The 53,647-nt window shown below is 65.0% G+C and carries 58 protein-coding genes and 2 pseudogenes (1 of these 60 cut by a window edge); 33 read left to right on the top strand and 27 right to left on the bottom strand.

What is annotated here, in order from left to right; all coding sequences use genetic code 11:
* The 3 genes in view from ACZYZ5_RS19035 to ACZYZ5_RS19025 are tightly spaced (at most 53 nt apart) and all read left to right on the top strand, a layout consistent with a single transcriptional unit that may run on beyond the window.
* Positions 1–545: the 3' portion of a hypothetical protein gene (locus tag ACZYZ5_RS19035; protein WP_463903838.1), read on the top strand. The gene continues 232 nt to the left of window position 1, outside the view; only the last 545 of its 777 coding nucleotides appear in the window; its start codon lies beyond the left edge, outside the window; its stop codon occupies positions 543–545.
* A gap of 24 nt (positions 546–569) precedes the next feature.
* The gene (locus tag ACZYZ5_RS19030; protein WP_463903837.1) at positions 570–1,256 is read left to right on the top strand and encodes a class F sortase; all 687 of its coding nucleotides are present in this window, start codon (positions 570–572) and stop codon (positions 1,254–1,256) included.
* Between the two features lie 53 nt (positions 1,257–1,309).
* Entirely contained in the window at positions 1,310–1,939 is a 630-nt protein-coding gene (locus ACZYZ5_RS19025; RefSeq protein ID WP_463903835.1) for a hypothetical protein, read from the top strand.
* Between the two features lie 75 nt (positions 1,940–2,014).
* Here the strand turns inward: ACZYZ5_RS19025 and ACZYZ5_RS19020 are convergent.
* Positions 2,015–2,157, bottom strand: a pseudogene (locus ACZYZ5_RS19020) (IS256 family transposase); the annotation flags it as partial.
* 68 nt (positions 2,158–2,225) lie between these two features.
* Positions 2,226–2,606 (bottom strand): glutamate-cysteine ligase family protein, encoded by a 381-nt coding sequence (locus ACZYZ5_RS19015; protein ID WP_463903834.1) that lies wholly within the window; start codon positions 2,604–2,606, stop codon positions 2,226–2,228.
* Positions 2,607–2,860: 254 nt separating this feature from the next.
* On the opposite strand from ACZYZ5_RS19015, the gene ACZYZ5_RS19010 reads away from it, so the two are divergent.
* Positions 2,861–3,343: a sensor histidine kinase gene (locus ACZYZ5_RS19010; protein WP_463903833.1), complete on the top strand. Its 483-nt coding sequence runs from the start codon at positions 2,861–2,863 to the stop codon at positions 3,341–3,343.
* Between the two features lie 252 nt (positions 3,344–3,595).
* Here ACZYZ5_RS19010 and ACZYZ5_RS19005 read toward each other — a convergent pair.
* Positions 3,596–4,075: pseudogene (locus tag ACZYZ5_RS19005) on the bottom strand (substrate-binding domain-containing protein); the annotation flags it as partial.
* Positions 4,076–4,354: 279 nt separating this feature from the next.
* Here ACZYZ5_RS19005 and ACZYZ5_RS19000 point away from each other — a divergent pair.
* Both ACZYZ5_RS19000 and ACZYZ5_RS18995 read left to right on the top strand, forming a co-directional pair.
* Positions 4,355–5,353: an NADP-dependent oxidoreductase gene (locus ACZYZ5_RS19000; protein ID WP_463903832.1), complete on the top strand. Its 999-nt coding sequence runs from the start codon at positions 4,355–4,357 to the stop codon at positions 5,351–5,353.
* A gap of 48 nt (positions 5,354–5,401) precedes the next feature.
* The gene (locus ACZYZ5_RS18995; RefSeq protein WP_463903831.1) at positions 5,402–6,268 is read left to right on the top strand and encodes an alpha/beta fold hydrolase; all 867 of its coding nucleotides are present in this window, start codon (positions 5,402–5,404) and stop codon (positions 6,266–6,268) included.
* Positions 6,269–6,432: 164 nt separating this feature from the next.
* On the opposite strand, the gene ACZYZ5_RS18990 is transcribed toward ACZYZ5_RS18995, so the two are convergent.
* Together ACZYZ5_RS18990 and ACZYZ5_RS18985 are read right to left on the bottom strand one after the other, a co-directional pair.
* The gene (locus tag ACZYZ5_RS18990; protein WP_463903829.1) at positions 6,433–7,146 is read right to left on the bottom strand and encodes an SDR family oxidoreductase; all 714 of its coding nucleotides are present in this window, start codon (positions 7,144–7,146) and stop codon (positions 6,433–6,435) included.
* 67 nt (positions 7,147–7,213) lie between these two features.
* A complete protein-coding gene (locus ACZYZ5_RS18985) occupies positions 7,214–8,224 on the bottom strand; it encodes an alkene reductase (protein WP_463903828.1) in 1,011 nt (336 codons plus the stop codon).
* Between the two features lie 232 nt (positions 8,225–8,456).
* Here ACZYZ5_RS18985 and ACZYZ5_RS18980 point away from each other — a divergent pair, with 232 nt between their 5' ends.
* From ACZYZ5_RS18980 to ACZYZ5_RS18965, 4 genes are all read left to right on the top strand, one after another.
* Positions 8,457–9,059 (top strand): TetR/AcrR family transcriptional regulator, encoded by a 603-nt coding sequence (locus ACZYZ5_RS18980; protein ID WP_463903826.1) that lies wholly within the window; start codon positions 8,457–8,459, stop codon positions 9,057–9,059.
* Positions 9,060–10,076: 1,017 nt separating this feature from the next.
* On the top strand, positions 10,077–10,787 hold the full coding sequence (locus ACZYZ5_RS18975; protein ID WP_463903824.1) for a histidine phosphatase family protein: 711 nt from the start codon (positions 10,077–10,079) through the stop codon (positions 10,785–10,787).
* 9 nt (positions 10,788–10,796) lie between these two features.
* A complete protein-coding gene (locus tag ACZYZ5_RS18970; protein ID WP_463903823.1) occupies positions 10,797–11,351 on the top strand; it encodes a DUF3090 domain-containing protein in 555 nt (184 codons plus the stop codon).
* Positions 11,351–12,118, top strand: coding sequence for an SCO1664 family protein (locus ACZYZ5_RS18965; protein ID WP_463903822.1), 768 nt, complete (start codon positions 11,351–11,353; stop codon positions 12,116–12,118). Before ACZYZ5_RS18970 ends, ACZYZ5_RS18965 begins: the two co-directional genes overlap by 1 nt.
* A 593-nt stretch (positions 12,119–12,711) precedes the next feature.
* Here ACZYZ5_RS18965 and ACZYZ5_RS18960 read toward each other — a convergent pair.
* From ACZYZ5_RS18960 to ACZYZ5_RS18950, 3 genes are read right to left on the bottom strand one after another with little or no spacing between them, the layout of a single operon-like run.
* Positions 12,712–14,052 carry a carboxylesterase family protein gene (locus tag ACZYZ5_RS18960; RefSeq protein WP_463903821.1) on the bottom strand — a complete coding sequence of 447 codons (1,341 nt, stop codon included), beginning with the start codon at positions 14,050–14,052 and terminating at the stop codon, positions 12,712–12,714.
* 23 nt (positions 14,053–14,075) lie between these two features.
* Positions 14,076–15,401 carry a replication-associated recombination protein A gene (locus tag ACZYZ5_RS18955; RefSeq protein WP_463903819.1) on the bottom strand — a complete coding sequence of 442 codons (1,326 nt, stop codon included), beginning with the start codon at positions 15,399–15,401 and terminating at the stop codon, positions 14,076–14,078.
* Positions 15,398–15,757 carry an MmcQ/YjbR family DNA-binding protein gene (locus tag ACZYZ5_RS18950; RefSeq protein WP_463903818.1) on the bottom strand — a complete coding sequence of 120 codons (360 nt, stop codon included), beginning with the start codon at positions 15,755–15,757 and terminating at the stop codon, positions 15,398–15,400. Before ACZYZ5_RS18950 ends, ACZYZ5_RS18955 begins: the two co-directional genes overlap by 4 nt.
* 68 nt (positions 15,758–15,825) lie before the next feature.
* Here ACZYZ5_RS18950 and ACZYZ5_RS18945 point away from each other — a divergent pair, with 68 nt between their 5' ends.
* From ACZYZ5_RS18945 to ACZYZ5_RS18935, 3 genes are all read left to right on the top strand, one after another.
* A complete protein-coding gene (locus ACZYZ5_RS18945; RefSeq protein WP_463903817.1) occupies positions 15,826–16,065 on the top strand; it encodes a hypothetical protein in 240 nt (79 codons plus the stop codon).
* Positions 16,066–16,159: 94 nt separating this feature from the next.
* The gene (locus ACZYZ5_RS18940; RefSeq protein WP_463903815.1) at positions 16,160–16,360 is read left to right on the top strand and encodes an ion channel; all 201 of its coding nucleotides are present in this window, start codon (positions 16,160–16,162) and stop codon (positions 16,358–16,360) included.
* Positions 16,361–16,700: 340 nt separating this feature from the next.
* The gene (locus ACZYZ5_RS18935; RefSeq protein ID WP_463903814.1) at positions 16,701–16,946 is read left to right on the top strand and encodes a hypothetical protein; all 246 of its coding nucleotides are present in this window, start codon (positions 16,701–16,703) and stop codon (positions 16,944–16,946) included.
* A 165-nt stretch (positions 16,947–17,111) separates the two neighbouring features.
* Here the strand turns inward: ACZYZ5_RS18935 and ACZYZ5_RS18930 are convergent, their stop codons facing one another.
* The 5 genes from ACZYZ5_RS18930 to rfaE2 form a co-directional block, all read right to left on the bottom strand.
* Positions 17,112–17,417: a winged helix-turn-helix domain-containing protein gene (locus tag ACZYZ5_RS18930; RefSeq protein ID WP_463903813.1), complete on the bottom strand. Its 306-nt coding sequence runs from the start codon at positions 17,415–17,417 to the stop codon at positions 17,112–17,114.
* Positions 17,414–17,806, bottom strand: coding sequence for a hypothetical protein (locus ACZYZ5_RS18925; RefSeq protein WP_463903811.1), 393 nt, complete (start codon positions 17,804–17,806; stop codon positions 17,414–17,416). The genes ACZYZ5_RS18930 and ACZYZ5_RS18925 overlap by 4 nt, the downstream gene beginning before the upstream one ends.
* 67 nt (positions 17,807–17,873) lie before the next feature.
* A complete protein-coding gene (locus ACZYZ5_RS18920) occupies positions 17,874–18,443 on the bottom strand; it encodes a DapH/DapD/GlmU-related protein (protein ID WP_463903810.1) in 570 nt (189 codons plus the stop codon).
* A gap of 271 nt (positions 18,444–18,714) precedes the next feature.
* A complete protein-coding gene (locus ACZYZ5_RS18915) occupies positions 18,715–18,858 on the bottom strand; it encodes a helix-turn-helix domain-containing protein (RefSeq protein ID WP_463903850.1) in 144 nt (47 codons plus the stop codon).
* Between the two features lie 641 nt (positions 18,859–19,499).
* Complete coding sequence (rfaE2, locus tag ACZYZ5_RS18910) at positions 19,500–21,044, bottom strand: D-glycero-beta-D-manno-heptose 1-phosphate adenylyltransferase (RefSeq protein ID WP_463903808.1); 1,545 nt, start codon at positions 21,042–21,044, stop codon at positions 19,500–19,502.
* 332 nt (positions 21,045–21,376) lie between these two features.
* Here rfaE2 and ACZYZ5_RS18905 point away from each other — a divergent pair, with 332 nt between their 5' ends.
* Complete coding sequence (locus tag ACZYZ5_RS18905) at positions 21,377–22,507, top strand: glycosyltransferase family 9 protein (protein ID WP_463903849.1); 1,131 nt, start codon at positions 21,377–21,379, stop codon at positions 22,505–22,507.
* Here the strand turns inward: ACZYZ5_RS18905 and ACZYZ5_RS18900 are convergent.
* The 7 genes from ACZYZ5_RS18900 to ACZYZ5_RS18870 all read right to left on the bottom strand — a co-directional run bounded on the left by ACZYZ5_RS18900 (position 22,473) and on the right by ACZYZ5_RS18870 (position 29,232).
* Entirely contained in the window at positions 22,473–23,171 is a 699-nt protein-coding gene (locus ACZYZ5_RS18900) for an SDR family oxidoreductase (protein WP_463903806.1), read from the bottom strand. The genes ACZYZ5_RS18905 and ACZYZ5_RS18900 overlap by 35 nt on opposite strands.
* Before the next feature lie 69 nt (positions 23,172–23,240).
* The gene (locus tag ACZYZ5_RS18895; RefSeq protein WP_463903805.1) at positions 23,241–24,644 is read right to left on the bottom strand and encodes a PfkB family carbohydrate kinase; all 1,404 of its coding nucleotides are present in this window, start codon (positions 24,642–24,644) and stop codon (positions 23,241–23,243) included.
* Positions 24,641–25,345: a D-sedoheptulose-7-phosphate isomerase gene (locus ACZYZ5_RS18890; protein ID WP_463903803.1), complete on the bottom strand. Its 705-nt coding sequence runs from the start codon at positions 25,343–25,345 to the stop codon at positions 24,641–24,643. The genes ACZYZ5_RS18895 and ACZYZ5_RS18890 overlap by 4 nt, the downstream gene beginning before the upstream one ends.
* Positions 25,342–26,595 (bottom strand): glycosyltransferase, encoded by a 1,254-nt coding sequence (locus ACZYZ5_RS18885; RefSeq protein WP_463903802.1) that lies wholly within the window; start codon positions 26,593–26,595, stop codon positions 25,342–25,344. Before ACZYZ5_RS18885 ends, ACZYZ5_RS18890 begins: the two co-directional genes overlap by 4 nt.
* On the bottom strand, positions 26,592–27,608 hold the full coding sequence (locus ACZYZ5_RS18880; protein ID WP_463903800.1) for a glycosyltransferase: 1,017 nt from the start codon (positions 27,606–27,608) through the stop codon (positions 26,592–26,594). Before ACZYZ5_RS18880 ends, ACZYZ5_RS18885 begins: the two co-directional genes overlap by 4 nt.
* Entirely contained in the window at positions 27,605–28,681 is a 1,077-nt protein-coding gene (locus tag ACZYZ5_RS18875) for a glycosyltransferase family 9 protein (protein WP_463903799.1), read from the bottom strand. Before ACZYZ5_RS18875 ends, ACZYZ5_RS18880 begins: the two co-directional genes overlap by 4 nt.
* Positions 28,678–29,232 (bottom strand): D-glycero-alpha-D-manno-heptose-1,7-bisphosphate 7-phosphatase, encoded by a 555-nt coding sequence (locus ACZYZ5_RS18870; RefSeq protein WP_463903796.1) that lies wholly within the window; start codon positions 29,230–29,232, stop codon positions 28,678–28,680. Before ACZYZ5_RS18870 ends, ACZYZ5_RS18875 begins: the two co-directional genes overlap by 4 nt.
* Before the next feature lie 77 nt (positions 29,233–29,309).
* On the opposite strand from ACZYZ5_RS18870, the gene ACZYZ5_RS18865 reads away from it, so the two are divergent.
* Positions 29,310–30,275 carry a glycosyltransferase family 9 protein gene (locus ACZYZ5_RS18865; RefSeq protein ID WP_463903795.1) on the top strand — a complete coding sequence of 322 codons (966 nt, stop codon included), beginning with the start codon at positions 29,310–29,312 and terminating at the stop codon, positions 30,273–30,275.
* Here the strand turns inward: ACZYZ5_RS18865 and ACZYZ5_RS18860 are convergent.
* The 3 genes from ACZYZ5_RS18860 to ACZYZ5_RS18850 all read right to left on the bottom strand — a co-directional run bounded on the left by ACZYZ5_RS18860 (position 30,233) and on the right by ACZYZ5_RS18850 (position 32,793).
* Positions 30,233–31,054, bottom strand: a complete 822-nt coding sequence (locus tag ACZYZ5_RS18860; RefSeq protein WP_463903794.1) for a sigma-70 family RNA polymerase sigma factor — start codon at positions 31,052–31,054, stop codon at positions 30,233–30,235. The two genes, ACZYZ5_RS18865 and ACZYZ5_RS18860, sit on opposite strands and share 43 nt — an antisense overlap.
* A gap of 470 nt (positions 31,055–31,524) precedes the next feature.
* Positions 31,525–31,944, bottom strand: a complete 420-nt coding sequence (locus ACZYZ5_RS18855; RefSeq protein ID WP_463903792.1) for a hypothetical protein — start codon at positions 31,942–31,944, stop codon at positions 31,525–31,527.
* Between the two features lie 363 nt (positions 31,945–32,307).
* The gene (locus ACZYZ5_RS18850; RefSeq protein WP_463903791.1) at positions 32,308–32,793 is read right to left on the bottom strand and encodes a hypothetical protein; all 486 of its coding nucleotides are present in this window, start codon (positions 32,791–32,793) and stop codon (positions 32,308–32,310) included.
* 496 nt (positions 32,794–33,289) lie between these two features.
* On the opposite strand from ACZYZ5_RS18850, the gene ACZYZ5_RS18845 reads away from it, so the two are divergent.
* From ACZYZ5_RS18845 to ACZYZ5_RS18810, 8 genes are all read left to right on the top strand, one after another.
* Positions 33,290–33,445, top strand: coding sequence for an ANTAR domain-containing protein (locus tag ACZYZ5_RS18845; RefSeq protein WP_463903789.1), 156 nt, complete (start codon positions 33,290–33,292; stop codon positions 33,443–33,445).
* A 196-nt stretch (positions 33,446–33,641) separates the two neighbouring features.
* Positions 33,642–34,364, top strand: a complete 723-nt coding sequence (locus tag ACZYZ5_RS18840; protein ID WP_463903788.1) for an ASCH domain-containing protein — start codon at positions 33,642–33,644, stop codon at positions 34,362–34,364.
* 224 nt (positions 34,365–34,588) lie between these two features.
* Positions 34,589–34,936, top strand: coding sequence for a GNAT family N-acetyltransferase (locus ACZYZ5_RS18835; protein ID WP_463903786.1), 348 nt, complete (start codon positions 34,589–34,591; stop codon positions 34,934–34,936).
* A 412-nt stretch (positions 34,937–35,348) separates the two neighbouring features.
* Positions 35,349–35,588 carry a hypothetical protein gene (locus ACZYZ5_RS18830; RefSeq protein ID WP_463903785.1) on the top strand — a complete coding sequence of 80 codons (240 nt, stop codon included), beginning with the start codon at positions 35,349–35,351 and terminating at the stop codon, positions 35,586–35,588.
* 667 nt (positions 35,589–36,255) lie between these two features.
* On the top strand, positions 36,256–36,537 hold the full coding sequence (locus ACZYZ5_RS18825; protein ID WP_463903784.1) for a hypothetical protein: 282 nt from the start codon (positions 36,256–36,258) through the stop codon (positions 36,535–36,537).
* Positions 36,538–36,836: 299 nt separating this feature from the next.
* Complete coding sequence (locus ACZYZ5_RS18820) at positions 36,837–37,040, top strand: cold-shock protein (protein ID WP_069951488.1); 204 nt, start codon at positions 36,837–36,839, stop codon at positions 37,038–37,040.
* A gap of 150 nt (positions 37,041–37,190) precedes the next feature.
* Positions 37,191–37,424, top strand: a complete 234-nt coding sequence (locus tag ACZYZ5_RS18815) for a hypothetical protein (protein WP_463903783.1) — start codon at positions 37,191–37,193, stop codon at positions 37,422–37,424.
* Between the two features lie 262 nt (positions 37,425–37,686).
* Complete coding sequence (locus tag ACZYZ5_RS18810) at positions 37,687–38,475, top strand: hypothetical protein (protein WP_463903781.1); 789 nt, start codon at positions 37,687–37,689, stop codon at positions 38,473–38,475.
* A 478-nt stretch (positions 38,476–38,953) separates the two neighbouring features.
* On the opposite strand, the gene ACZYZ5_RS18805 is transcribed toward ACZYZ5_RS18810, so the two are convergent.
* On the bottom strand, positions 38,954–39,253 hold the full coding sequence (locus ACZYZ5_RS18805) for a recombinase family protein (RefSeq protein WP_463903780.1): 300 nt from the start codon (positions 39,251–39,253) through the stop codon (positions 38,954–38,956).
* Positions 39,254–39,665: 412 nt separating this feature from the next.
* On the opposite strand from ACZYZ5_RS18805, the gene ACZYZ5_RS18800 reads away from it, so the two are divergent.
* The 6 genes from ACZYZ5_RS18800 (at position 39,666) to ACZYZ5_RS18775 (ending at position 45,261) form a co-directional block, all read left to right on the top strand.
* Complete coding sequence (locus ACZYZ5_RS18800; protein ID WP_463903778.1) at positions 39,666–40,271, top strand: helix-turn-helix domain-containing protein; 606 nt, start codon at positions 39,666–39,668, stop codon at positions 40,269–40,271.
* Positions 40,264–41,004: a B3/B4 domain-containing protein gene (locus tag ACZYZ5_RS18795; protein ID WP_463903776.1), complete on the top strand. Its 741-nt coding sequence runs from the start codon at positions 40,264–40,266 to the stop codon at positions 41,002–41,004. Before ACZYZ5_RS18800 ends, ACZYZ5_RS18795 begins: the two co-directional genes overlap by 8 nt.
* Position 41,005: 1 nt before the next feature.
* Entirely contained in the window at positions 41,006–41,911 is a 906-nt protein-coding gene (locus ACZYZ5_RS18790) for an EamA family transporter (RefSeq protein ID WP_463903775.1), read from the top strand.
* A gap of 102 nt (positions 41,912–42,013) precedes the next feature.
* Positions 42,014–42,910 (top strand): dihydrodipicolinate synthase family protein, encoded by an 897-nt coding sequence (locus tag ACZYZ5_RS18785; protein WP_463903774.1) that lies wholly within the window; start codon positions 42,014–42,016, stop codon positions 42,908–42,910.
* On the top strand, positions 42,888–44,114 hold the full coding sequence (locus tag ACZYZ5_RS18780) for an MFS transporter (RefSeq protein WP_463903772.1): 1,227 nt from the start codon (positions 42,888–42,890) through the stop codon (positions 44,112–44,114). The genes ACZYZ5_RS18785 and ACZYZ5_RS18780 overlap by 23 nt, the downstream gene beginning before the upstream one ends.
* Positions 44,115–44,517: 403 nt before the next feature.
* Complete coding sequence (locus tag ACZYZ5_RS18775; protein ID WP_463903770.1) at positions 44,518–45,261, top strand: ZIP family metal transporter; 744 nt, start codon at positions 44,518–44,520, stop codon at positions 45,259–45,261.
* 1,104 nt (positions 45,262–46,365) lie between these two features.
* Here the strand turns inward: ACZYZ5_RS18775 and ACZYZ5_RS18770 are convergent.
* Both ACZYZ5_RS18770 and ACZYZ5_RS18765 read right to left on the bottom strand, forming a co-directional pair.
* A complete protein-coding gene (locus ACZYZ5_RS18770; RefSeq protein WP_463903769.1) occupies positions 46,366–47,073 on the bottom strand; it encodes a 4a-hydroxytetrahydrobiopterin dehydratase in 708 nt (235 codons plus the stop codon).
* Between the two features lie 333 nt (positions 47,074–47,406).
* Complete coding sequence (locus ACZYZ5_RS18765) at positions 47,407–47,715, bottom strand: putative immunity protein (RefSeq protein WP_463903848.1); 309 nt, start codon at positions 47,713–47,715, stop codon at positions 47,407–47,409.
* A gap of 496 nt (positions 47,716–48,211) precedes the next feature.
* Here ACZYZ5_RS18765 and ACZYZ5_RS18760 point away from each other — a divergent pair, with 496 nt between their 5' ends.
* The 3 genes from ACZYZ5_RS18760 (at position 48,212) to ACZYZ5_RS18750 (ending at position 50,804) form a co-directional block, all read left to right on the top strand.
* Positions 48,212–48,769, top strand: a complete 558-nt coding sequence (locus ACZYZ5_RS18760; protein ID WP_463903847.1) for an AMIN-like domain-containing (lipo)protein — start codon at positions 48,212–48,214, stop codon at positions 48,767–48,769.
* 373 nt (positions 48,770–49,142) lie between these two features.
* The gene (locus ACZYZ5_RS18755) at positions 49,143–49,769 is read left to right on the top strand and encodes a hypothetical protein (protein ID WP_463903767.1); all 627 of its coding nucleotides are present in this window, start codon (positions 49,143–49,145) and stop codon (positions 49,767–49,769) included.
* Positions 49,770–50,225: 456 nt separating this feature from the next.
* The gene (locus tag ACZYZ5_RS18750) at positions 50,226–50,804 is read left to right on the top strand and encodes a dihydrofolate reductase family protein (RefSeq protein ID WP_463903766.1); all 579 of its coding nucleotides are present in this window, start codon (positions 50,226–50,228) and stop codon (positions 50,802–50,804) included.
* Between the two features lie 1,116 nt (positions 50,805–51,920).
* Here the strand turns inward: ACZYZ5_RS18750 and ACZYZ5_RS18745 are convergent.
* Positions 51,921–52,208, bottom strand: a complete 288-nt coding sequence (locus tag ACZYZ5_RS18745) for a hypothetical protein (protein WP_463903765.1) — start codon at positions 52,206–52,208, stop codon at positions 51,921–51,923.
* 530 nt (positions 52,209–52,738) lie between these two features.
* On the opposite strand from ACZYZ5_RS18745, the gene ACZYZ5_RS18740 reads away from it, so the two are divergent.
* Positions 52,739–53,524 (top strand): ZIP family metal transporter, encoded by a 786-nt coding sequence (locus ACZYZ5_RS18740; protein WP_463903846.1) that lies wholly within the window; start codon positions 52,739–52,741, stop codon positions 53,522–53,524.
* Positions 53,525–53,647: the final 123 nt, after the last annotated feature.

Below are 53,647 nucleotides of genomic sequence, written 5' to 3'. Positions count from 1 at the left end.
CGCATGTCCAGCACATCCACGGCGGAGCCCAGGGCACCTGCCCGGCACCCTCGGCTGATAAGGACGGCGACCAGGTCATCTCCACCACCGAAGGTGCACCGTCCTACGGCGCAATCGTCACCACCTTGTCCACCAGCGGCGACACCAGCCCCGCAGCGGGTCTGGACCTCAAGGTCGGGGGCCAGGGCGCGGCCTACACCGTTGACCGGACGTTCGAAGTGAATGCCGAGACCAAGGCCGCCCTGGAGGCCGGCACCGCTGTGGTCGTAGTCCACGGCCTTGACCCCGCCACCCTCAGCGCGGCAGGGCAGGCCGCCAAGAGCGACCTTGCCCCGACCCTTCCGCTCGCCGCCACCTCCCCCGCCCTCTGCGGGACCCTGCAGGCGGGCCAGATGACCATGCCGGTCGGCGGCGCTGACACCGGCGTCACCCAGGAACCCGGCACCGACACCGGCGCCCTCGCCGTCGGCGGCGGTCTCGCCCTGATCGCCCTCGCTGGCGGAGCCTACGTCGTCCGCCGCCGCACCGCCAGTGCAGCGGCCTAAGCCCCGGCTGACCGGATCACTACTGTGAGAACCAAGAATCCCGGCCGCCACGGGGGTCTCAGTGCCGCCATGGCGGCCGGGGTTCTGCTCCTGCTGACCCTGGCCGGCTGCGGCGCAGGAAATAGCGGAACGCCCGACGCCGGCTCCCCACCTTCAGCTTCCGCCGCGGCCTCCCCCTCCGCACCCGGTTCCGCCGTACCGGCACCTCCCCCATCGATTCCGGCTGCCGCGCCCGCTGTGGCAGAGCCCGCGGTGCTGAACCGATCCGAGCCGGTGACCCTGGAAATCCCGGCCATCGGCGTGCGAACCGACCTCCTGAAACTCGGACTCCGGGAGAACGGCTCCCTGGATGTACCTCCCACCGGCAGCGGCGCTCCCGCCAGCTGGTACAACGGCTCCCCCACCCCCGGGGAACGCGGCCCGTCCGTGATGCTGGGCCACGTCAACGCGCTCGGCGGCGCCACCGGAGTTTTCGCCGACCTCCGCAAACTCACTCCTGGCACCGAAATCAACGTCTCCCGGGCCGACGGCACCACGGCGGTGTTCACCGTTGACCGCGGCGCCCAGTACAGCAAGAACGAGTTCCCCACCCTCGAGGTCTACGGCAACACCCCCGGAGGTGAGCTCCGGCTCATCACGTGCGACGGTTACGACCCCGCCACCGGCCTCTTCGATGACAACTACGTCATCTACGCCAAACTCAAAGTTTGAACCACGGAAGCCCGCTCCTACCGGAAGCGGCAAATGTCGCGAATGGACTAGACATGAAACACCCAAAGCACACCCTGGCTGCCCTGGCCGCCACGGCTCTGCTGCTCTCCGGCTGCGCAGCAGCCGCCGGGTCCGTCGGGCCGGGCAACTCCGCAGTCGTTCCCCCGTCATCCTCCGCCGCCGAATCAGGGCACGCCGGCGGGCACAGCCACGGCGCCTCCTCATCCCCGGGCGCGGCCCAGGCTCAAGGTCCCAGCGACGCTGCCCTGATGGTGTGCGGGGACCAGCCGATGGACCGGCTCACATCCATCCTGGATCTGGACTCGAAACCGCACACAGTCAATAACTGGGCCGACAGCACCTTTACCTGCACGTACCACCTCACCGAGGGTGCCGTGGAGATCTCCGTACGGGAAGCGAAGGATCAGGCGTCGGCACTTACGTACTTCGACGCGATGCAGGCCCTGGCGAAGGACGCCAAACCCATCGAAGGCCTCGCCAACCTCGGGTTCCCGGCCTACGAAACTGCTGACGGCTCAGCCGTGTTCCAGAAGGACAGCTTCGTCCTTCAGGTCGACGCCACCGACCTGCCATCGACTCTGGGACCGGAGAACATCAGCCGGAATGCCCTGGCCTACCAGCTTTCCACCACCATCCTGGCCTGCTGGATCAACCACCCGTGACACCCACCCCTGCTCACCAACAGGCGGAAGTTGGGGACGGGGAGTGTCAGTTTGCGGTGGATCTAACGTTGACATTTAGTTGATTCCTCCGTCGAAGCTGATGGCGAAGGCATTCAGAGCCGGCGTCCACCGTGTGGCCCGTGGTGCTTGCCTTTGCCCGTCGGGTCCAGTGCCCGGGTCGCCAGATACAAACATTTCAGCGCCGCCTGCTCGGTGGGAAATCCGGTCAGGAGCTGCATGGTCCATGACGGGGCGGCTGGCGGAAGGACGGGCAGGTCCGTCGCCGTCACGGTGATCGTTCCGTCCGTCCTGGTGAACTCAAGTGTCGGCACGGGGCCGGGGATGTCGATCCATGCCAGCCCCAGGTCAGCTGCTCGCGGGCCGTCAGAGCGTGCTTTTCCATCAACGCGTCATAGCGGTCGTTGCGGGTGGCGTGCGGTGTGACCGGCAGCGGGGATGTGGCGAGGGCGGCGATCTTCGCGCCCGCATTTCGGGCCAGTGAGTCGGCATAGGCCCGACCCGCAAGTATCTCGGCCGCGAGTCCGCTCAGGCTGTCATGCGGGTGAGTGATGATTTCGAGTTGTTCCTGCTGCAGCTCGGCAGCCAGCATCTGGAGAGGCGCCGGGTGGTTCACCGTCTGCTGCCCGGGCTCGTGCTGGCGCAGCATCTCCCCGGCCAGGGGCAGGGGGGCCGCTATCGGGATCCACGATCAGGAATTTCTTCCTCAACACCAAAAGTACGCACGTGCAAAGTGTGACCGACATAGGGGACAGGGACGACCACGAGTCAGTGTCCGCGCACAGGGGCGACGACAGGTCTCACGATGGGTCCTCCTGCACCGGCACAAGCGGAAGGAATCCAGGTGCACTAACCTCGGCGCGGCACCAGAAAACCCCAACCACGCAAGCGCACAGTAAGAGCATGAAATCACTACTAAGCGATGAAGTCGTCGCCGTACGTGGCGTCCTCACCGATACACACCCGGTCGACTTCCATGTTCTTGGGGTAGCCGGCGCAATTGACCGATTGACACTGCCCCTCCGCGAACGCGGAACCCTGGTGCACCTGGATGCACCACACCACGGCATGGAAGTAGACCGGCAATCCGCAACTCTTCTATACCGGGCGGCGCAGGAACTTCTCAGCAATGTCTACAAATTCGCTCAGGCATCAGCTGTGACGGTCCGGCTCGGCTGCGTCACCCAAGGCATGAGCCACGGCATTCAGCTCAAGGTGACCGACGACGGCGGAGGTTTCGACGTGCCGGCAGCCATGATTGGTCGGCACTCCGGCATGGGGCTGCGCCTCATGCGAATGGTCGTAGGCCTTGCTGGCGGAGAGATGAACATTGATTCGTCCGCCGCCGCAGGAACCTGTGTGTTGGTAACACTGCCCTTGGACTAGCACCGGCCGCACCGCCCGGCATGGCGCACTCGACCATCGCCGGGAACGACGCCCACAGCCCCGGGATGGCCACTCGCCTCTTCATGCCGTTCCAACGACCGGCCAACTTATGCCGTTCGAGTCGAACGCACGCGAACGAGGATGAACACCCATAATGGACCCCGCAGGGCGGTACCCGGTCTGCCGTAGAGAGCCGCTCCCCCACTCAACCGAATAGCTCTATCCGGGACCCCACACACCCGGAGAATCAGATCAGAGGCGAGAGTGTGGACGCTGTCCACACGAAGAAACACCAAAAAGCCCCTGACCTGCTGAAATACGTGCCGAGGTGGGACTCGGACAAGGTTCCAGGCCTTGAATATCCGCCACTCCCCCAAAAACATCCGCAGTCCGGCAGCCGTACGACCCAGTCCGACGGCCAAAGTGTGGACACTGTCCACACTCCCACCAAAGGCCTACCCCAAGCAGCCGAAGCTTGACCGAGCCACGGACGCGGATGGGCATGTGGACCAGATACTCCTTGCGCTCTGGATTCTCGTTCAAGACCAGTCTCACGGCAAGGGCGCCCATTTCCTTGTATGGGAAAGCAACGGTGGTCAATGTGGGATCGAGGTACACGGCGATGTCGTCGTCGTCGAATGAGACTATGGAGATGTCATCCGGAATGTGCAGGCCGGCTCCACTCAGGGCCCGGTACGCGCCTAGGCAATACGGTCGTTCAGGCAAATAAGCGCCCTTGGTCGGACGCCGGAGGCTAGTAGGTCATGCACTGCTCGATAGCCTGTCTGAAGCGACCACGGTTCGCATGGAATTTCTGCGATCGGTTCAACGTCGTGCTCATCCAAAGATGCTGAATTCCCTGCAGGGGACGGCGTATTGCCCCTGTCAACGATTCATCTTCGACTCGTGACACGGCTGCGCCGATATTTACTTGACAATGTTTCTGAGTGCACTCATAATTGAGTAGACTCATTTGTAGTCCCCCGCAGGTCATAGAGGGAGCAGCACGCCATGAGGGCATTCGTCGTCACCAAGTACAAGGAGCCGCTGCGCGAAGCGGACGTCGCTGAGCCGACCGTCGGCGACCGCGATGTGCTGGTCCAGGTCCAGGCAGCCGGCCTCAACCAATTGGACGAAAAGATCCGTCTCGGTGAGTTCAAGCAGATCCTCCCGTACAAGCTCCAGCTGATCCTCGGCAACGATGTCGCCGGCACAGTCATCCGTGTCGGGGCGAAAGTGCGCGGATTCAAGCCCGGTGACGAGGTCTACGCCCGCCCCGACAAAGACCGAATCGGCACGTTCGCCGAGCGCATCGCCATCACCGAGGCCGACCTGGCACTGAAACCTGCATCGATCAGCATGGAGGAGGCCGGCTCTTTACCGCTGGTTGCACTCACGGCGTGGCAGGCCCTCGTTGAGCAAGGCAACGTACGGCCGGGGCAGAAAGTTCTCATTCACGCCGGGGCCGGCGGGGTCGGGTCGATCGCGATCCAGCTCGCCAAGCACCTCGGCGCCACCGTCGCGACCACCGCAAGTGCCTCCAACGCCGACTTCGTGCGCGACCTCGGCGCGGACACAGTGATCGACTACCGTACGCAGGACTTCGAGCAGTTCCTCGCCGGGTACGATCTGGTGCTCGACAGCCTCGGCGGGGAGAACCTCGTGAAGTCACTGCGCATCCTGAAGCCCGGCGGGAAGGCGATCGGAATCGCCGGTCCGCCGGACCCGGCGTTCGCGCACAAAGCCGATCTGAACCCTGTGCTGCGCCTGGCCATCGCGGGGCTCAGCAGCAGGATCCGGCGGCAGGCGAAGAAGCTGGGCGTCAGCTATGAGTTCCTCTTCATGCGTGCCAGCGGCGACCAGTTGCGCCAGATCACCGCCCTGGTTGACGACGGCGTGCTGCGCCCGGTCGTGGGGCGGGTCTTCGACTTCGCCCAGACCCCACAGGCGCTCGAGTCGCTGGCCAAGGGCGGCCTCCGCGGCAAAGCCGTCGTCACCCTTCCCTCCTGATTCGCCGGCAGACGTTCACCTCACAGACCACTCAGGAGGACTACCAGCATGAGCAGCTTTGACACCCCGAACGGCCCTGTTGTCACTTCGTACGCGAAGGCGGCCACACGCACCATCACCGCTGGTGGCGTCACCTACGCCTACCGTGAGCTGGGGCCCAAGGCCGGCATCCCCGTCGTGTTCTTCGTGCACCTTGCCGCGACCCTGGACAACTGGGACCCGCGCATCATCGACCCCATCGCGAAGAACCGCCACGTCATCACCTTCAACCAGCGCGGTGTCGGAGCCTCCACCGGGCAGGTTCCAGACACCATCGAAGCGATGGCCGACGACGCCTATACCTTCATCAAGTCCCTCGGGTTCGACAGGATCGACATCTTCTCCTTCTCAATGGGCGGAATGATCGCCCAGGACCTGCTCCTCAAACATCCCGACCTCGTCCGCAAGGTCGTGCTGGCCGGAACCGGGCCGCGGGGCGGCGAGGACATGGACAAGGTCGTCAGCACCACCTACTGGGACATTCTCCGCGCGACCCTGACGCGCGCGGACCCGAAGGAGTTCCTGTTCTTTAACCGCAACGCGACCGGCAAGCCGGCCGCGAAGGCGTTCATCAAGCGCCTGCAGGAGCGCACGCTCGACCGCGACAAACCGATCAACACCAAAGCCTTCCAGACGCAGCTGAAGGCAATCCGGAAGTTCGGCCGCTCCGCGCCGTCGGACCTGTCGAAGCTCACTCACCCCACCCTTATCGCCAACGGCGACAACGACCGCATGGTGCCGTCGATCCTGTCCGAGGACCTACACCGGCGCATCAAGGGATCCGAGCTGATTATCTACCCCGACTCGGGCCACGGCGGCATCTTCCAGTTCCACGACCGGTTCTCCCCCGTCTCCGTAGAATTCCTCGCCCACTGACCAGCCCTGGCTGGTGAATACCCCGGCGTGTAAGGCCAACCCCGCATCCACCGATATTCAGACACTCCCCACCCGTTCCGTCGTCACTTGGGCATCGTGGGCCTTTGGCAGGGGTCGTGCCACCGCGCTCACTTTTGGTGAACGCGGTGGCGCCGGTTGTTCGCTTATGCGTTCGTGTCCACCAACTGCGAGTAGACCGCTTCCAGGGGTGCGCTGAGTCCGGCCTTGAGCTGGACAGACGTGTCGTCGGCGAGGACCTCGTACTCCCCCGCCTCCATGGCCTCGAACACGGTGCGCACCAGCACGGTCGGGTCGAGCTTCGGGTCGGTGGCGTGCGCGGCCATCGCGGTGTCGACGTATGCGACGTGGACGCCGACGACGTGCACGCCGGCGGGGGCGAGTTCGAGGCGGAGGGAATTAGTCGCGGACCAGAGGGCGGCTTTGGTGGCGCTGTAGATGCCGGCGACGGCGTACCAGCTCAGGGCCGAGTGGATGTCGATGATCGTCGCTTCGTCCTTCGCCGACAGGACCGGAGCGAACGCGCGGGCGACGAAGAGAGGCCCGAGGAAGTTCGTCTCTACGTTCCTTCGGATCTCCTCGTCCGTGTGGGTGAGGATCCCGGCACTGGGAACCGACGCGCCGGCGTTGTTGATCAACACGGTCACATCCGGTGCCGCCTCGACCGCTGCCTGGATGGAGGCGGAGTCGGTGACGTCCACGGCGAGCGGAACGATGCGTTCGTCGTTCCAAGTGCGGGGGGTGCGGGCGGAGGCATAAACCTTTGCAGCTCCCCGGGCGAGGGCTTCGTGCACGAACTGCGTGCCGATTCCGCCGTTGGCTCCGGTGACGAGGACGACTGCTCCGTTGAGTGAGGGCATTAGAGTTTCTTCTTTCTGATCAGTACGGGGTATGTAAGGTCGGTGGTGGACGGCCCGCGGCAGACGATTAGGCGTGTGCCAGGGTGGGGTAGTCGGTGTACCCGGCCGCGCCGCCGCCGTACAGGGTTGCCGGGTCCAGCTCGTTCAGCGGCGCACCGGTGCGCAGGCGCTGAACAACGTCGGGGTTTGCTAGGGCGAACCGGCCGAGCGGCGCGATGTCCGCGAGCCCGGCGTCGATGTCGTCGGCGATCTGCTCGCGGTCGCGCCCATACCGGACGACGAGGATGGCAGCAGGCCACGTGTCGCGGAAGGACCGAAGCAGTTCGTCGTCACCGAGGTGGTGTACGTGCAGGTACGCAAGTTTCAGGGCGGCGAGTTCGCCGACCAGGTGGCGGTACTGTGTCCGGACGTCCGTGGGGTCCCCTTCGTTGATTCCGCCCAGCGGGAACGCCGGTGAAATGCGGATGCCGGTCCGATCTGCCCCGATCTCCTCGGCCACCGCGCGGGCGACCGCGACGACGAACCGGGACCGATTCTCCACCGATCCGCCGTACTCGTCCGTGCGGTGGTTCGAGTTCGGCGAGAGGAACTGGTGCAGCAGGTACCCGTTCGCACCGTGGATCTCGACGCCGTCCGCTCCCGCTGCAATAGCGGAGGCTGCGGCGTGGCGGAACCCTGCGATGGTGGCCTGGATGTCTTCGGCAGTCAGCTCACGCGGCACCGGCGTCTTCTGCGGGCCCGTCGGGGTGAATATGTCCTGATCAGCCGAGATCGCCGACGGGCCCACAGGCCGACGGCGGTGCGGGGTGTTATTCGGGTGCGACATACGGCCGACGTGCATCAGTTGGATGAACAGCGCTCCGCCGCCTGCATGCACCGTGTCGGCGATCTTTCGCCATCCCTCGATGTGTTCGGGAGTGTAGATGCCGGGGGTGTTCAGGTAGCCCTGGCCGTCCTCGGACGGCTGGGTGCCCTCGGTGATGATCAGCCCGAGCGTGGCGCGCTGGCCGTAGTACTCCGCGGCCAGTTCCCCGGGGGTACCGTCAGGGTTCGCACGGCTCCGGGTTAGCGGGGCCAAAGCAAGCCGGTGGGAAGCGCCACCCCACCGAGAGTGAATGGTTGCCAGAGCATGGATGGCGTGGTCATGAGTGCATAGTCCTTTGCATTGATGGGTAATCGGCCATCACCACCCGGGCGTACCGTTGTAGCCCGCCACCGGCGTGGGAGAATTAGCGAAGAGTTCAACCCGTTCCAGTAATGACGAGACTCATAACTGAGTGCAGTCAGAATATATCCCCGGAGGATCCATCATGTCTCTCGCCTCCCAGCCGGTCGGACGGCGTGAGCGGAACAAGCAACAAAAGCTGGACCGTATCACCGCGGCAGCCAGCGAGCTGTTCGCCGAGCACGGCATCGAGGATGTCACGACCCAGCAGATCGCCGACAAGGCGGACATCGGCACCGGGACCCTGTTTCTCTACGCCAAGTCCAAAGGTGAACTCCTGCTGCTCGTGCAGAACGCACACTACGCCGAAGCACTCCAGCGGGGTCGGGCGGATGCCGAAACTATCGCGGATGTCCTCGATGCGGTGATGGCCATCGTCCAGCCGATCGTGGAATGCAACCGCACCCAGGTCGACAACGGACGCACTTACCTGCGGGAGATGGTCTTCGGCGATCCCGAGGAGCCTCGACACAGCGAAGCTCTGTCCATCGTCGCGCAGACCGAGGAGGCCACCGCTGCCGTCCTGGGCAGGCACGAGCTGGCCGGTGCGGGTGATGCCGCACCGATGGCCCGCATCGTCACCGCGATCATGTTCCTCAGCATGGCGGCGAGCGTGAACGCCGCCTTGAGCATCGACGATATTGTGCGGGACATCCGCGCCCAGGTCGGCGTGCTGCTGTCTCGCTGACGCAATCAAGTGCTCGCACTGAGGCCCTGTGTCCACCAGCCGCCTGTGGTCGTGGATCGGCAGGCGCCATTCGATAACAACCTCATGGCCGAGGTAGGAGCCAGAGACCGCGCCCAGCTGGTCGCCTACATGTCTCGCCTTCCTGATCCATCTACTGCGAATGCGGTAAATGGATCAGTCCATGCGGACGATTCGAGCCGACCCCATTGACTGGACGATAAGAGGGTAAGCACCGCCAGCCGCGGGACCCCCATCGTCTAGGGATGCACGTGTCACAGCCTCCCGACGGCCCGTTCCGTGCGAGCCGGTACGAGCGCCGTCCGCTCCGTCGCCATAATGGGCGCCTCCGCCGCCGGGCTTGGCACGGCAGAGGCCCTCCGCCGGAAAGGCTTCGAGGGCGGGATGCCCTGATGCGTCGACCACAACCGCAGCAGCAGTCAGGCCAGACCTGTCCGGTATGCATAGACGACCAGCTGCGCGCGGTCCCTAGACGATGTTTGCCGTACATGTCTCCGAGCCTGCCGAGTTTCCCTCCGATATGAAGGCCTTCAGAACCCAAATTGCGTTGGCCAGTAGCCTGGTCCGAGGGTCATATACACAACTCACGCTCCGACAAACAGCGCGATGAGCGGTTCAGCGCTTCGCCGTCACTTTGTCCATCTCGGTCTTGTCCACTTCTTCCGCCGGGAATACGACGGTGATGGCGAGAGGCAGCGAGTCTACTGAGGAAAATTTCGGGGGCTGAAACGGAGGAAACGCCGGGAATGATCGCCCCAGAAGTGATTGCGTAGCCGGCGGCGAGGACTTCCTGGCGCTTCCGATTAACGTCGGCGTCCGAGAAAGCCTCGGCCTTGAGCCTTGCGTCGGCCGTGACCTGGTCAATGCATGCCGAGTCCGTCTGAGCGGCTCGAAGCGCGTCGGCGTGCTTGAAGGGTTCCGCCAGTGCTTCATCTGCCTGTTCGACGCGCGACCGGGTTCGATACACCCCGCCATCGAGCGGGTGGTTAGGCTGGGTGGATGGCGACAGTTATTCTCGTGCGGCACGGCCGCACCACAGCCAATGCCACTGGACTGCTGGCCGGCCGGGCCGTCGGCGTCAGCCTGGACCAGATCGGGCGCGACCAGGCGGCTCTGACCGGAGACCGGCTGGGGGCCGTGCCCGTAGTCGGGGTGGTGTCGAGCCCTCTTGAGCGTTGTCAGCAGACCGCCCAGCTCATCCTCGATCGCCAGGCTGGCACGCCGTACGCGCCGGTCGAGCCCGATCTCACCGAGTGCGATTACGGCCAGTGGCAGGGCCGCACGCTCAGTGATCTCGCAACCGAGGATTTGTGGCCGGTTGTGCAGTCGCAACCGTCCGCCGTCGTCTTTCCCGGGGGTGAATCCATGGCCGCGATGCAGGCTCGGTCAGTGGCAGCGATTCGACGCCACGATGCAGCCTTCGAAGCGGAGTACGGGCCAGGGGCCGTGTGGGTGGCGGTGAGTCACGGTGACATCATCAAGTCAATCCTCGCCGACGCGCTCGGCATGCACCTTGACCTGTTTCAGCGGATTAACGTGGGCCCCGCCTCCGTATCGATCGTGCGCTACGGCGCCAGTCGGCCGAGCGTCTACGCGACCAACACCGACGCGGGTGATCTGTCGTGGCTGTCGAACGGCATCCACTCTGGCGATGCGCCGGTGGGCGGCGGTGCAGGGCAAAATAAGGCGCCACGAACCTCATGTGCCTAAAATACTGACATGCCTACACGTGTTCACGAGTTTGCCTGGCCTGATCGGGTCGTCGTTGGCACCATTGGCCTTCCGGGGGCGCGTACGTTCTACCTGCAGGTGCGCGCAGGGACGCAGATCGTGAGTATTGCCCTGGAGAAGCAGCAGTCGGCTCAGCTCGCGGAGAAGATCGACGAAATTCTCGACCAGCTCATCACGGTCGAGGGCAACCCCTTCAGCGTTCCCACGGGTACTCCCATTGAACTTGTCGACAATGACCAGCTCGAGGCCGTTCAGGAGCAGTTTCGCACCGGCGCCATGAGCTTAGGTTGGGACCCAACCACGGCCCAGGTCGTAATAGAGGCCTACCCCATCACCGATGTCGATGCTGATGAGAACGACGAATCGCTTGATGAGGACGGCGCTAACGAGCCCGAAATGCTGCTGGTGCGAATGCCGGTCGGCACCGCCCGCGCATTCGCCAAACGCACCCGTGAGATCGTGGGCGCCGGGCGTCCGATGTGCTCGCTCTGCGGTTCCCCCATAGACGCCGACGGGCACATCTGCACCCTTCCCGAGATCTGATGCCAGCGCCGGACCTAGTAACCGCCGAGCTGACCCTCACCGGCCGCATCACGACGGCTTCAAACGCTACATTTCTGGGCAGCGTCGGCGACGTGGTGGTCGTCTATAAGCCGATAGCAGGCGAAAGTCCGCTGTGGGATTTTCCCGACGGCACCCTGGCTCACCGGGAGGTGGCCGCCTACCTGGTCTCGCAGGTCTTCGGCTGGGACGTCGTACCGCGCACCTGGCTGCGCGATGGTCCGATGGGCGAAGGAATGGTGCAGCTCTGGCAGGAGCGAGATCCCGCCCAAAGCGCCGTGAACCTGGTCGCGACGGACCACGTGCCGGAGACGGGCTGGAAACACGTTCTCGAGGGACGAGATGAGAACGGACGGATGGTCGCCCTCGTTCACGAAGACTCGCCGGCGCTCAGACGCATGGCGGTGTTCGACATGGTCGTCAACAACGCCGACCGCAAAGGCGACCACATTCTTGCCATGAGAGACGGACACCGGCACGGCGTGGACCATGGGCTCACCTTTCACCGTGACCACAAGCTGCGCACGGTGCTGTGGGGATGGCGGGGAGACGCTCTTACCGCCGAGGAACGAGACGGCATCGATCGTGTCAGCGAAGGACTGCACGGTGGGCTGGGCCGAAACCTGGCGGACTTGCTCAGCGCCGACGAAATCGCATCGCTAGCCGCGCGCTGCGCCCGGTTGCGCTTGGCAGGGCGGTTTCCGGCTCCGAGCGGTGAGATGTCGGCGGTGCCCTGGCCGCTGTTCTAAGGGAATTACGGCTACGGGCTTCGCAGGCTGCGTCACGTTGATGGCATGGATCCGAAGGTAGCGACGGAGCTCATCATTCCTGAGCGCGAGCTCGGCTGGCGATCTTCCTAGGCGCCAGGCCCCGGCGGGCAACCCTCTGTTCCGAAAAGTTTGGACGATGGGAGACATCGACTGTCACCGGGAAATTCGCTGCCCAAGCGCCGATAACAGCGCATCTGTCACGGTGAGTCGTCCTCTGCGGGCGCGCCCGCAGAGCGGATCTGACGCCAGGCAAAACGGTGCCTTGAGTCTTTTGACCGCCGTTGAATGCGGCCACGAGTTTTGACCAAGGAAGCCCGTGATCCCTAGGTGCGTCGGTTGTCAGTTTCCTGTGGAGTTGATCGCTTTGTGGCGGTGTTCTGTGATCGATTGGTGTCGTGACCGTTAGATAATGAGGCCTTGGGGCAGCCTTGACCACGTCGTCGGGTACCGTCACGAGCTGGTCGCCTTGGATGTCCTGGCACCTACCCGATGGTGGTGCTTACGTCCGTTCGATCCCCTCGAAGATGCGCAGCACGTTCAGAGCATGGGTGGTGGTTGGATCGGTCGGCTGATCACCGATACCGCGTGTGGTCGGTTGGGTGGTGACGGCGTCCCATAGTGATTTGGTGTTGCCTTCGGCGAGGGTGAGGAGGGTGTCGCAGACGAAGGTGTCGCAGGTGGCTTTGCTCTGCGCTTTGGTCTGGGCGTTGTTGTCCGACGAGGCCGTACATCTCGGTGCCGTGCACCGCGTGGGCGCCTTCGGCCGAACCGATGCTGAGTTGGTATGCGGTGCCGCCGGCTGCTGCGTGTGCGAGCGCCGCCCGGTTGGCTGGCAGGGTGAAGGAGTAGTCGGTGTACAGCGCCCCGCGCACCTGAGCCGGGGTGCGTCCGTCGGTGTCGTATTCAGCGACGATGGCACGGGCGCGACTGCGTGGGATGCGGCCTTTCGACGCGAACACGTCGACGATGGTGTCGACGCTGCCGGGATCGAACCCGGGGTCGTTGATGACGTACCAGTCCACTTCGTGTGTGGTGCTGCTGAAGATGACGTCGATATCGGTGCGCCTCCCGGCCTCGATGGCACGCATGGGGTGTGCGGTGAGGACGCCGCCGGGCTGGGTATGGTCGTCGACGATGTTGGTCGTGGTGCTGTCAATGCTTTGCCGCTTCCCGAACTCGCGCGGGCTCACCTTGATGAAGGTGTCAGCGAGATGCTGGGCGTCGAGAGTGAGGATCTGTTCGGGGTCGTCCTGAATTCCGAGTTCGGCGAGGAACGCGAGGGCGAGTTCTTCTGCCCACCAGGCTGGGACGATGCGGGATGCTCCACCGGAGAATGCAGCGATGTGGTGGTAAAGGCCGTCCGCTGCGGGGGCTGCAAGGAGCGCGGTCGCCGAGTACGCGCCGGCGCTGTGCCCCGTGACGGTGACATTGTTCGGGTCGCCGCCGAAGCGGGCGATGTTCTCTCTCACCCACCGGAGGGCGGTGATGATGTCCTGGATGGCGAGGTTCGTGGCGTCTTCGAGTGCTCCGCCATAGTGGGAGAGGGACAGCCAGCCGAAGGGGCCGAGTCGGTAGTTCAGCGAGACGCCGACGGCACGGCCGGTCGCGGCGAGGCCGGAGGCGTTTGAGGTGGTGTTCGCTCCCATCTCGAATCCGCCGCCGTAGATGTAGACGACGACGGGGAGCGGTTCGTCGGCAGCGTCTTCGGGTGCCCACACGTTGAGGTTGAGGCAGTCTTCGCTGAATCCGTTGTCGGCCTCGAGCCGCGTGGGGGCGCCTGCCTGGAGGGGTGCGGGTCCCTTCTGGTCGTATGGCGCGTCAGGGTTGAAGGGCAGCAAGACGGGGCTGTGGAAGCGTTCTGCGGTCGCGAAGGGGACGCCGAGCCAGGAGCGGATGGGGTGTGATTTGGACATATGGTGAGCCTGTCGAGCGGTGGTCAGTTGTCTTCGGGCGGTGTCGTCGCGGCACCGGGTTGGTCGTTGCGCAGCTGTGACCAGTGGCGAAGTCGTTCGCTGATGGCGCGTTCGTAGCCGCTAGTGGTGGGTTCGTAGAACGTTTCCCGGGAGAGGCCGTCGGGGAAGTAGTTGGCGCCGGAGAACCCGGTGTCGGTGTCGGGGTCGTATTGGTAGTCCTTGCCGTAGCCGAGGTTCTTCGTCAGGCGGGTGGGCGCGTTGAGGATATGGGCGGGTGGCATCAGCGATCCGGTGCGTCTCGCGGCAGCCGACGCCTTATTGAACCCGCGGTAGACGCCGATCGATTTGGGTGCGGTGGCGAGGTAGAGCACGGCCTGTGCGATCGCGAGTTCGCCTTCGGGTGAGCCGAGGCGTTCGTAGACATCCCATGCGGCGAGGGCCTGCTGCACGGCGTTCGGATCGGCGAGGCCGATGTCTTCGTTCGCGAACCGGGTCATCCGGCGCGCGACGAACAAGGGATCTTCTCCACCGTCAAGCATCCGCGCCAGCCAATACAGGGCGGCGTCGGGGTCAGAGCCCCGCATGGATTTGTGGAGCGCGGAGATGAGGTTGTAATGGCCTTCTTGCGACTTGTCGTAGAGCGGTGCCCGCTTCTGTACCGCGGCGGCGAGCACGGCCGGGTCGACCGGCGCAGGGAGGGACTGCACCTGTTCGATCATGTTCAGCAGGTACCGACCATCCCCGTCAGCCATCGCGATCAACGCGCGGCGCGCATCGTCATCAAGCCGCAGCCGCCCGTCGAGCAACTGCTCCGCCCGAGTGACGAGTGCGCTGAGGGCCGTGTCGTCGAGGCGCTTCAGGACGAACACCTGGCAGCGCGACAACAACGCACCGTTGAGTTCGAAACTGGGGTTCTCGGTGGTGGCCCCGACGAGCACGATGGTGCCATCCTCCACATAGGGGAGAAAAGAGTCTTGTTGCGCGCGGTTGAAGCGGTGGATCTCGTCAACGAACAGCAAAGTTCCTTGCCCGAGCTCTCGCCGGCGCTGCGCGGTCTGGAAGACCCGGCGGAGGTCAGCGACTCCGGAGAAGGTGGCCGAGAGCGGTTCGAAGGCGAGGTTGGTCTGCTCGGCGAGGAGCCTGGCGATCGTGGTCTTGCCGCATCCAGGCGGCCCCCACAGCACCATCGATACAAAATGGTGCGCGCCGACCATCCGCCCGACGGGTGCCTCCGCTGCGAGCAGGTGATGCTGCCCGACGACATCGGACAGGGTGTGAGGTCGCAGACGGTCCGCCAGCGGCCGGGAGGTGTCGTCGACGTCGAACAGGGATGGTGGTTGCTCGGTCATGGGTGACGTCTCGTGAGGGTTTGGCTGGCCAGGTCGTGGGAATCGTGCACCAGGTTTTCGATCAGTGAGGCGGTGATACCCGCGCTTGGTCCAATAGAAATCCAGTGCTGCTTGTTGAGGTAGTGGCCGGCGGTGATCGCGTCGAGGTCGCGGCGCAACGCGTCGCCGTAATGCGGGTCGACCTTCACGGTGATGATCTGCAAGTCAGGATCGTCGTCGGTGACGATGAGGAACACCTTTTCGTGCACCTTCCACACGTCAAGGTGCGGGGCGAACGGATGCCCGTGGCTCACGTCGTCGAGTGACGCCGCTGTGTCACGAGCGATCTGCTGCAGCCGCGCTCCGGAAAGCGTCACCGGTTCTTCCGCCCGAACGTGGCAGGGTCGACCGGCCGCTTCGCGTGCGGGAGGCGGGAACGCGCCCCATGTGGCACGAAACCTGGCTTAAGCGTTCCGGGGGACCCCTGGTCGGTGCGGCCTTTGTTTTCCTGGCGGCCTACTCCATCCTGATCATTGTCGAACCACCGGACCCCTACCCCACCTTCTTGACGCTCGTCATCTGGTTAACGTGGGTCGCTTTTGGTGCCGACTACATCATCAAGTTGCTCCTGGAGCCGCAGCGAGGCCGGTGGTCTGTCCGCCACCCCAGGACCTGCTCGTGGTGATATTCCCGGTGGCGCGGCCATTGCCGCTCCTGCGCCCATTCACGCTGCGTCAAGTCATGGAACGGGCACCCGGCACGCCATCAGAACGCGCGTCATGGCCTACGTCATTGCGTCCGCTCTCCTGCTCGTCTCCACGGTGGCCTTGAGCGTCCTCCATTCCGAAAGGGGCGCCCCGAACGCGAATATCACCACCATGGGCGACTCCCTGTGGTGGGCGATCGTCACCATCACAACGATCGGCTACGAAGACTATTACCCGTCACTGTTCCCGGCCGGTGGGCTGCGGCCGCGCTGATGGCCGGCGGCATTGCAACCCTGGCATGGTCACCGCGGCAGTGTCGTCCTGGCTCATTGCAAGCGTGACAGCCGCAGCCGATGCCCGGACCAAAGCGGCCGAAACTTCAAAGGACGAGGAACTTGCCCGCCTCACGGCCCAGATCAACAGGCTTCATGACCAACTGGCCCTGCGCCTAGACGAACCCGGGAATGACTCGGCCAAAGGCAAAGCACACAAGGAACCAAGTTCAGGGAAACAACGCCGTCGATAAGCGCAGCATCTTGTCGGCCCTTCGTTCTATGCATGGCCAGTTGTCCACGACGCCAAGGCCGCCGTTGGCAAGGTGGTGTTGACGGGCATGACTCACAGAACGACGGGACTGCCAGCCCCGGCGTTGACGCGGATCGCCGCCGAAGAATCCGAAGGCCTCGGCCCCCTGGAGGGGCGCATGCGTGACTACCTTGACGACCTTGAACGACCCAACGGGACCGCATTCCTGGAACTCGTGGCCATCGCCCTCGCCCGTGTGCACGTCAAGTCCCTTGACGCCCTGGCCCGGGCCACCGGGACAGACGCTACGGGGCTTCTCGACGCCGCGGACTAGAGGCGCTGGAGGGCTTCTAAGGTTCCACCAGGCATAAAGGTTCAAGTGGGGCCCTCACGACAAGCATTCCGGAGGCAGCGACGAGCGGCCGGCCGTAAGGGTAGCCCACGCAAGCTCCCGCACAGGAGAAGGATGCACCGACCGTTCCAGACCGCTGACGGGGCATTAGCCGCCGGCGATGTCCCGGAGCGTCTGCAGGTGTCCTGCCCAGGCTTCGTGCCCGATCGCGGTCAGACTGGCTGATGTTCTGGGCATCTTTCCTGCGAAACTCTTCTTGATCTTCACAAAGCCGGCCTGTTCCAATGCGGACAATTGCTTCCTGAGGACGGAATCGCTGACCTGGATCGCATCGCGGAGATCCTTGAAGTCCAGTGATTCCGCGCGAGCCAGCGCGGCCATGATGGAAAAGCGGACGGGCGAGTGGATAAGTTCATTGAGCTTGTGACGGGGATGATCCGCGGGAGTGCTCATGCGCGCAGTTCACGGAACGCTGCGGCCAGGCCGACTCCGCCCAATCCGAGGGCGGCCGGTACGTAGAACCAGAGGTTCCCGTCGCGGAAAAGACTCACCCCCACACCCAACGCAACCCCGTATAGAGCGAAGTAGGCGATCAGGGACGTTAGGAACCACTTCGTGTACCCAACCTTGGTCGACGTCTGTAACATCGGCCAAATCGTTGCTGTCGCGGCGGCCCAAACACCCACCGACGCGGCCAGCAGCGGCGCACCGTATCCGGTGTGGGACACAATCTGCATGCCGATCATCAGCATCGATCCCAGGATCGCCAGGCTAGTGAAAATCATGGCCACGGGCCAGGTGACACCAACTTTGCGCAGGGCATGCCCGGACGTATCAAGCAACCGCGCCTCCTGACCCTTGGTGAGCGAAGTAGCGCGAGGACCCAAGCGAGGCTGAAACCAGCGCGGTTCAGTTGGCCAGTGAGCGCACTACTCGTGCAGGGGAGCCCACAACAATCGACTTTTCGGGTACGTCCTTCGTGACCACGGACGCAGCCGCCACGACGGCATCATCACCAATAGTCACGCCCGGCAGAATGATGGCGTTAGCTCCGATCCAAACATTCCGGCCGATGACGACAGGGGCCGGGTGCATGTCCGCGCGTCGGCTCGGTGCAAGGTCGTGGTTGAGTGTGGCAATCACCGTGTTGTGCCCGATCAGACAGTCGTCCCCAATGACGACACCGCCCTGGTCCTGAAACTTGCACCCGGAATTGATGAAGATCCGCTCCCCGAGGGTGATGTTCTTCCCGAAGTCGGAGTAGAAGGGCGGGAAAACCGTCACGGATTCGTCAACCGGTTTGCCGGTCAACTGAGCTAACAGCACCCGTATACGCGCTGGTTCCTGATATCCGCCGTTGAGTTCGCCGGTAATGCGCAGGGCATCCTGGCTGACCCGGTGCATGACCTCATGCAAGGGCGAGTCCCCGGCGATGGTATCGCCGGCGTTCAGTGCGTCAAGGAGATCGTCGAGTTCCATGGTGTCCTTTCTATCAAGCTGGGATAGGTTTTGGGCACAAGACGGGGTCTTTAGTTACAAGGCCTTCTGTGCGCCTCGATGATTGTGCTCGTGGAACAGCGGATGCACTAGCGATGGCTGCCGTTGCCGGATTCCTACAACATCCCCTGGAAGGTTCACATCCTTGGAACCGGGACGCTAAGAGTGGGACACTCGCCAGCTCTGATGTCATTTTCAGTAGTTCCCTGCACGACTCGTAGCTCTCGCTCAATACTCTTATGCACCCTGATTCTCAGGGGCGTATTGGTTCGGCCGCCCTGCGTTGCCCGCGTTCAATTGCCCGGTAGACAGTGGAGCGACCGACGTTAAACAACTCGGCCAGCTCTGCCTTGCTGTGTTCCCCCGCGGCGTGTAGTTCGAGGTCGCGCGCCGTCATTGACATGGCGGTCGGGGCGATCATGGCGCATCTGGCTTTTTCCGCGCGTATGGTGCCTCTCCTGGTTATGAGTTCCGGAATGGGCATGGTCGTTTCAGTCCGGGGCCGGGAGTCGTTCGGTGGTGGGGCCCTGGACAACGACCCCGACGGGGGTGAAGGGGGAACCGTGCAGCGGGCAGTCCCAGGTTTAAGTTCTGAACGGCAGCCGTGGCCTCAGCGATCGCCGACGTCGTCGCCTCGGCCGCGTAGATGACCCGGAGATTGCGGCCGGAGGCGTCGGTTGCGCTCGTAGGGCGCGTCTGAGCGGCCTTCGATGAAAGGCCGCTCCGACGCGCCCTACGTCTGGTCTTCAGTATTCGCCGCTGCCCCCTGGCGACCTCTAGTGCGCGGCGAAGTGCTAAGTTCCGGTGTTCTCCGGGGCCACCGGCAGCCAGCCTCATGCCCCATCCGAGGCTGCGCCTTCGTGTGAAGCCGCATCAACAGGTGGCTCGCTATTTTCATGCTTGGTCCCGCGGGCGTTCGAAGGGGTTGCCGCGGACGATCCGAGTCCGACTCCTTCCACGGCAGCCTGCTCGGCATCCGTGCCCCGCGCGAAGCCCAACGTCTCATCAACGACCGTTCGTGAGACTGTCCTGATGTGGTCAGCCTTCGGCCGAGACAGCGCCCCCGCCGTTGCGGATGCGTTGCACGACGGCCGTCGTGGATAAGTCGGACACGTAGTCCAGGATGGCCACCGTGCCCCCGTAACGTTCGACGGCTCGGGTTTCGACGAGCATCTCAGGAGTGTAGTCACCGCCCTTTGCGTAGATCTCGGGCCTGAGCTCCTCGATGAGTGCGACCGGGGTGGGTGAGTCGAACACGGTGACGTAGTCAACGCAGCTTAGCGCGGCGATAACGGCGGCCCGGTCTGTGACGGTGTTGATGGGGCGCTCAGGCCCCTTCAGCTGCCGGACGGAGTCATCGCTGTTCAACGCCACCACCAGGATGTCCCCCAGCTGCTTGGCCTGGGTGAGGTACCGGGTGTGGCCGCGGTGGAGGACGTCGAAGCAGCCGTTGGTGAGGACAATTCTCTGTCCCTCGACCCGGTGGCGGCTGATATGCCGGGCGAGTTCCCCGGGGTCGACGGCAGTGTCCGCGAAGCTGGCCAGGTGGCGGCCGAGGTCCTCGGTGCTGCACACGGACGTTCCGGCTCGGCGGACCACAACGTCGGCCGCCGCTTGGGCGAGGTCCACGCTCGTTGTCAGCGGCAGCGAGGCGGCCCGGGCCAGTGTCAGCATGGCGACGAAGGTGTCCCCTGCCCCGGAAGCCTGCTTCTCCGCGACCGGCTTGGCCCATGTTCGATGGACGTCTCCGGCCGCGGGCAGCAGCATTGCACCATCGCGGTCCAGGGTCACCACCACGGCTGCTGCCCCGGTGGCATTGAGCAACTCCTGGCGGTGGTCAACAACGGCGGCGGGACGCCCGGCGCTGCCCGCAAACTTGAGTCCGAGCAGTCCGGCGGCCTCCTGTGCATTGGGCGTGGCCAGGTCGGGCCGGAGCACGGCCCAGGGACGGGGATCGTGGGCATCGACGACGGCCAGCAAGGACGCCGGGCGCGCCGCCAGGGCTGCAACCAAGGCGCCCTTCACCTTCCCGCCAAGGGCCCCGGCGCCGTAATCGCAGATCACCGCTGCATCCTGCTCCCGGAGAGCCTCCGGGAGGGACAATGCGAGAGTGGTGAGGGCGGCCGAGGGAACCTTGGGGGCCACGTCGTCGAAGCGCAGCAGTAACTGGCCGCCGCTGCTTATCCGAGTCTTCGTGGTGGTTCTCAGACCCGGGACCCGTCCGACGAATGCAGTGTCGACCCCGGCCGTCTCCAGCAGTCGCAGCAGTTCCATCCCTGCTTCGTCGCAGCCCACGACGCCGACGAGGCGCACCTTCGCCCCGAGCGCGGCAAGGTTGACGGCCGTGTTCGCCGCGCCGCCCGGGGCGAAACTGCGCTCGGTGATGTCGACCACCGGGGCCGGCGCCTCGCGGCAGAATCTTTCGGTCGTGCCGCTCCACCAGCCGTCGAGCATCGCGTCGCCGATGACGGTGATGGCTGGCCCAATCTCAGCAAGCCGTCCGGGAAGCCAATCCTCCAGGCCACGCTGCCCTGAAAGATCCCCGCCATACGGAGTGTCCTCCCCGCCTGGGGGCGCGGTCATGGCTGCCGGCTTCCGCCGAGGGCCCAGACGTGGTTGAGGATCGCAGGCATGGGTCTCCTTCCGTGGCGCGTGCGGGAGCCCCAAACAGCTGACGGCTCGATCATGAGCCTATTCACGGGACCTCCCTTGACCCTCACGTACCCCGGTGGGGCCAGCTTTACACCTTCGGCTGCGGCCGGCGTCCTTCCTGCCGTCGCCGGGATCACTATGGGTGGACGGTAGCCAGCTGGCCCTGACGGGAACTATGGTGGCGGCACGGCTGGCCGACCGGCCGGCGGACCGGTGGCTCGTCGCGACGACGCCGGGCGGAGGCACTGACACCGGAGGACGTGATGGCGGAAACCGGCAACGCAAGCGCACACCGGTGGGGTGTCGGACCGGTCCTGGACAAGTTTGGTCATGTCTCACGGATCGCGGTGCTGCGCGGAGGCGGGCTGGGCGACCTGCTGTTTGCGCTGCCTGCCGTCGCGTCGCTCCGAGCGGCCTACCCGGACGCTGCCATCACGATCCTGGGAACGCCCATCCACCGGGACCTCGTGTGCAGCACTTCGGGCCCGGCACAGGATGTCCGCATCCTGCCCTTCGCGGAGGGTGTCCGGCCGGGGCCTGAAGATCCTGTGGCTCTTGAGGCCTTTTTCGCCGAGATGAGACGGGAAAAACTAGACCTGGCAGTTCAGCTGCACGGCGGGGGTCGCTTCTCCAATCCCTTCCTCCTGCGCCTGGGCGCACGGCATTCCGTGGGCGCCCGGACCCCTGATGCCGCCCGTCTGGAACGGAGCTTGCCCTATGCCTACTACCAGCACGAACCGCTGCGCGCCCTCGAAGTCGCGGGACTGGCCGGGGCTCCCCCGGTCGGGCTGGAGGCTCGACTCCTGCCTTTGGACCGCTACGCCGCAGCGGTGGAACCGCTTTTGGGAGGCGGGTCCGCCGTCGTGATTATCCACCCAGGGGCGAGCGATCCGCGGCGCCGCTGGCCGGAGCGGAGTTTTGGCGAGGTGGCGCCGGCCTGCGCGGCGGAAGGCTCCCGGGTGCTGGTAGTCGGCACCCGGGACGAAGAGAAGCTGGCAGCGGCGGTAGTGGAGGCAGCCTCCTCGGAGCGGGTCATCTCGCTGGCCGGTGAACTGGAGCTCGGAGCCCTGGCGGCACTGCTGGCGGCGGCGTCGGTCCTGGTGGGCAACGACAGCGGTCCCCGGCACTTGGCCCAGGCACTGGGCACTCCGACGGTGGGCCTGTATTGGGTCGGGAACGTGATTAACGCCGGCCCGCTGAGCCGTAGCCTGCACCGGGTGCACCTGTCCTGGCTGACACACTGCCCCGAGTGCGGCGCCGACATCACCCAGATCGGTTGGACCGCTCCGCGTTGCCCGCATGAGAGCACCTTGTTGGCCGACATCTCCGCCGAGGACGTGTCTCAGGACGTGCGGATGTTTACGGCCAGGAGCCCTCTTCCGCGGGGCAGATAAGCAACTCCCGGACTTCACATCCCGGCGGTTGGGAGAGCACAAAGAGGACGGCCCGGGCCACATTGGCAGGATCGTTGAGTTTGGAATCATCCTGTGGCTTGTACTGCTCGGGCCGGTCGTCGAAGAACCTGGTCCTCATCCCGCCTGGAATCAGCGCGGTCACACCGATTTCCCCGCCGGTTTCGGCCGCCAGGGCGTGGCTGAACCCCACCACGCCGAACTTGGAAGCGCAGTACGCGGATGCCTCCGGCAGTGCCCTCTTCCCGAGGGTGGAGGCCACCGTGACGACGCGCCCGTGTGAGGCTTTGAGATAGGGCAGGGCAGCACGGACCACGGACACAGTGCCGAAAAGATTGACGAAGATGACCTGCTCCCAGTCTTCGGCCGGGACGTCCTCCAATTTGCCGCACCGGTCAATGCCGGCGGCGGTGACTACCGCGTCCAGCCCGCCCAGGGTTTCGGCCGCCTGGGTGACGGCCTCGCTGACGGCCGTCCTGTCCGCGACGTCCACCTCGATGGCCTTCGCCGCGGAGACGTTGCGAATGTCGCGGTCCAGGACGATGGGTGTTCCGCCAGCCTTCAGCACAGCGTCGACGACGGCCGCACCGAGTCCGGAGGCGCCTCCGGTCACCAATACCCTGCCGGGTTGCGTCTCGTATCTCATGGTGTTCCTTTCGATTCTGCGGCCGGTTATGAGGTTCTCCGGCCGGGGGTATAGCTGTGGTCTCGTGGATCAGCCGACGCGCGCCAGGGCATCGGCGAGGTGCGTCGTGGAGCGCGCCGGATGGTAGGGGACGGTGAGGCAACGGCCGCCCCAGCTCTCCACCAGCGGGGTCTCCGGCAGCGCGCGGACGTCGTAGTCTCCTCCCTTCACCCAAATGTCCGGGCGTAGCATGTTCAGGCATTCCTCCGGAGTGTCCTCGTCGAAGACGAGCACGGCGTCGACGCATCCCAGAGCAAGGAGCAGCTCCGTCCGGTCCTGTTGGTTGATGATGGGACGGGTAGGTCCTTTGACACGCCGTACAGAGGAGTCCGAATTCAGGCAGACGATCAGGCAATCACCCAGTCCCCTGGCGGCGGCAAGGGAACGTGCGTGGCCGGCGTGCAAGAGATCGAAGCAACCTCCGGTCGCCACCACGGTGCCGCCCGTGCGCCGCACTCGGCGGGCCAGTTCTATCGCCGCGTCGTTGCCGGACCCGCCGGGCTGCGGGCCGGCGCTCTGCCGGGAGACCGGCAACTGCGGTCGCGGTCTCTTCAGCTCCGCGACGCCGCCGGCGGCAAGAAAGGACGCGGCTTCCCTGACGGCCAGGGGTGCCGATTCCGTCAGGTCCCGGCCTGCCGCAAGCTGGGCTGCGAGGCTGGCAGCGAACCTGTCGCCGGCGCCACAGGGGTCGGTGACCCGGGTCTTCGGGGCTGCAATGTGGAACGGGGTTGGGGCGGAGGTCCGCACGAGGGTAACTCCGTCCTCGCCCTGGGTCACCAGTACAGCGCCGCTACGCCAGTGCTTCATCAGTGTCCGGGCCAGCTCCCCCGGGGTGCCGGCGGATGACGTTGCCGGGGACATGCCCGCCGCTGCCGCGCGGGCCTCGGACAGGTTGGGCGTCACGACGTCGACGCCCGGGACAGGCGGTTCCCCCGCCGGATGCGGATCCCAGATGATGGGAATGCGACCAATGAGTCGCGTCAGCGCCCCGCGCAGGGACGGGTTCGCCGTCAGTCCTCGGCCGTAGTCCGCCACCACGATCGCGGCCGCGCCGTCCAGCGCCTGCAGCATCGCCGGGGTCACGCTGGGGACAGCCGGGCGTTGACAGCCTTCATCGAACCGGACGAGCGGGTGCCCGCCGGCGCGGACCCTGGTCTTGACGGGTGTGGGCGCCCCCGAGGGGCCAGCGACGACTGTCACGCCAGCCAGTTGCCCTTCAACCTTGTCGGCGGCATGGTCCGCCCCGAGCACTGTCACCAGGACCACGTGGTGGCCGTCATCAGCGAGCATTGTGGCGACCAGCCCGGCCCCGCCCGCGCGGTGGCGGGTGCCGGCTACATCCACCACCGGTACGGGAGCATCCGGGCAAAGCCGCGTTGCCTGCCCGTCGAGGTCGACGTCCAGCAGGATGTCGCCAACAACGACGATGTTCATGGTGCAGCCCCCGGTGGGGCTTCCAACGGCCCGCGCCGCTGGATCTCGGCGTCGAAGGCACGGCAGATGGCATGCAATGCAATCAGATGGCACTCCTGGGCACTGGCCGCGGGACTGTCGATCGATACGGCTTCATCGCAGTTGAGGGCCAGTGGATTGGGGCCGGGGCCGGTCAGCGCCCAGGTCGTGACGCCCATCTTCCTTGCCGTCTCAACCGCCCGGAGCAGGTTGGGGCTCCTCCCGCTGGTGGAGAGCAGCATCAGGACGTCCCCGGCGCGGGCGTGGGCCCGCACCTGGCGGGCGAAGAGCTCCTCAAAGCCGTAGTCATTGGCGATAGCGGTCACGGCCGAGGTCTCTGCGTGAAGCGAGATCGCCGAGAACGGCACGCGCTCGCCGTCGAACCGTCCTACCAGCTCCGCTGTCAGATGCTGGGCCTCCGCGGCGGAACCGCCGTTGCCGGCCGCGAGCAACCTCGCTCCGCGCGGCAGCCGGCGCGCCAGTTCCTCGCCCCAGGCCGCCAGCCGAAAGGACTGTGTCCGCAGCGACTCAAGTGCCGGGACGACGCTGTCCAGGTGCGAGCGGACGGCTGCCTCGGACTCGGGCCGGGTTACGGGAGCAGCCGAACGGCCGGTGCGGTCACCTTGGTCGGGCAGGAGCAGCAGAGGACGAGCGGCCCGGCCCCGGGACCACTGCGCGGTCACAGCGCTGCTCCTTCCACAGAATCCAGCCGCCGGGAATCATCGCTCGCGGCCAGGGTGTGCAGGTACGCCCTTTCGGTTTCGGCCGCCACGCGGTCCCACGAATAGCGGGACCACGCGCGCTGCTGGCCGGCGCGGCCCAGGTCGCGGCGCAGCCCGGCGTCACCCAGCAAAGTGGCGAGAGCTGCGGCGAGGGCGGCCGGGTCCTTCGGCGGCACGTGCAGGCCGGTACCGTGATCCACCACGGTGTCCGTTAGTCCGCCTACCGCTGCAACCACCACCGGGATGCCACACGCCATGGCCTCCAGCGGCACGATCCCGAAGGGTTCGTACCAGGGGGTGCACACCACGGCGTCGGCGCTCCGGAAAATGCCGGGCATGGCACCGCGGGGCACCTGCCCACGGAACGTGACCTGGTCCCGGACTCCGAGGTCCGTGGCAATGGCAATCAGCCTGCGTGCCTCGGCGTCGTCCGCAAGGTCCGCAGCGTCGCCACCGCCGCCGACTATGAGCAGTTCGACGTCGTGGAAGCCCGCTTCCCGAAGCAGGGGCAGAGCGCTGATGGCCAGATCGACGCCTTTGCGTGGAACCAGCCGCGCCACCGACAGGATGCGGTGGGCGCTGCTGCGGGGCTCGGGTGGCCCGTCGCCGGTGAACAGCTCCACATCCACGCCGCACGGAGCGATGGAAATGCTGGTGGTGTCGATCCCCATGGCCCTGAGCTCGAAGACCTCGTCAGAGCAGGTTGCGATGATGCGGTCCACGGACCGTCCCACGGATGGCTCAAGCCACTGTCTTTCCAGCGGGCTGGTGTCATCGGTTCCCTGATAGCGGCGTTTGACGGTGCCCAGCGCGTGGAAGGTCTGGACGACCGGCACGTGAGCGCCTCCCCGGCGCGCTGCGTCGAGCGCGGCCAGCCCGGACATCCAGAAATGCCCGTGGACCAGGTCCGGCGGGCGTCGGCCCCAGTCACGGGAAATGCCGTCGGCCAGCTGGCCCATGAACGGTAGGAGCTTGTCCTTGGCCAGGTGATGAGCGGGCCCTGCGTCGACGTGGACGACCTCCAGATTCGGCAGGATCCGGACGCGGTCGGGCAGACCGGCCGAATCCCGTCGGGTGTACACCGTGACGTGGTGCCCGCGGCGGGCCAGGGACTCTGACAGTGCGGCCACATGGACGTTTTGGCCGCCGGCATCCACCCCGCCGAGTGCTGCCAGCGGACTGGCGTGTTCCGAAACCATAGAGATTTTCACTGGCCCTTCCCTTCTTGCATTGGAATCAGAATCCGACCCGTCCGGAAGCGCGGCGAGATCAGGTCGTTGAGCAGCTCGTCCCAGGCGCGGAGAAAGGCCCCAAGACCGTAGCGCTCCAGCGCCACCTCCCGGGCTATGTTTCCCCGTTGCCGGGCTTCCGCGGGGTCCCGGACGAGCTGGTCGGCGACTCGCACGAGGTGATCGACATTCGTCGAGATTGCCCCGGCCTCCGCCGGAACGGCGCGCGCGGCTTCGGTCGTTCCCAACACGACGACCGGTATCCCGAGGTGCATAGCTTCCAGCAGGGCGAGGCCCAGGGAGGTCCACCGAACCGGGTGGAGATAGACCCGGCAGCGTGCGAGCTCGCGGTGCAGGCGCGCGGTTGGCAGGTCGCCGCAGACCGACAGTTTCGTCGGCGCCAGCCCGGTAGCCGCCGGCAGCCCGGCTCCACCCATCCCGAAGACCCGCAGTGGCGCTGCGGCGGCGAATCGGGCCAAGAGGTCGGTGCCGGTGACCCGGCCCCGCCGCACGGGTTCGTTGACCACGGCGGCAAGCTCCGGGATTTCGCCGCTGTAGAGGTGCCCCGGATCCGGGATGCCGTGTTCGATGACGACGGTTGGGGCCGATCCGTTGTCCCAGAAGAGCTGGTTGAAGTACGTGACGTGGACCAGCGGGATGGCATGCTGATCAGCGAACGGATGCACGGAGTCTGGCACTTGGCCCTTCGGGGTATTGTGTTCCAGATACACGGCAGGGAGGTCCTTCCCGGGCACCCGGTGCAGTGCGCGCTCCACCGCCGCCACCTCCTCCGGCCGTTGCAGGATGACTGCGTCCACACTGCCGGGGTCCAAGGCGTCGAGTGCAACTTCCCGGACTGATTCCGGCCAGTCCCGGCCCGCGCGGCCCAGCCCCCACGCCCCGCGGTCCGGAAGCACCGGCAGGAGGTACTCGTGCGTCCCGCGGACGAACGCATCTGTCCAGCCCCCGTGCACGTGCCAGAGGAGAACTCTCATGGGTGCCGCACCTTCCGACGCGTGGACAATGACGGCACTCCGCCGAGGAGACGTTCCACCGCCTGCAGGAGCTGCTCGGGTGATACCGACGCCAAGCAGGGATGGCCCGGCACTGGGCACTCAGTGGCCCGGCTCAACCTGCAGGGCGCGTCCTGGTCGCCCAGGATCTCCAGCGGAACGCCGTACGGTGCCCAGCGGATGGCCGGAACGACAGGAGAGAACAGGCACGCTACCGGCGTCCCGAGTGCTGCCGCCAGATGCGCCGGACCCGTGTTGCCGGTGACCAGCACGCTGGCGCCGGCCAGGACGCCGGCCAGGGTCTTCAGGTCGGTCCGCCCGCCCAGATCCACCGCGGAAGGCCCCGCGACTGTTGCCGTTAGCTTCGTTTCGTCGGGGCCGCCGGTCACCACTACCCGGCACCCGGCACCCTCGAGGAGTTCCACCGCAGCCGCATGGTGCAGTGCCGGCCAGGCCCGGGCGGGGGCCGAGGCCCCGGGATGGACCACGACGTAGGGTTCCTCCCCCACCAGGTCGCGCACATCCGGATACCCTTCAATGCGGAGCCTGCCGTCGTCCCCCGCCGGAAGGGTGAAGCCGGCGGCGCGTGCGATCCCGAGGGCCCGTTCCGCTTCTGGCTGGTCTTCAGGAAAATCCTCGCCGGGCCGCAGCCGGACGTCCAGCAGGCTGCCCGCGTAGTCCGTGGAAGCTCCGGCAATACGGCCGACCCCGGCGAGCCGCAGGAGGAGGGCCAGCGGCAGCGGGGACTGGTGGAAGGATGTCAGGACGACCGCTTCTGTGATCCTCGAGTCAGCTATGAACGCCGACAACGCGTCCACCTGACGTCTTTCCACCCGGGGGGCCGGCTTCGCAATCCAGGGACAGCTCCAGCTGTAGACCTCGGTAACGCCTGGGAGAAGAGATGCAGCGGGTTCCCCTTGCGGCCCGCAGAGCACAACGACGTCGTTGGGGTCACGGCCGTCGGGCCGGCCGCCATGGGCAACAGCCCGAATCGCCGGACCCGCCAGCAGAACGTCGCCGACGCTGTCCAGCCGGGCCACGAGGACCCGCGTCATGACCGCGCCCTCCCGGAGTCCACCTTCAGCAGCAGGTCCACTGCGGCTCCCAGGTCCCCCGCCACTTCCGCGGCCGCTTCCACTTCTGCCGCCCGCGTCACCGCCGTGGGGACAAGGATGCCCCGGGCACCCGAGGCTCGCGCCGCGTCCATGTCACTTCCAATGTCGCCGACTAACGCGGTCTGTGACGGCGAAACGCCCAGCTGGCTGCAGGCTTGCAGCACCATGCCCGGCGCCGGCTTCCGGCACGGACAGAGGTCCGCAGGAACGTGTGGGCAGATGACCCAGATGTCGAAGGGGCCCAACAGCTGAACGATCCGGGCGTTGACGCCGTCGACGGCGGCCGCGGTGAGGATCCCCCGGCCTATCCCCGACTGGTTGCTCACAACCCCTAACGCGATTCCGCATCTTCTCAAGCGCTGCAGCGACTCACGGGCGCGAGGCATCGCACGCACCCGGGCCGGATCCCCGTTGTAGGGCACGTCTTGAATCAGCGTTCCGTCCCGGTCAAACAGGACGGCCCGTAGCGGCGCCGCAACCGTACTTCCCATACCCACCCCGTTCCCCGTTCGTCCCCCGGCTAAACGCACGCCTTCGGGGCTACACTCCTGGGAAAGGAGATGAAGCGATGCCAGGAAATGCTGCGGCCGCCCCGGCGGAAGCCGGGACGGACGGCCGACCCTTGCTGCTGGTGTTGCGCGCGCTTCAGCTCGGCGATCTGCTCGTCGCAGTTCCCGCGCTGCACGCGCTGCGCCGCGCATATCCGGGCCACCGCCTGGTCTACGCGGGCCCGGCGTGGCTGCGGGAAGCGGTCGCCCTCGTGGGCGGCTATGACCTCCTGCCAACGACAGGGCTGTTGGAGCCGTTGGCCGTGGAACAGGGCGCGGTGGACGTCGCGGTGAACCTGCACGGCCGCGGGCCTGAGAGTCAGTTGTTGATCGACGCCGTCGGTGCCCGGCAGCTGATCTCGCATGCCGCAGGCGGCCGGGACGGTCCCGCCTGGGTGGAGGACATCCACGAGCGGCGGCGCTGGACGCGGATGCTGCAGTGGCACGGCATCACCGCTGATCCCGACGACGTCGGGCTGAAGCCGACTCCCCTGCGCACCCAATGCCCGGACGCCACCGTCGTCCATGTGGGCGCCGCGTTCGGCAGCAGGCTCTGGCCGGAAAGCCGGTTCGCCGAAGTGGGGTCGCGCCTGGCGGAATCGGGGCACCGCGTAGTCCTCACCGGCAGCGCCGCTGAACGCGCGCGCGCCCAGGCCGTTGCTGCGCAGGCCGGCCTGTCGGAGGAGGCGGTTCTGGCCGGCAGGCTGTCACTCGGAGAGTTTATTGCCCTGGTGGCAGGGGCCCGGCTTGTGGTATCAGCGGATACCGGGGCGGCCCATCTGGCCACGGCTTACCGCCGCCCCTCCGTGGTGCTCTTTGGGCCGGCCCCTCCCGAGCGCTGGGACCCTCCGCCGGGCCCGCACGTGGTGCTGACCAAGCGGGAGCTGCGCCGTGGCGACCCGTTTGCCGCGGACCCGGATCCCGCCCTGCTGGGGGTTCGGATTCAAGAAGTCCTGGATGCGGTCCGCGGCCTCGGTTTGCTCTGAAACTCGGCTCCAGCGAGCTGCTCCTGCAGCCTCATCAGCACCTTGGATAGCCGGCGTGAGATCTGCATCTGTGAGACCCCAAAGCGCCGCCCAAGTTCGGCCTGGCTTTCTTCACAAAAGTAACGGTGGTACAGCAGCTCCCGTTCCTGTTCGGACAGCTCACGGATGGCTTTGTTGAGGCACATGAGTTCTTCCAGCCGTTCCAGCGGCAGGTCCTGCGAGGCCAGTGCATCGGCCAGCGCCGGCACGCCGCCGTGATCGCCGCCGACGTCGAGCGAATCCGGGCGCATGCTCGACGAAGCGGCCATCGCCTCAAGCACGGCCGACTCGGGGACTCCCAGTTGCTGCGCCAGTTGACCGGGGCTGGGCCGGTGCCCCAAGGCCTGGGTCAGCTCCGGCTCGGATCGTAGGATTTCCGTTCGCAGGTCCTGGATCCTCCGCGGCGGCCTCACGACCCAGCAACGGTCGCGCAAATACCGCTTCAGCTCCCCCACGACCGTGGGGGCAGCAAAGGCGGCGAAGTTCGCCCCCTTGGCAGGGTCAAAGCCCTTCGCTGCTTTGACGAGACCGAGATACGCAACTTGGTTCAAGTCATCGCGTTCCCGTCCGCGCCCTGTGAAGCGGAAGGCCAGGGCTTCCGCCAGTTCCAGATGGTCGAGGACCAGCCGGGTCTCAAACGTCTGCCGGATAAGGCCCGCTGGACCCCGTCCGGTGACAGGTTGCACGGACGCTGGCGGGACCAGTGGCATCAATGATTGCGACGGCTGGGGTTCTGCCATAGTCGTTAGTTCCTCTGAACCGATGTCGTTCAAAGCCCGTGGCAAGACTTAGCAGTAGAGAACCATAAGCTTGCTTATTAAACAATGGCTGTCGACTTCTACTGCGACAACGGATGTCAGTGTCAGGGAACGGACGAACAGTCTAAGACGCCCTCTAAAGTTGGCGGGCCTAACCGGCCAGCAGAAGATGCCGCGGCACCTGCCGTCATCACGCTGATGGTCACCGGACAGGCAACGCGGCACATTCTGGCAATCGACTAGCGGCTTTGCAATTCAGTGCCTGACGGGGATGCGCACATCTCCCTGAACGGCCTATGAGTCTCGTAATCGCGGCCCGGATGCGGAACTTGGATGCCATCCTGCGATGTGCACAGCCGGCAGCAAAGGCATGGGCCACGCTGCCTTCCGCGCCTAAGCCGCCAGCGCAACGCAACGATCGGCCCAACGTCCAGCTCCGGCTGCCGTTGACGTCAGTCCGGTATTTCCATCTGGAATCCACAGCCACAGCGAAGGACCCTGGTGCGCAGATACACCTCAAGGGGCCCGTCTCCAGACTGTTCGGTTGTCGCCGGAGCGTAGATGCTGCGGAGTTCCGGGCCGCCCATCGTCATCGGTTCCCCGCAGTGCAGGTACACCCCGCCGAACTGCAGCACGCCGGCCCGTTGCCTGGGCCGATTCGCGATCTCAGCAACCCGCACCACAGCGGCCGGGTGGGCATAGAAAAAGCCGCATCCAACGCAAGTGTATGCGGCATCCACCAGCCCGGTTCGCGGTGGTTGAAGCACCTGGATCGACTCGATGACCAGGTGCTCGTCCGTGGCACATTCGTTGCACCAGGGCCTGCGCCCGCGGACACGTGCCCCCTTGCCGTGGTGCGAGACAGTCGACATAGTCAAACTCCTTTGCCCGGAGCACCCCGTCCGGGATCCTCCGGCCGTGGCACTACCCTCATGCCCTCCCCCGGCCTCAGGGTAGCTCTGCACCGGGATGCTGACAAGGACACGGCCCGCGCGTAGACCGGAGGTGACGGTCGTCGTACCTTCCGGGGACGCCGTTGCCTTCGCCCGGGAGCCAACAGCGCAGGAACTCAACAGCCATGAGACGGCAACCTGGCGCAAGAGCATTCGGCCCGGCGACTAACGCTGTTTGATCTGTTCGCCGGACTGAAACATGGAGTCGAGTTCCTCCCAGAATCTGGCCCACGCCCGACGGACGTGGGGGAAATCCACTGCGATCAACTCGAACGTTTTGCCTCAGGGCCGGGCCTCCGTGGAGCCGACGTGCAAGTCGGGATCTACGCCGCTGGTGCGCTGGACATCGGACGCCACCGGCTCGTCATCCATCCGGCGAAAGAGCCAGGCCGCGACTCCCGCTGTCACCGTGACAGCTGCCACCCCGGCGAGCAGCCATGCTTTCCCGGACGCCGTCCGCCGCGACGTAGTCCGGGCGGGTGCCGTAACCGGCGGGACAACTTTCGGTGCCACCCGATGCAGGCCCTCTTTGACACGGGGAGCCAACGTTTCCACTCCACCGGCGAGCTCATCGGCGAGCCGCCGTAGACCAGTCTGGATCCTCGGGGACGCTGATTCAATCCCGGCATCGAGCCCCGCCACCACTCTTTTCAATGACGCCTCGACCCCGGGAGTGGCCCACTCCCTCCCTTGGGTGAGCTGGGAGATGAGATTCTCCGAAAGATAGCGGACCTGATCGGACTGAGACGTGGTTGTTGCCGTGCGCATGAGTGCCTCCTCGATGTGATGGATCTAGACAGCCTACGGCGGCGGGCGCCATCGAAACAGGCCCGGGCCGCAGCCAACAAGAACGCCGGGCTTCCTCGGGGCTCCCGCTATGCGGGGACCCTGTAAACCATCGGTACTTGAGAAATTCATATCCACGGAGGCGCCGAACTGTTGCCGAATCCGGGCAACGAAACCCTGACAAGTCATGTAGCCCCGCTCCGACCCCGCCATGAAGTAGCAAGAACATGCAACACCCCGCCCTGCCCTGCCAAGGAAGGTGCCACCCGGCCACAGCAACGGCCGTCAGCAGTTTGTCCCAAGGACTGTGGGACAAACGCCGTTCGGCTGGCATCTCCGCCAGCCTGAAGCAGCCAAGCGGGGCAGCATTTCGCCGGGTAATTACGGCGGCGCGACGGTCGCCGCGCCCATCAGGCGAGGGAGAGGACGAAACCCGCGGCGGTGCTCAGCGCTACGGCGGGGCCACGTCGCTGTGGGCATGATCATGGCCCAAAACCGATGCAGCCAAGAGGCGGCCATGGCCATGATGAAAGCAGCTTCCAGTCACCGGAACATGAAACTCCGGGATATTGCACAGGGCATCGTGAATTCGGTGTGCCCCGAGCGGAGCGTATCCACCTCCTTCGACACCTAAGAACCGCAGGTATCCAGCTGCCCGACGATCGGCGGTCAGAATCCGTCTCAGCTCCAAGGTTCTATGGGGGTCCGACCGCCTGGAGTGGCACAAGCTGGATCGCTTGCTTGGTGGACGACGGGTCCTCTCCGGGTACCGGCCAAGTGCTCGTCGTTGTGACGACCACTTCGATTGAGGGATCCGGCAGAATGAGCCCATGAAACTCTTCGAGTCCGAACTCCGAGTCATCGCCGCCGCAGAAGGTCTGGCTACGACACTCGGAAACGACCCTAATCACACGGTCGCCGCGGCGGCCATGGATGCCTCCGGGAGAATCCACACCGCAGTGAACGTCTACCACTTCACCGGCGGCCCCTGCGCGGAACTCGTCGTAATGGGAGCAGCGGCCTCGACCGGCTCAGGGCCGCTCCTGACGATTGCCGCCGCCGGTGATCAGGGACGCGGGCTCATCCCGCCGTGCGGAAGATGCCGGCAGGCCCTGCTCGACCTTCACCCGGACGTCCTGGTGGCCGTCCCGGGCGACGATGGTCCGCAGCTGCGGCCGATCCGCAAGCTGCTTCCCGACACGTACTTCTTCCCGGATGCCAACGCGAGGCGGATAGTGCGGTTCAACAAACGCTATTACGACGCAGTTGCCAGCGGCACCAAGACGACCACTATCCGCCATGACGACCCGGTTGCCCCCGGGCCCGCTCTGTTCGTGTTCGAAGACGACTCTGAGCACCGCACATTGAATGGTTCGGTGACCGGAGTCGAACGTCACCGGCTTGACCGCATGACGGCCGAACAGGCACGACTCACCCCAGGCACGCCAATCGACGAGCTAGGTCATGGATTACGGAGTCACTACCCCGGCCTGCCCGAGGATGCTGAGGTCGACGTCGTCGCCTTCAACCTGACGCCACCTACCCACGCCTAATGCGAGAGCAGCGAAGCAGATCGGTCCACGGCATCAGCGGTGCAGACGACTTCCGACAATCCAGGGGGTCGACTGGGTGCCATGCCTGAATTGATCGCACCGACACGCCGCCTGCGTACCGCGTGGCTGGAAGCCCACGCCGAGTGGGGCCCCGGTGTCCATGAGGATGGTTTCGGGCTGCTGCAGACTGACAACGTCGATTCGCCGGCGGGTTCGAGGCCTGGGTGGCACGGCTTGCCGAAGAGTCAGGCCGTTGCACGTACCGATGGATCATCGACGGCGGCCACGTCACGGGCGGGATCGCGCTGCGGCACGAGACCCACGACCTTGTGGCACGGACCGGGCATATCGGCTTCGGGATCAGGCCTTCAGCACGCCGGCGCGGACTCGCAGCGTGGGCGTTGGGCCGGATACTCCACGAAGCTAAAGTGCTGGGAATGGGCCAAGTTCTCGTCATGTGCGAGGCCGGAAACGTTGCCTCCGCGAAGACGATCGAGAGCCAGGGCGGCGCCCGGGCCGACCTCGGGGAGCTCGCGGACGACGCCGCCTGGCGCTATTGGATCCGGCTCTAAGCGCGCCCAGAGGCGACGTCCGGACGAGAGAGTTTGGTGAGGTACAGTCCGGGCTATGGAACCAATTGTCAGGGGCGCACCCGAGTCAGGACTGCCGCCAGCGACCTCGATGCTCTGATTCACTATCTTCCTTCAGCGGTCCCCCAGCCGGGACTGGTCCTGGTGGACGGCTCCGGAGACGGCACCGCGGATGGCTGGGGTGCTGCGGTTGATCTGTTTGTCTCATGCGGCGCCGTGGTCCTCACCCACGACAAGCCAGGCTGCGGAGCCTCCCCCGGTGACTGGAAGACTCAATCCCTGGCTGACCGCGCGGAAGAATCCCTTGCGGCGGCGCTGCTGAGATCACACCCAGCCGTAGCAGGAAGGGGAATGCGGCTTGTACGGCGTGAGTCAGGGCGGATGGGTGGCCTTGATGGCATCGACCGTCGATGCCCGGATCCGCTTCGTCATCTCCAACTCAGGGCCGGGAGTATCGCCGGCGTCCCAGGACCGGTTCAGGATCCTGAACGACCTGCGGCAGGACGGCCAGGATGACCCCGCTTTAACGGAAGCTGGAAGGTGGCTCGATGACCGTGCAGACCGGCTCCTCTCCGGGCAGGCTCTCGAGGAAGTCCTGACACGTCAAGAAACCTTTCCCGGCAGAACGTGGTAGGAAATTACGACGCGCTACTTCGACACCGTCGAGATGCTGGGATTCCTGCGGCGAGTTCTCGAATTTGACCCCACAGTGATCCTGCCCAAGGTCCAGTGCCCGGTTCTGGCCTTGCTGGGAGCATCGGACGCGCTGGTTCCAGTCCCCGAGTGCCTGGCAGCCTGCTCGTCACTTCTCCCGCCATTACCCGGAAATCCACACGGCATAGCCGTGTTCCCTGGCGCCGGACACGGCCTGTTCATGGAAGCCCCCGATCCGGCCATCGACAGAGCTTCGCAACTGGCACCGGGCTTCATTCCTATGGTCCAGTCCTTCATTCACAAAATACGTCCGTCACGCTCAACTGACGCGCACGCAGTCGGGACGGCAGCCGACGGGTGTAATCACCCGGACCACACCGGTGGCCCACGTCGGAGTGGCGCCCGAGGACGCTTGACCTGCACGAACGAGGTCTGTTCCTTCGGGGAGTCCCGGCGGACCCCACGAGACCCTTGGAACTGAGACGCCACACTTTCATCCGCTGGGCCAACCGCCTCAGGCACCCCTCTAGCGGGGTTCCTACGGGCGGGCAACGGACAACTTCCAGCACTGGGAGCCGTGGCGAAGGCTCGATGTCGAAACCGCTCGGCGGGTGCTCAAGTACACCGGCGGCACACTCGTGATGCCGATGACTGTCTTGGTCGAGAGCTACTGGCGGGAGATCAGCGATGGCCTCACCGTGCACGGCATACCGATCCGGCATTTCGTGCTCCACGCCGACCAGGCCACGCTCCGCGACCGTGTACAGAACGACAAAGTCCTCGGCCCCTCGACGTTCCGCTTCGCGTACTTGGAGCCATACGCCGAGGCAGTTCATACCTGGCTGCACAATGAAGCCGAGGTCATCGACACACACATCACAGCGGACCAAGCCGCGCAGCGGATCGCGGATTCGGTGCTTGGTCGCTGAGAGCGCGGAACGCCCGGCATGCTTGTGTCCGCTGAAGGATGCTCTTAGGAATCTGGTTGCAGAGGTTGCCTTGCGGAACTTGTACGTCCTGAGGCAGACCGGCAACTGGCCCCCGCACCGGTCGGCTCACCCTTCGGCCCTTTTCAGGCCCCAGCTGATGCCAGGCCGCCTCGACGACTTCCGCTTTTGAAGCCAACTGTTGCCCCTGCCAACGATCGCCCATAGGCTCATCCATGTGAGTGGCGGGGACGGTATTCCGAGAAGCGGAACCGCCCAGCGACCCGTGAAGGAAATCAAGCATGGCAACAGGTACTGTCAAGTGGTTTAACTCCGAAAAGGGCTTCGGTTTCATTGCCCCTGACGACGGAAGCGCTGACGTGTTCGCACACTATTCGGCAATCGCATCCAGCGGTTACAAGTCCCTGGACGAGAACCAGAAGGTGCAGTTCGACATCACCCAGGGCCCCAAGGGCCCCCAGGCTGAGAACATCCAGCCGCTCTAGCAGTCCCTAAGAGACTGGTCAGCCGTTGCGGCCGGCCAGTCTCTCGCTGTGTCCGGGGGCGAGAGTAAACACGTGGCACGATGACGTAATATCAGCCGTCGTTTTGACCGAAGGTCGCCTGCACCAGGCGTCATGTTATGCCGTCCCTGAGTGTCTACATCGGAACGCTCCCGTCGTTCGCGCCATCTTGCCCGTAAGCCGGTCCCCCATCAGGACAGCGTCGTCACCCGCCAGCTTCTGCGCAGACTCGGCGCCAAGGCCCTCACCCTGGAGGAGAACGGGTTCAGCTACGGAGGGCTGCACGCGCTGGAACAAACCGCTGCACTCGAGGCAGAGAACCGCTTCCACCGCGAATGGAAGAAATTCCCCGCAATCCCGCTCTGAGCATGTGGTGGGTATGTTGACCGCCCCTTCCCGGGGTCGCGTGTGGGAACCCGGATGTTGTCACACCCGGATCACCTGCCGCGTCCGGCGCTCTCGCATGGCGTCCAGGCAAGGGCCATCTCAACCTGTCATAGTCAGGCAAGGGTCATAGTCGGGCACAAAGCCCCTCGTGAACCAGGCTGAGTGCGCATAACTTTAGTAATGTCCGGCCCGGGGCACCGCGGAAGCGAGCCCGGTCGATCATTGAAAGGCAGGATGCCTTATGGTCAGCGCAAGCGGTCCTAGCGATGCGCGCGGACTCGACGCAGACCGTGACGGCACTCCGGAACCCCTGAATCAAACGGAAACCCGCGCTTCTGACCACAGTGCTGACGACCGCCGCTACCAAGAGACTGACGGTGTTCTCCCCTACGGCGAGAACGACGGGTACTTCGATGACACAGACGGCCCGGTCGACGATATTTTGCCCGGAGACCAGACCGCCGCTATCCGCGAAACCGTGGTTGCCCGCGAAGAGGAGCGGTTCGGCGGCATCAAGATCGGCTCGGCTTTCTTCGGCTGGCTGGTCTCGACCGCAATGACTGTTTTGCTGGTTGCTCTGGTGGCGGCGGCCGCCAGTGCCGGCATTCTGCCCGGCACGGACCCGCTCCCCCGAGCTGGCCAGGAATCATCAGGGGGCACGACCGGCATGATCGTGCTCCTGTCGCTCCAGCTCCTCGCCTATTTTTCGGGTGGCTACGTGGCAGGGCGGATGGCGCGTTTCAACGGCGTCGGCCAGGGACTCATGGTGTGGCTGTGGGGCGTCATCGGAGCCGCAGCGATGGCACTGCTCGCGATCAATGGGCAACACAACGTCCTGACCACCCTCAACACTTTCCTTCGCCTTCCACTGCTCGATGGGCAACTGAGTATAAGCGGCATCATTGCGGCCATCGCGGTGGCCACCACAGCCCTGATAGGCGCCGTGCTGGGCGGGCTCACCGGAGTTCACTACCACCGGAAAGTGGACCGTGCGGGCTTTACTCCGACAGAGGAGTACTACCAGCCCTAGGAGCGCACCCCGTTTCTCATGCCTCACCAAGGCCACCGGCGAGTTTGAGCAGTAGTTGCGGGCTCCCGCTCTGAGCCTGACCCACCGGAGCCGCACTCCTCCCCTTCGATCCACTATCTGGCCATGTCGGTGCCGGTGTCGTTTTTTGAACTCAGCTGCACGTATTGTTCAAATTCGTCTGCACGGCGGCCGTGCCCGCCAGGGGAACCTTGGGCGGGCGCCTTTGCCGGCGGATCCAACGCGCCAAGACGCGACAATTCTCTGGAATGGTTGCTGACGATTTCAGAAGTCCCGGGCATTCACTGTCAGAAGTCGCATGCACCGGCCTTAGGCGCTGGGCACGACCAGAAAATCGTTCGCGTCAGCGGAGCCTTTAGCCGGCGGAAGCCCGAACCCTTGGAACGAACGTCTTTTGTCCGTCACCGTCATGCATCGCTTGTTATTTAGGCCCGCGCCTCGTGATAGAGATGGAAGCGCACTAATTGCGGCGTCGGTGATTCCAGGTGACGGACCGGAAACCCGCTCCGCGTTCCCGGATGTCTTCGATGTTGTCCAGGACGTGCCGGGTGTCGCGCCCCAGGCGGTCCAGCTTCCACACAGTGAGTACGTCGCCGGTCTCCAACCGGTCCAGGGCTCTGGAGAGCGGAGGGCGCTCGACCGTGGATCCGCTGACGCCGTTGTCGGCGAAGGTCCGGGCTGCGCCGGCGGTCTGGAGTGCCGTGAGCTGCAGATCAAGGTTCGGTTCAGCGGTGGAAACCCTCGCGTAGGATGTCCCCACATTCTCTTAAAGCCGAGCAATCTGCCGTGAGACTGTCCGTTGCTGGACGGGTTTTGAGACATCGATGGTCCGTGTCGAACCGCAGGATCCTCGACATTTCTCGCACGACCTCAAAAGTGGTCGGCCGTCTCAGTAATGGATCGTCTTTGAGATGCATGGGGTTCTGCCCTCACGCGTCCCGTCTACCAACGCTGGTCTCGACACGTAATAAACGGACACGGATCGTGAGCCAGAAATGCCGGATCTGGGATGCGCCGTCCGTGCCGTCTCGGGAACGGTCGCCTATAGCCGGGGTCGCCCACCCGCCAGCTGGCGGCGACGACCCATCTTCCGGTATGGCCCTAGGCGCTTTCGTCTTGATTGGACCAAACTCGAAGTGCAAAGTGCACTCTTAGTGCACTATGATGCACTCATGGATAAGAGTACATCTGCCCTCGCGGTAGCAATTGGCGCCCGGGTGCGGCAGGAACGGCAGTCGCGGGGATGGACGCTTGATCAATTGGCAGAGGCCACAGGTGTGAGCCGCCGCATGCTGGTCAACGTCGAGCAGGGCGCCACGAATCCCAGTGTCGGGACGCTCCTGAGAATCAGTGACGCTCTTGGGATTGGACTGCCCTCGTTGGTTGAACTCCCGCGCCCCAGGCCAGTGACGGTCACCCGCAGGGGTGAGGGTGCCGCCTTGTGGAGTTCGGATGCCGGCGGCCGTGGCGTGCTGGTGGCCGGGACAGAGACGCCCGATGTGGTGGAACTCTGGGACTGGACGATGGTCCCCGGGGATACCCACGGGAGCGAAGCGCACTCACCGGGGACCAAGGAGCTGCTGCAGGTCCAGGAGGGATCCATCTCCGTCGTGGTTGCCGGTGAGGCGTTCATCCTCGAGGCCGGAGACGCTGTGTCCTTTCCCGGCGACGTGGAGCACTCGTATGGCGCCGTGGGCAAGGAACCTGCCCGTTTCTCCCTGGCGGTCTTTGAACCGGGCGTGGGATCAGGACACCGGCCGGAGGCGACCGATGCGTGATCTGGAAACGCTTCAGGAGTTTCTGAACGGCGCCGGGGTCGATGCCGCAGTGTTCTCGGTGCGGCCGGACTACCGGGCCGTCCTGCTGGCTGTCGACGGGCTCGTCCCGGGGCCGAGCGATCAGGCCAGTGACACGCTGCTCCAAGCAGCGGAGGCCTCAGCCCGCGCAGCGCTGAGCGGACGGCTTGTGGAGGATCTGCCGCACGTGGCTGCGTGGCGCGAGGCTTACAAGGCGTTCGGCGCCAAGCCGCAGCGCACCCGCAACAGCCTGGAGGCCCTGCTGCGCCGCGCGGCGTCCGGTCTGCCCCGGGTGAACCGGCTTACCGACCTCTACAACGCCCTCTCGGTGCTGCACCAGATCCCCTTGGGCGGTGAGGACCTCACCGGCTATATCGGGGCCCCCCGGCTTCTCCGGGCCGCCGGCACGGAGGCCTTTGACACCCTCGCGGGGGGCATTGAGGTAATCGAGACTCCAGATCCGGGCGAAGTGGTGTGGTGCGATGACGCGGGTGTGATCTGCCGGCGCTGGAACTGGCGCCAGGGCCGGAGAACCCAACTCCGAGAAGACACCACAGCGGCGCTGTTCATCCTCGATGCCCTCCAGCCCATGACCGATGAGGCACTCGACGGCGCCGCCGACGACCTGGCCGACCGGCTGGCGGGGCTCGGTCCGGACGTCAGGACCGTCCGCCGTCGGATAGCCGTGCCCCCTTCAAGCCATGAAGGGAACTGACATGCACCTGCGAAACGCTTCGAACGTCCCAGTCCCGCCCTGGGGGCTGGCCGTGACGGCGATCCTGTCAATCCAGCTGGGCTCGGCCCTGTCAGTGGATCTGATCGACGAAGTAGGACCTGCCGGAACAGGATGGCTTCGGTTAAGCATGGGAGCGATCATTCTCCTGGCGATTGCCCGCCCGCCGCTACGCTCCGTCCGCCGAGCAGACGTACTGCCATTGCTCGGACTCGGGGTCGCGACTGGCATGATGACGATCGGGTTCCTCGCCGCGATTGAGCACATACCGCTCGGCACCGCCGTCGCGATTGAGTTCCTGGGACCCCTGACGGTGGCCGCTGTGCGCAGCCACAACCGGAATGCGCTCCTCTGGCCGGCACTGGCGCTGCTCGGCGTCGTCTTGCTAACCGAACCCTGGCAGGGTGACTTCAACCTGACGGGTGTAGCCTTCGCCGCCCTGGCAGGCTCCGCCTGGGGTCTATACATCCTGCTCACACAGCGGGTCGGGGACCGGTTCACCGGAATTGGGGCTCTCTCAATGACGGTACCGATCGCTGCGGCCACGGCAGCCATCGTCGGAATTCCGCAGGCCGCCGGGCACCTTGCTTTCGGGATCCTGGCCGCTGCGGCCGGGCTCGCAATCCTCCTGCCTGTGCTGCCGTTCGCACTCGAAATGCTCGCCCTGCGCAGGATGACGCCCACCGCATTCGGCACACTGATGGCCCTCGAACCCGCCGTCGGGGTCCTCTTGGGACTGCTCATCCTGCACCAGCAGCCCTCTGTGGTCCAGGGCTTGGGCATCCTGCTCGTCGTCCTCGCCGGCGCCGCGGCGCAGCGGGGCGGACGACGGCTCCCGGCACCCCAGGAGCAGAACCCCAGCCCGGCGGATCTCGACATCGTCGGCTAACGTCCTCGAACGACGTGCCGGTTCCGGCACCCGCCGGCGCACGCTCACAGCCGGCGTGGCCACACTCTGCTTTCATTCGGAATCTAATAAAGGAGTTAGACGATGTTCACTGGCTTGAGCGCTTTTCCCATCACCCCGCTGGCACACGATGCGCTAGATGAGACCTCGTTTATCCGCTTGATACAAAGGCTCAGCGAGGCCAAGGTCGACTCCATCACGGCGCTAGGCTCCACCGGTTCCTACGCCTACCTGAGCAGTGACGAGCGAAGCCGTGTGGCCCACCTGGCTGTCGAGAACGCCGGCGAAACACCGGTGTTTATCGGGATCGGGGCACTGCGGACCTCACACGTCCTGACGAACGCCGAAAACGCACAGCGGGCCGGGGCTTCTGGTCTGCTGCTGGCGCCGATGACCTATCAGCCCCTCACTGAGGATGATGTGTTCGAACTTTTCCGGACGGTCACGGCCCACTCGTCACTGCCCGTCGTCGTCTACGACAATCCGGGCACCACACACTTCACCTTCAGCACCGGGCTTTACGGACGCATCGCCGAACTGCCAGGCATCGCTTCCATCAAAATCCCGGGGGTACCGGCGGACCCGCGGCTGGCTAAGGCCCGGGTCGAAGAAATCCGGGCGGTTATTCCCCAACACGTGACCATCGGCGTCTCCGGAGACGCCCAGGCCGCCGCCGGCCTGGCTGCCGGGTGCGATGCCTGGTACTCGGTCATCGGCGGCACCCTACCCGCATTTGCAATGCGGATCACCCGAGCCGCCATGGAAGGGCGAATCCCGGATGCGTTGGCCGAATCCGAACGGCTTGCACCGTTGTGGCAGTTGTTCGCCGAGTTCGGCGGGAGTATCCGGGTCGTCGCGGCCATCGCCGAGCACCTGGGACTGGCATCAAAATCGTGTCTGCCGCTTCCCCTCCAGGGATTGACCGAGGACCAGCGGGCCCACGTGGGCAGGATTGTCGATGAGCTCGGGCTCAACCGGTAGCGCCGGCCTCGGCGTTCCCTGCAGGGAGGACCGCCGGGCCGGGCCGCTGGCGCGCTACGTCGCCGCCGCGACCCTGGTTCGCAGCGCAGACGGCGGCGCAGTGGTCGCCATTGTGCTGCTCGCCCACGCCTGCGGGATGCCGGGCTGGTTGGCCGGGCTCCTGGGAGCATCAATCACCGCACCCCACCTGCTCGGGCCGTTCATCGCACGACGCCTCGATACAGCAAGTGACGGACGAAGGGTGATCGCGTGCTCCGCTGTCTTCCACGGGGTGCTGCTCGCTGCTGCTGCACTGCTCCTGCCCGTCGCGTGGGCGGTGTGGCCGGTCATGCTGCTCTTCGCCTCGGGCATCTTCGGGCCGATGCTAACCGGCGGGGTCAGCAGCCGTCTGCCCTCCATCGCCGGCCCCGAGCAGCGCAGCCAACGCAGAGCCCAAAGCTGGGACGTTGCAAGCTACGGGGTGAGCGGCACCCTCGGCCCCGCAGCAGTCGCGTGGATCGCGGCAGCATCTGACGCACTCACCGCGACACTGGTCCTGGCCGGAGCCGCCGTCGTCGGGGCGGGAGCCGTCCTCGCACTCCCCAAGCAAGAACCACCCGACAAGGCCGTTGACGTCCCATCGCCCCGGCGAACGCTTAGCCTGATTTGGGAACGTGGTCCGCTCCGCCGCACACTCGGGCTCACCGTTACCGTTGCCTTCTCTGTCGCCGCGTTACCGATCTACGCGGTTGCAACAGCTCCCGCGTTCGGCGGGGCCGCAGCTGCCGGAACACTGGTCGCAGCCTACGGGATCGGGAATCTTCTCGGATCAGCAGGGCTCATGCTCCGGCCCCTTCGCCGCGACGCAGACCCGCTCATGAGCTCCCTCGCCGCACTCGTGGCGGCAACGCTGATACTGGTGATGCTTACTCCGACCCTCCCCACAGCCTTCATAGCCTTCTGCCTGGCAGGAATCGCTAACGCGATGTTCTTCGCGGCCACACTCGCCGCCCGAAGTGAATACGCACCCATCGAAGCTCGCAGCCAAGTCTTCATCTGGGTAGGCGCACTCAAGATCGCTGCAGGATCAGCCGGAACAGCAGCCGCTGGGGCAACCATCACACAAACGGTCTGGGCACCACTTCTACTGGCGATTGCACTCACAGCAGCTGCGGCGACCACCAGCATCACCAAGCGATCCCATCAACCTCGGTCCAAGCACTAGCCCGCCAGAATTGAACAACACCCTCGCCCAGACATCCCCCGCCACGTCGGGGCGCCCGCCAAAAAGCGCTGCCAAACCACGCCAAATAGCCCTGCGATTCTTCGCCTTCCCGGCGCCACCTCAAAAGCGGCCCAACCATCTCAGTACTAGATCGTATTTGAGGCACCAGGTTTCCGGAGACGATGCAGCAGGTGAAGCCGTGGAATTCGACAGACCGGAGCAGTTCGATCATGGGCTGGAAGATGGTCTCCGGATAGGCCCGGTTCCCTCCAAAGGGTGCTGTCGCCCTGATGCCCGGCCCCTTTCCCCGGGGCCGGAGCACAGCTTCCAGCCCGCGGCGCCTCGCGCGCGGCCCTTGCCATCCCCGCGGCCGTTCGGGATGATGCCTAGGCGCGGTGCTTTAGTGACTAAGCCGAAAGGGGCGCCGATGCTGCAGGCATTTGGCTGGGGTCTGCTTGCCGGGTCCTCGTACTTCCTGGGTGGACTGCTCGCCCTGCGATGGCGCGTTGGCAACAGCGTCCTGCTCGGCATCCTGACCGGGCTCGGTGCCGGCGCCCTGCTCTCGGCCGTCGCCTACAAGCTCGTCGCCGAGGCCGGCCGGCTGGCCGGCGGAAGCGGTTATGTCGGGGTGGGACTAATCGGCGGGGCCGTGGCGACGGCGTGGGTGGTAACGGGTGCCGTGCGCGGCCGGCGGCTGTCCGAACCTCCCGTCCACGAGCCCAGGTTCCTTGTGATCGGGCTGTCCGTGGTCGCCGAAGCCGTTGTTATCACCGGGGCACTACTCAGCGGCTACGGCATCAGTGCCGCGGTGCTTGCCGCTGTCTTCCTCTGCGGCGTGCCCGAGGCCATGGCCGACACCGGACCGCTGCGCAAGTCAGGCATGACCACCCGCCACGTCATGTCCGCCTGGCTGGCCATGACGTTCTTGTGCGCCGCGTCGGTGGCCGTCTTCATGGTGCTGCTGCGGGCAGCCCCGCCCGAGGTGGTGGCCTTCGCGCTGGCCTTCGCCGGCGGCGGCATCCTGACGAACGTAACGACCCGCATGGTGCCGGAGGGGCTCCGTGACGCCGGCGCCGCCACCGGCATCGCGATCGCCGTCGGATTCGGCCTCTCGTTCGCCCTTGTGGAAATCCTCGGCGGGCACTGAGGCCGCAGCCGGTTTCATCCGTCGGCTTTCCCGGGACCGGCATGACGCAGAAGACATCATGGCCGCGGCCTTGCCTCGAGCTTTGGAGGCGCCGCAACACGGTGCGGGTCATTGAGGGGTCTGTCCTTCCCTGGCTGCCCGTCACGACAACGAATGCGGCACGCAACAGTGGTCGGGCATCACTGCGCTATCGAAAGCTCCTCAGCTCACTTCAGCGGAGCGGGCAGGCGACCGCCACGGGTAGAGATTCCCAAGTCCAGGACGCTATGGATGACGCCGCGACTCTGGCGCCACGCACGCTCGGCTCGAAGGACTTGCAGCTGGTGACCTTGGTCGTACGCGAAGTTCGCCGCACCGGCTGCCAGCCGGTGCACAATACGCGTCATAGACCGTCGCCCAGACCCCGAGTCGCTTCAACCTAGCGGCGACTTAGAACACAAGGCGCCTTGATCTCGACTTCGATCTAAATGAGAACGGCTGACGGACGAACGTGGAATCGGCCTTGGCCCCGGTCTGGAAATCACCAGGTGCGGGAGCGCCGGGCCGACATTCCAAGCGTTCCAACCCTGCCCATTCCGTGGCCAGTCGGACTTGCCCATGGCCAAGACAATGCCGATTAGCACCAGTGAAACCACGGCAACGGTGGAGAGGTCCACTGCCAGCACCAGCGGAACCTTTGAGGGCACCTGCGCCCCGCCAGGTCGCGCAGCTCGTCTCCTCGTTCGGGACGGATCCACCTCGCTTGTGCCTTCAGACGGCGCCATACCCTCGGGCTCCCCCTGTTTTTCCTTTGATTCCCCGTGCGTTTTGTCTGCGTCTTTCTTGCGTTTAGCCCCTCTGGCTACGCTGGCGGCATGCCATCGTTTATGCTGGACGGCGAAACGTACGAGTACCTCATAGCGGACCCCGAACGCGATTCCGAGGACGCGCGGTCGAGAGACTAACCTCGCCTGACGCGACCGATTGTGCAAGATAGACAGCACGATCACGTGCAATCTTCGCTGCATCTCGACAGCTGGCCCGCCCGGAGAGCCGTTCACTGTATTCGATCTCGCGGGCCGAAGTGACCCAGGCCGCGCGCCGCGGGTCAACCGAATTGGCGTTTCAATCCTTCTTCGAAGCGGACACGTCGATGCATACGATTCCCTTGTTGCCGTCCTGGTCGGCGATCACAGTGAGCGAGGGCGCGTTGCTGTCATCGATGACGGTCCCGCCCGCGGCGAGGGCGGCGGCGATCCGTTGCTCGGCCACCTCGGGCGCCACATAGACCTCGATGTGGAACCGCTGACGCGAGGTCTCGTGCTCGTCGACGTCCCCGAACCACAGGTTCGGTACCCGTCCCGTGGCGTCCCGGATTTCGTCGCTGGGGGACCCGCGGCCCTGGGCCTCGGCGCTCCCGGTCAGCAGGGCGGCCCACACCGGGGCGATGGTCGCGGAGCGCGCCGTGTCGAGGCCGAGCTCGATGTCGCTGACCGAGGCCGGGTCGGCGTCGACCTTGTGGTCGGCGGCGATCTCGGTGATTCGTCGCGCCAGGTCGACGTCCTGCTGGGTCACCCATTCAACGATGTGTTCGGTGCCCTCGCCGTCGCGGTAGATGGCGTCGTCTGTGATCAGCTTGAGGTCGACGTACCCCTTGCCGATCGACACGCGCGGGTGGTGTCCGAGCGGGTCGCCCGCCTCGCCCACCGCGGCGACGAACCGTGCGCCGGTGCCGAAGTCGTCGACCAGGTAGCGGGCATGCAGTCCTTGGGCCAGTTTGCGCCAGTCGGTCAAGTTGGCCTCGGCGATCTGTTCGCCCTTCAGCATGTCCATAGACGGGGAGCCTACCAAGGTCAGTTCAAAGTTGATACGGCTGTGACTGGTGTAACTCGCTTGTGATCCAAGGGTCGAGCAACGCGGTGACTCGACGGTCCGGAGCACGGGTGGCGGCGATCCCGGTGCTGGCCGTGCCCGCCGGCGTCTACACGATCACCGGCGTGGCACCCGGCAGCCAAGCCGTAACGACGACTTTTGAACAGGCTCTGGGACCCTACCCCTGCTTCAGCCCGCAGCGCTGGCGCAACGAACAACCGGATCTCCCCACACAAACCCCTCTTAGGGCGCCAGCCAACGGCTCAGCGAAGCCTGCCGCCCCCAGAAACCATGTCATGTACGTTCGGCTTTGCGATCGGCGTCCCCTGTCCCGCTAAGTCCGATAGCTTCTGCAGCGCATGTGGCCGCGTGCCATGAACGCTCAACCATGCGACGACTGCGGCAGCCCTGACGGGCAGCACTCGGTACGCCCGCTGCGATCGCATCGCGAGCGGCCGCATTGGCTTCGAAGGCAGCGGAACGACAACCAGTCATTGGAGTCGCGTCACGTTCCCAAGCCCGCACGGATTCCATTGCGGCGCGCGGCCGATCGTCGTTCGGCCGTTGATTTTCGTATACGGGCAAGGCGCGTTCTGCGCACAGCGCCTGGGGCGGAAATCCGCAGCTGCTGACGGTCCGCCCATCAGGAGCGGCCGTAGACGCCCTCGTTTGTTTGACCCGGATGGAAAAGGAGGCAGAGACACCGGCCGCGAGGATCTCGCCGGCACACGATCAGTGGTTCATCGTCCATAATCAGGGGTTGAAATACCCGTGCATAGATGCTTAACCGTTTCATTATTGTCTTCGAATCTTGCTCGTTTGCCGTCGTCTGGGAGAACAAACTGAACGCATCACACCGCACCGCGAACGGGAGCGGGCGTGCCATCCCACTACATGGCAATAAGGCCATCACGTCCAGTGGACGTCTTCACTCGCAATCCCTTGAGCAAGCAGGATGTAAATGAGCATCAACTTCCGGGCACCGTGGGAACGGCTGCCCAAGCATTCCGGACCCGGAAACGGGCCCCTCGCCCGCGGGACCATGTCCCAAACGCTGCCGAATACCGCAAAACGGAAACGCCGGCCGATCACGACGAAATTGCATGCGGTCCTGGCGGTCCTGGCGGTCCTGGCGCTGACCGCAGGACTGGGACTCGTTGTGCCCGGCACCGCCTCGACGGCCCCCTTCTGCGGAATCACCTGGGGTTCGCTGGCCAAGTCGACCGCCACGCTGGCGTTGGGTCCAGGCCAGGATCCGATCACCAATATCCGCTCCGGGCGCCTCGCCTGCTTCGACCGCCTGGTGTTGGACGCTAACGGCGAGGTCCCCAGATACACCGTGCGCTATGTCAGGGCCGTGACGCAGGGCGGGTCCGGCTTTACGGTTCCGCTGCGGGGCGGCGCGTTCCTCGGAGTGACTGTCATGGCACCGGCCCATGACCAGAACTACAATCCGACCTACACCCCGGCGAACCGGGACGAAGCGGTGAACGTTGCCGGCTTCCCGACCTTCCGCCAGGTGGCCTTCGCCGGCACCTTCGAGGCGGTGACTCAGATCGGGCTGGGCGTCCGCGCACGGCTGCCGTTCCGGGTATTCACGCTGGCCGGACCGGACAACGTGTCTCGGCTGGTGATCGATGTAGCGCACCGCTGGTGACGTGTGGGACCAGCCAGCCGGGGTGCTGAAGAACGACGGCGGCGCACGGGTTCCGCATGAAGGCGATGCCGTTAGGGCGCGCACCAGGCAGTAGTTTTTGAGGGTGGGGGTTGCGGGATCCGCAGCCCCTACTTTCCTGTGTGACCCTAGGGGCGGCTACTCCCGATCTAAAGAGAAATCGGCAAGTAATGTTGTACGCGGCTCTAGCCACCATGAAGTAGTGGAGGCCTTGACCGGCAATTGACCGCGGTTCAATATTAGAAATTCGTACTCGGGAACTCGAACCGGTGGACCTTCAGGGGCGACACTAGGACCGTCGCTCGGCAAATATCCGCTGGACAGGCTCTTCCCGAGCTCATCGTTAGGAACCCCAATGGCTATCATTCAGGCAATTGAGTCCGTCGGCGACGTCGCTGCTGCTGTCGGAGAAACCGCAAGGAAGGTTGCTTCGGCCGCGCAGGAAGTCGAAAAATCACTGAAGGCTGTTTATGACGCGATCGACACCGATCACACTGTCGCAATCCTCATAGCTAACCTGACAGAACACTCATTCGAGCTGACCAAGGAAGCGCACAAGCGTGGCAGTTGGGTCGATGATCCCGCCCTCGGGTACAACGTTCTACCGCCGGCACAAATGGGCTCCTGGCAGCTTGCAGGGTGCCTGACCAAGGATTCTGGCGATTTGACCGGCACAAAGGGAAAACTCCACTTCACGACTCAAGTGGGTGGCGATAAGCATTACGGGGTTTTTCGCTGGGATAACCCGGGACCGCTCTCGCTCCAACCAAATGATGCGTGGGCTGTATCTGGCAAGTTGGATTTCGAGAACGGGCAACTCGTTATCGCCTGGCCGCCGTCGATGGACTCCGACGTCATCCAGGTGAAAGCCTTCATCTCCTCAGGCGATAAAGCACTAGCCCTCTACGTGATCCTTGGGGCAAACCTATCAGCCGAGGCCGAGGAGATTCTTGCCTCCAAGCTTCAATTGATGGTGAACTAATCGCCCGTGACGGCCGCTTTGGAGTACGCCTATAAGGCAAAAGTCCGCGTCCGTACAGGATTGAGCGCATGGCTTGTTTGCCTGAGTTCTCTCCATTAGTTTGCTCTTCAGATTTCCGCAAGTCCGTGGCATAGGTGGCTGGAAACGAATCCGTAGAGCAGGCGTGCTTGAGAGCTTCGATTCGACCCCTGCTGGGGACGAAAATAGAACGCCGACAACGGATCTTATGTAAAGCTGGTTGCCTGAGGCAACTTATAGGTGCCGAAATCGGACTCCTCGCCGCGGCACGTGGGTGCCAATCTCGGAGGTCAAAACTGAATCTGATGCGTGTCTTACCGCCAGAGTGTCACGACGCTAGTTACGTCGACTCACGGACATTAGAGTTCGCAGCACGGACACGTCGAACTTCATCAATCTCTGGGCCTTGAATAATCCACCGTACTCGAGGAGAGCATCATGACGGCTACCTACACCTTCGACGTCTTTTCCAGCCTCGACGGCTTCGGCGCCGCCAGCGGCAACTGGACCGGATACTGGGGCAAGCAAGGTCCCGAGCTGCTCGATCACCGCCTCGCCTTGTACAGCGAGGAACAGCGGATGGTCTTCGGGGCCAATACTTACCGGGCGTTCGCGCGGATGCTGGCCTCGAGCACCGAGGAGCCCGAGGTGCGTGACCCGTGGGTCACCCGGATGATAAACCTGCCGGCAACGGTGGTGTCGACCACACTCGAAGGACCCCTCAACTGGCCGAACGCGACCGTCGTGAGCGGTGACGCCGTCGACGTCGTCGCCCGACTCAAGGAGGAGTCCACGGTGCCGTTGCGCTCGCACGGCAGCCTGTCGATGAACCGGGCGCTGATGGCCGCCGGTCTCGTCGACCGCGTCCAGGTGACGCTCTTCCCTGTGATCACCGGACAGACCGGACTGGACCCGATCTTCCAGGGTGCGGCCGACTTCGACCTCGAATTGATCGAGAACCGGACCCTCGACGGCAACATCCAAGAGCTCATCTACCGGCCCAGCCTGCATGTCTGAGTCCGTCCAAGCACCCCCACCCCGTCCAGCCATATGGTCAGGGGCGGTCGTGCGGCGCAGGGCGGCTCGTCAGATGTGGCCCGCCCCCGGTAGTTTCTGTTCTCAATTGACTTGGTGCGGCTGTGCAGGCAGGTCGTGCACTATCTCCGCCGGACGCTGAGTAAGGGACCTGAAACCGCGGTCTGTCAAGGATTGCGGACTGCCGCGCTAAGACTAGAAAGTCCGTCACTACCGGAGTCTGTGACTCTGCTCCTGCGGCCGATAGCGAACGTTATGACAGCCTGAACTACTGGTTCTTGCGTGTCTGCTCCGCCCGCCCACTCGGTGCTCGTATCGTCAAGACATGGCAAGGGGACGAGCGGAGAAGAAGCCGGGCGCTGGTCACCTCTTGGCAGGTCAAACGTCGATCGATGACGTTCTCAAGGAGAAGTACGACCTGACTCCCCAACTCCCTCTGCATTGGGCCGCTTTTGAGACCACTCCCCCGGGCCGGCGCCGTGACGCCGTCGGCACAGCCCCCACGCCTCCAGCCCGTCCGGCTGCTGGCCGCTAGAAGTCACACGGCTGCGGCAGTTTGTCCCACAGGCTGTGGGACAAACGCGGGTCGTACGGCTACCCCGCTGGGCTCAGGCAGCCCAAGGGGGCGCCCCGATCTGGGTTATCGTGGCCGGCCTCGGCCAACGCACGTATTCCTTTGCCCTGTTGAAGATCAACAAACGCACCCGCACGACAGTCGGCTCCGGTGCCCTGTCCGGATTCGCCCAAGGCGTCGGCTAATCGCTGGCCTGCGTGGGACCGCTCCTGTTCGGCCTGCTGCATGACGTCAGTGGGGCTGGTTTGCATCCTTCGCCCTGCTCGGCGGATGGCTATTGGCCCTCACCGCGGGACTGCTCATGATCAACAGGCCCCGCATGCTCGAAGACGGTCCATCGCCCTCATAAATGGGGCACCGGCAAACTGAAATTGCTCCAACGAGCCCTATCCGGTTCCCATCCACTCGAGACACAGACCTGCCGGGGAAACCCGTGCGAGAGACGGGTGACGCGGCACCAGCCTCTTGGGAACCACAACAGCCAAGCCAGCACAGGAACGGAGTAATTCATGAACACAATCAAACTAAAACGCGGACCATTCGATGCCAGGGGCGCCCTGATCATGCATCCACAGTGCTGCGTTCTGTATGCCTGTGGGTCTCTTGCGGTTCGCCGTTTTGTCGCGCTGCTTCTTTGCGGACGTGACAGAGATGGCCGAGACGATAAGGAGGCAGATGACGATGGAGTCGCTGGATTGAGTGGCGGCGAACAGCGCCGTGGCGATGGTGGGTGCGAAGACGGATCCCCAGACCTGGGAGATGGTGCACGCCACCGATGCTCCGGTGTAGCGCACCTCCGGGGAGAAAACCATGAAGCTCGCCGGGCAGGGCGGCGATGGCCATGGCAGGTGAAGGCCCAGGCGGTACAGCCCCGGTTGTTGATGCAGAGCCGGTCACGGTCCGTTGCCCCTCGGTTATGGCGGGGTCGTTGAACACCTGCTCAACGGGCGCCTCGCCTGTCTTGGCCCGTTCCGGGTGCGAGTGATGCCCTGCGCCTTGGTGCCCGGCTCCGCGACGTCGACGGCCTCTCCCACTTCTGCACCGCTGCGGGAGTCATCGGCCTGGGCGTCCGTGCCGCAGGCGAAGCGCCGGGCCTGAGAGGTAGCGCCTTGGGCTTTCCACCGGTGCCTGTCCGCCGGTACTTCAGAGTCGCTGCGGTCTGTCATGATCCTGCCCTTCCGAGACGAATTCATGCGTCAACTCCGGCGCGCTTCCAGTTTAGTTTCCGGGCCATGCGCAGCGTCCAGGGGACGATGAACGTTCCCGGGAGAGGACCACATATATCGCTGTCTGTTTTCTGTTGTCTTCGGTTCCGGCTGCCATCCATAATGTCGATGTGGGGATGGCGCTGCTCTTCGGTGTATTGACTTCCAGTGCTTTGCTGCTGGGGGCCTTCGTGGGTGTGCGTTTCGAGTTGCCCAAGCGTGTCCTGGCCATGATTCTCTCGTTCGCAGCTGGTGCGTTGATTACCGCCCTGACTTTCGAGTTGTTCCAGGATGCCTTCGAGCGCGGCGGAATTTGGCTCGCGGCCACCGGTCTGTTCATCGGTGCCGTGGTGTTCACGGTCCTGAGCGCGCTACTCGACCGGTGGGCCCAGGCAGGTTCGCACCCGATTCCCGCGGATGAATACCGGGGCAGTCCCAAGCTCGACACTGACGCCGCCGCCACGGGGCGGGCGCCGTCAGCGGCCTCCACCAGGGGCGCAGCGGGTCTGGCTCTGCTGGCCGCCGCCACACTTGATGGAGTGCCGGAGAATCTCGCGCTCGGTGTCTCGCTGGGCGACGGTACAGGCGGACTGGCGCTGCTGGCAGCGATCTTCGTCTCCAACCTGCCAGAGGCCCTCGTCGGATCCGCCTCCATGCGCAGCCAAGGCATGTCCGCCTCCGCCATCATCAGGCTCTGGGGTCTGTGCTCGGTAGTGCTGGTCATCGCCGTCGTGATAGGTGCCGGCCCGCTCTCCGGCAGCAGCCCCGAGACGATCTCGTTGCCGCTTGCCTTCGCGGCCGGAGCGGTGATCGCAGCGTTGGCCGACACTCTCATGCCGGAGGCTTTCGAGCACGGAGGACCGGCAGTTGCTTTGAGCACCGCGGCCGGGTTCGTGCTCTCATTTGTGTTGTCCCTGGCATGAGGCCGTTATGCCCGGCGCCGGAGCGCGGGACGTAGAATTTCGGTATGTCCGCGACACGCGTTGTTGAGATCGAACGGAAGTTTGATGTCGAGGAGGAGGCCCTTCTTCCTTCGCCTCAGGATT

It is taken from the genome of Pseudarthrobacter ribosi, assembly GCF_055412865.1.
This window is presented reverse-complemented; position numbering and strand designations above follow the sequence as displayed.

Excerpts from the sequence above, each read along its gene's own strand:
- ACZYZ5_RS18970 (WP_463903823.1), top strand. The coding sequence starts at position 10,797 with ATGCCTACACGTGTTCACGAGTTTGCCTGGCCTGATCGGGTCGTCGTT.
- ACZYZ5_RS19025 (WP_463903835.1), top strand. The coding sequence starts at position 1,310 with ATGAAACACCCAAAGCACACCCTGGCTGCCCTGGCCGCCACGGCTCTG.
- ACZYZ5_RS18830 (WP_463903785.1), top strand. The coding sequence starts at position 35,349 with ATGGCATCGACCGTCGATGCCCGGATCCGCTTCGTCATCTCCAACTCA.
- ACZYZ5_RS18770 (WP_463903769.1), bottom strand. The coding sequence starts at position 47,073 with ATGGACATGCTGAAGGGCGAACAGATCGCCGAGGCCAACTTGACCGAC.
- ACZYZ5_RS18745 (WP_463903765.1), bottom strand. The coding sequence starts at position 52,208 with ATGGTTTTCTCCCCGGAGGTGCGCTACACCGGAGCATCGGTGGCGTGC.
- ACZYZ5_RS18750 (WP_463903766.1), top strand. The coding sequence starts at position 50,226 with ATGACGGCTACCTACACCTTCGACGTCTTTTCCAGCCTCGACGGCTTC.
- ACZYZ5_RS18870 (WP_463903796.1), bottom strand. The coding sequence starts at position 29,232 with ATGGGAAGTACGGTTGCGGCGCCGCTACGGGCCGTCCTGTTTGACCGG.
- ACZYZ5_RS18915 (WP_463903850.1), bottom strand. The coding sequence starts at position 18,858 with ATGACGGCGCGCGACCTCGAACTACACGCCGCGGGGGAACACAGCAAG.
- ACZYZ5_RS18880 (WP_463903800.1), bottom strand. The coding sequence starts at position 27,608 with ATGAGAGTTCTCCTCTGGCACGTGCACGGGGGCTGGACAGATGCGTTC.
- ACZYZ5_RS18965 (WP_463903822.1), top strand. The coding sequence starts at position 11,351 with ATGCCAGCGCCGGACCTAGTAACCGCCGAGCTGACCCTCACCGGCCGC.
- ACZYZ5_RS18975 (WP_463903824.1), top strand. The coding sequence starts at position 10,077 with ATGGCGACAGTTATTCTCGTGCGGCACGGCCGCACCACAGCCAATGCC.
- ACZYZ5_RS18990 (WP_463903829.1), bottom strand. The coding sequence starts at position 7,146 with ATGCCCTCACTCAACGGAGCAGTCGTCCTCGTCACCGGAGCCAACGGC.
- ACZYZ5_RS18875 (WP_463903799.1), bottom strand. The coding sequence starts at position 28,681 with ATGACGCGGGTCCTCGTGGCCCGGCTGGACAGCGTCGGCGACGTTCTG.
- ACZYZ5_RS18850 (WP_463903791.1), bottom strand. The coding sequence starts at position 32,793 with ATGCGCACGGCAACAACCACGTCTCAGTCCGATCAGGTCCGCTATCTT.
- ACZYZ5_RS18955 (WP_463903819.1), bottom strand. The coding sequence starts at position 15,401 with ATGACCGAGCAACCACCATCCCTGTTCGACGTCGACGACACCTCCCGG.
- ACZYZ5_RS18840 (WP_463903788.1), top strand. The coding sequence starts at position 33,642 with ATGAAACTCTTCGAGTCCGAACTCCGAGTCATCGCCGCCGCAGAAGGT.
- ACZYZ5_RS18935 (WP_463903814.1), top strand. The coding sequence starts at position 16,701 with ATGACTCACAGAACGACGGGACTGCCAGCCCCGGCGTTGACGCGGATC.
- ACZYZ5_RS18920 (WP_463903810.1), bottom strand. The coding sequence starts at position 18,443 with ATGGAACTCGACGATCTCCTTGACGCACTGAACGCCGGCGATACCATC.
- ACZYZ5_RS18820 (WP_069951488.1), top strand. The coding sequence starts at position 36,837 with ATGGCAACAGGTACTGTCAAGTGGTTTAACTCCGAAAAGGGCTTCGGT.
- ACZYZ5_RS19010 (WP_463903833.1), top strand. The coding sequence starts at position 2,861 with ATGAAATCACTACTAAGCGATGAAGTCGTCGCCGTACGTGGCGTCCTC.
- ACZYZ5_RS18860 (WP_463903794.1), bottom strand. The coding sequence starts at position 31,054 with ATGGCAGAACCCCAGCCGTCGCAATCATTGATGCCACTGGTCCCGCCA.
- ACZYZ5_RS18960 (WP_463903821.1), bottom strand. The coding sequence starts at position 14,052 with ATGTCCAAATCACACCCCATCCGCTCCTGGCTCGGCGTCCCCTTCGCG.
- ACZYZ5_RS18930 (WP_463903813.1), bottom strand. The coding sequence starts at position 17,417 with ATGAGCACTCCCGCGGATCATCCCCGTCACAAGCTCAATGAACTTATC.
- rfaE2 (WP_463903808.1), bottom strand. The coding sequence starts at position 21,044 with ATGACCGCGCCCCCAGGCGGGGAGGACACTCCGTATGGCGGGGATCTT.
- ACZYZ5_RS18845 (WP_463903789.1), top strand. The coding sequence starts at position 33,290 with ATGATCATGGCCCAAAACCGATGCAGCCAAGAGGCGGCCATGGCCATG.
- ACZYZ5_RS18945 (WP_463903817.1), top strand. The coding sequence starts at position 15,826 with ATGTGGCACGAAACCTGGCTTAAGCGTTCCGGGGGACCCCTGGTCGGT.
- ACZYZ5_RS18940 (WP_463903815.1), top strand. The coding sequence starts at position 16,160 with ATGGCCTACGTCATTGCGTCCGCTCTCCTGCTCGTCTCCACGGTGGCC.
- ACZYZ5_RS18905 (WP_463903849.1), top strand. The coding sequence starts at position 21,377 with ATGGCGGAAACCGGCAACGCAAGCGCACACCGGTGGGGTGTCGGACCG.
- ACZYZ5_RS18855 (WP_463903792.1), bottom strand. The coding sequence starts at position 31,944 with ATGTCGACTGTCTCGCACCACGGCAAGGGGGCACGTGTCCGCGGGCGC.
- ACZYZ5_RS19000 (WP_463903832.1), top strand. The coding sequence starts at position 4,355 with ATGAGGGCATTCGTCGTCACCAAGTACAAGGAGCCGCTGCGCGAAGCG.
- ACZYZ5_RS18825 (WP_463903784.1), top strand. The coding sequence starts at position 36,256 with ATGACTGTCTTGGTCGAGAGCTACTGGCGGGAGATCAGCGATGGCCTC.
- ACZYZ5_RS18780 (WP_463903772.1), top strand. The coding sequence starts at position 42,888 with ATGAGCTCGGGCTCAACCGGTAGCGCCGGCCTCGGCGTTCCCTGCAGG.
- ACZYZ5_RS18790 (WP_463903775.1), top strand. The coding sequence starts at position 41,006 with ATGCACCTGCGAAACGCTTCGAACGTCCCAGTCCCGCCCTGGGGGCTG.
- ACZYZ5_RS18895 (WP_463903805.1), bottom strand. The coding sequence starts at position 24,644 with ATGAACATCGTCGTTGTTGGCGACATCCTGCTGGACGTCGACCTCGAC.
- ACZYZ5_RS18995 (WP_463903831.1), top strand. The coding sequence starts at position 5,402 with ATGAGCAGCTTTGACACCCCGAACGGCCCTGTTGTCACTTCGTACGCG.
- ACZYZ5_RS18740 (WP_463903846.1), top strand. The coding sequence starts at position 52,739 with ATGGCGCTGCTCTTCGGTGTATTGACTTCCAGTGCTTTGCTGCTGGGG.
- ACZYZ5_RS18865 (WP_463903795.1), top strand. The coding sequence starts at position 29,310 with ATGCCAGGAAATGCTGCGGCCGCCCCGGCGGAAGCCGGGACGGACGGC.
- ACZYZ5_RS18980 (WP_463903826.1), top strand. The coding sequence starts at position 8,457 with ATGTCTCTCGCCTCCCAGCCGGTCGGACGGCGTGAGCGGAACAAGCAA.
- ACZYZ5_RS18900 (WP_463903806.1), bottom strand. The coding sequence starts at position 23,171 with ATGAGATACGAGACGCAACCCGGCAGGGTATTGGTGACCGGAGGCGCC.
- ACZYZ5_RS18755 (WP_463903767.1), top strand. The coding sequence starts at position 49,143 with ATGGCTATCATTCAGGCAATTGAGTCCGTCGGCGACGTCGCTGCTGCT.
- ACZYZ5_RS18785 (WP_463903774.1), top strand. The coding sequence starts at position 42,014 with ATGTTCACTGGCTTGAGCGCTTTTCCCATCACCCCGCTGGCACACGAT.
- ACZYZ5_RS18800 (WP_463903778.1), top strand. The coding sequence starts at position 39,666 with ATGGATAAGAGTACATCTGCCCTCGCGGTAGCAATTGGCGCCCGGGTG.
- ACZYZ5_RS19015 (WP_463903834.1), bottom strand. The coding sequence starts at position 2,606 with ATGCTGCGCCAGCACGAGCCCGGGCAGCAGACGGTGAACCACCCGGCG.
- ACZYZ5_RS18795 (WP_463903776.1), top strand. The coding sequence starts at position 40,264 with ATGCGTGATCTGGAAACGCTTCAGGAGTTTCTGAACGGCGCCGGGGTC.
- ACZYZ5_RS18810 (WP_463903781.1), top strand. The coding sequence starts at position 37,687 with ATGGTCAGCGCAAGCGGTCCTAGCGATGCGCGCGGACTCGACGCAGAC.